General features: G+C 72.0%; 41 protein-coding genes, 6 tRNA genes and 1 riboswitch (1 of these 48 running past the window's edge). Of the genes, 24 read left to right on the top strand and 23 right to left on the bottom strand.

The genetic code is table 11. The annotated features are described in order from the left end of the window. Both purF and purM read left to right on the top strand, forming a co-directional pair. A protein-coding gene (gene purF, locus M5362_RS29220) for an amidophosphoribosyltransferase (RefSeq protein WP_260230818.1) crosses the window boundary here: on the top strand, positions 1-1463 show its 3' portion. It extends 64 nt beyond the left edge of the window; only the last 1463 of its 1527 coding nucleotides appear in the window; the start codon falls outside the window, past its left edge; it ends in the stop codon at positions 1461-1463. A 43-nt stretch (positions 1464-1506) separates the two neighbouring features. Beyond that, entirely contained in the window at positions 1507-2574 is a 1068-nt protein-coding gene (gene purM / locus M5362_RS29215; protein WP_260230817.1) for a phosphoribosylformylglycinamidine cyclo-ligase, read from the top strand. Between the two features lie 147 nt (positions 2575-2721). On the opposite strand, the gene M5362_RS29210 is transcribed toward purM, so the two are convergent. After that, positions 2722-2979: a DUF3073 domain-containing protein gene (locus M5362_RS29210; RefSeq protein ID WP_260230816.1), complete on the bottom strand. Its 258-nt coding sequence runs from the start codon at positions 2977-2979 to the stop codon at positions 2722-2724. 324 nt (positions 2980-3303) lie between these two features. Further along, the gene (locus M5362_RS29205; RefSeq protein ID WP_260230815.1) at positions 3304-4398 is read right to left on the bottom strand and encodes a Glu/Leu/Phe/Val dehydrogenase dimerization domain-containing protein; all 1095 of its coding nucleotides are present in this window, start codon (positions 4396-4398) and stop codon (positions 3304-3306) included. 158 nt (positions 4399-4556) lie between these two features. Here M5362_RS29205 and M5362_RS29200 point away from each other — a divergent pair, with 158 nt between their 5' ends. Both M5362_RS29200 and bldC read left to right on the top strand, forming a co-directional pair. After that, positions 4557-5429 carry a hypothetical protein gene (locus M5362_RS29200; protein ID WP_260230814.1) on the top strand — a complete coding sequence of 291 codons (873 nt, stop codon included), beginning with the start codon at positions 4557-4559 and terminating at the stop codon, positions 5427-5429. 534 nt (positions 5430-5963) lie between these two features. Next, complete coding sequence (gene bldC / locus M5362_RS29195; RefSeq protein ID WP_003949541.1) at positions 5964-6170, top strand: developmental transcriptional regulator BldC; 207 nt, start codon at positions 5964-5966, stop codon at positions 6168-6170. A gap of 322 nt (positions 6171-6492) precedes the next feature. Here the strand turns inward: bldC and M5362_RS29190 are convergent, their stop codons facing one another. From M5362_RS29190 to hrpA, 3 genes are all read right to left on the bottom strand, one after another. Then, the gene (locus tag M5362_RS29190; protein WP_260230811.1) at positions 6493-6690 is read right to left on the bottom strand and encodes a DUF6274 family protein; all 198 of its coding nucleotides are present in this window, start codon (positions 6688-6690) and stop codon (positions 6493-6495) included. A gap of 138 nt (positions 6691-6828) precedes the next feature. Next, positions 6829-6902: transfer RNA gene (locus M5362_RS29185), tRNA-Asp, on the bottom strand. Positions 6903-7002: 100 nt separating this feature from the next. Next, positions 7003-10953 (bottom strand): ATP-dependent RNA helicase HrpA, encoded by a 3951-nt coding sequence (hrpA, locus tag M5362_RS29180; RefSeq protein ID WP_260230810.1) that lies wholly within the window; start codon positions 10951-10953, stop codon positions 7003-7005. Between the two features lie 100 nt (positions 10954-11053). On the opposite strand from hrpA, the gene M5362_RS29175 reads away from it, so the two are divergent. The 3 genes from M5362_RS29175 to M5362_RS29165 are packed head-to-tail and all read left to right on the top strand — an operon-like array spanning position 11054 to position 13056. Further along, entirely contained in the window at positions 11054-11434 is a 381-nt protein-coding gene (locus M5362_RS29175) for a hypothetical protein (RefSeq protein ID WP_260230809.1), read from the top strand. A 60-nt stretch (positions 11435-11494) separates the two neighbouring features. Then, positions 11495-12229 (top strand): thioredoxin domain-containing protein, encoded by a 735-nt coding sequence (locus M5362_RS29170; RefSeq protein ID WP_260230808.1) that lies wholly within the window; start codon positions 11495-11497, stop codon positions 12227-12229. Beyond that, positions 12226-13056 (top strand): cytochrome c biogenesis CcdA family protein, encoded by an 831-nt coding sequence (locus M5362_RS29165; protein ID WP_260230807.1) that lies wholly within the window; start codon positions 12226-12228, stop codon positions 13054-13056. Before M5362_RS29170 ends, M5362_RS29165 begins: the two co-directional genes overlap by 4 nt. 140 nt (positions 13057-13196) lie before the next feature. On the opposite strand, the gene M5362_RS29160 is transcribed toward M5362_RS29165, so the two are convergent. The 3 genes from M5362_RS29160 to M5362_RS29150 all read right to left on the bottom strand — a co-directional run bounded on the left by M5362_RS29160 (position 13197) and on the right by M5362_RS29150 (position 13478). After that, positions 13197-13270 (bottom strand) — tRNA-Phe (locus M5362_RS29160). 22 nt (positions 13271-13292) lie between these two features. Further along, a tRNA-Asp gene (locus M5362_RS29155) sits at positions 13293-13366 on the bottom strand. A 39-nt stretch (positions 13367-13405) separates the two neighbouring features. Next, positions 13406-13478: transfer RNA gene (locus M5362_RS29150), tRNA-Glu, on the bottom strand. 104 nt (positions 13479-13582) lie between these two features. On the opposite strand from M5362_RS29150, the gene M5362_RS29145 reads away from it, so the two are divergent. The 6 genes from M5362_RS29145 (at position 13583) to M5362_RS29120 (ending at position 24274) form a co-directional block, all read left to right on the top strand. Beyond that, positions 13583-13933, top strand: a complete 351-nt coding sequence (locus tag M5362_RS29145) for a metallopeptidase family protein (RefSeq protein WP_260230806.1) — start codon at positions 13583-13585, stop codon at positions 13931-13933. 264 nt (positions 13934-14197) lie between these two features. After that, on the top strand, positions 14198-14725 hold the full coding sequence (locus tag M5362_RS29140; RefSeq protein ID WP_260230805.1) for a hypothetical protein: 528 nt from the start codon (positions 14198-14200) through the stop codon (positions 14723-14725). 200 nt (positions 14726-14925) lie between these two features. After that, positions 14926-17163 carry a DEAD/DEAH box helicase gene (locus tag M5362_RS29135; protein WP_260230804.1) on the top strand — a complete coding sequence of 746 codons (2238 nt, stop codon included), beginning with the start codon at positions 14926-14928 and terminating at the stop codon, positions 17161-17163. 238 nt (positions 17164-17401) lie between these two features. Continuing rightward, positions 17402-20671 (top strand): FG-GAP-like repeat-containing protein, encoded by a 3270-nt coding sequence (locus M5362_RS29130; protein ID WP_260230802.1) that lies wholly within the window; start codon positions 17402-17404, stop codon positions 20669-20671. Between the two features lie 208 nt (positions 20672-20879). Further along, positions 20880-24083: an FG-GAP-like repeat-containing protein gene (locus M5362_RS29125; RefSeq protein WP_260230801.1), complete on the top strand. Its 3204-nt coding sequence runs from the start codon at positions 20880-20882 to the stop codon at positions 24081-24083. Between the two features lie 115 nt (positions 24084-24198). After that, positions 24199-24274: transfer RNA gene (locus M5362_RS29120), tRNA-Lys, on the top strand. Between the two features lie 211 nt (positions 24275-24485). Here M5362_RS29120 and M5362_RS29115 read toward each other — a convergent pair. The 4 genes from M5362_RS29115 to M5362_RS29100 all read right to left on the bottom strand — a co-directional run bounded on the left by M5362_RS29115 (position 24486) and on the right by M5362_RS29100 (position 27488). Then, positions 24486-25169 (bottom strand): class I SAM-dependent methyltransferase, encoded by a 684-nt coding sequence (locus M5362_RS29115; RefSeq protein ID WP_308354919.1) that lies wholly within the window; start codon positions 25167-25169, stop codon positions 24486-24488. Between the two features lie 53 nt (positions 25170-25222). Beyond that, positions 25223-25690, bottom strand: a complete 468-nt coding sequence (locus M5362_RS29110; protein WP_260230800.1) for a hypothetical protein — start codon at positions 25688-25690, stop codon at positions 25223-25225. A 162-nt stretch (positions 25691-25852) separates the two neighbouring features. Continuing rightward, positions 25853-26035 carry a hypothetical protein gene (locus M5362_RS29105; RefSeq protein ID WP_260230799.1) on the bottom strand — a complete coding sequence of 61 codons (183 nt, stop codon included), beginning with the start codon at positions 26033-26035 and terminating at the stop codon, positions 25853-25855. Between the two features lie 268 nt (positions 26036-26303). Continuing rightward, on the bottom strand, positions 26304-27488 hold the full coding sequence (locus tag M5362_RS29100) for a helix-turn-helix domain-containing protein (protein ID WP_260230798.1): 1185 nt from the start codon (positions 27486-27488) through the stop codon (positions 26304-26306). 118 nt (positions 27489-27606) lie between these two features. Here M5362_RS29100 and M5362_RS29095 point away from each other — a divergent pair, with 118 nt between their 5' ends. Next, complete coding sequence (locus M5362_RS29095; protein WP_260230797.1) at positions 27607-28146, top strand: flavoprotein; 540 nt, start codon at positions 27607-27609, stop codon at positions 28144-28146. 72 nt (positions 28147-28218) lie between these two features. Here M5362_RS29095 and M5362_RS29090 read toward each other — a convergent pair whose 3' ends face one another. The 4 genes from M5362_RS29090 to sigJ form a co-directional block, all read right to left on the bottom strand. Next, positions 28219-28362, bottom strand: a complete 144-nt coding sequence (locus M5362_RS29090; protein ID WP_260230796.1) for a hypothetical protein — start codon at positions 28360-28362, stop codon at positions 28219-28221. 14 nt (positions 28363-28376) lie between these two features. After that, complete coding sequence (locus M5362_RS29085; protein ID WP_260230795.1) at positions 28377-28709, bottom strand: hypothetical protein; 333 nt, start codon at positions 28707-28709, stop codon at positions 28377-28379. A 266-nt stretch (positions 28710-28975) separates the two neighbouring features. Further along, positions 28976-30790: an alkyl/aryl-sulfatase gene (locus tag M5362_RS29080; protein ID WP_260230794.1), complete on the bottom strand. Its 1815-nt coding sequence runs from the start codon at positions 30788-30790 to the stop codon at positions 28976-28978. A 143-nt stretch (positions 30791-30933) separates the two neighbouring features. Further along, positions 30934-31824: an RNA polymerase sigma factor SigJ gene (gene sigJ / locus M5362_RS29075; RefSeq protein ID WP_260230792.1), complete on the bottom strand. Its 891-nt coding sequence runs from the start codon at positions 31822-31824 to the stop codon at positions 30934-30936. A gap of 198 nt (positions 31825-32022) precedes the next feature. Between sigJ and M5362_RS29070 the strand changes: the two genes are divergently transcribed. The 5 genes from M5362_RS29070 to M5362_RS29050 all read left to right on the top strand — a co-directional run bounded on the left by M5362_RS29070 (position 32023) and on the right by M5362_RS29050 (position 36588). Further along, complete coding sequence (locus M5362_RS29070) at positions 32023-32502, top strand: rhodanese-like domain-containing protein (RefSeq protein ID WP_260230791.1); 480 nt, start codon at positions 32023-32025, stop codon at positions 32500-32502. Between the two features lie 61 nt (positions 32503-32563). Beyond that, positions 32564-32637 (top strand) — tRNA-Met (locus M5362_RS29065). Between the two features lie 143 nt (positions 32638-32780). Further along, a complete protein-coding gene (locus M5362_RS29060; protein ID WP_374214545.1) occupies positions 32781-34025 on the top strand; it encodes a PP2C family protein-serine/threonine phosphatase in 1245 nt (414 codons plus the stop codon). Between the two features lie 212 nt (positions 34026-34237). Next, positions 34238-34385, top strand: a riboswitch (cyclic di-AMP (ydaO/yuaA leader). Positions 34386-34396: 11 nt separating this feature from the next. After that, positions 34397-35476, top strand: a complete 1080-nt coding sequence (locus M5362_RS29055; RefSeq protein ID WP_260230790.1) for a M23 family metallopeptidase — start codon at positions 34397-34399, stop codon at positions 35474-35476. 164 nt (positions 35477-35640) lie between these two features. Then, positions 35641-36588: an aldo/keto reductase gene (locus M5362_RS29050; RefSeq protein WP_260230789.1), complete on the top strand. Its 948-nt coding sequence runs from the start codon at positions 35641-35643 to the stop codon at positions 36586-36588. Between the two features lie 102 nt (positions 36589-36690). On the opposite strand, the gene M5362_RS29045 is transcribed toward M5362_RS29050, so the two are convergent. The 4 genes from M5362_RS29045 to M5362_RS29030 all read right to left on the bottom strand — a co-directional run bounded on the left by M5362_RS29045 (position 36691) and on the right by M5362_RS29030 (position 41690). Further along, entirely contained in the window at positions 36691-38007 is a 1317-nt protein-coding gene (locus tag M5362_RS29045) for a PrsW family intramembrane metalloprotease (RefSeq protein WP_260230788.1), read from the bottom strand. A gap of 78 nt (positions 38008-38085) precedes the next feature. Continuing rightward, positions 38086-38928: a tRNA (guanosine(46)-N7)-methyltransferase TrmB gene (gene trmB, locus M5362_RS29040; protein ID WP_374214544.1), complete on the bottom strand. Its 843-nt coding sequence runs from the start codon at positions 38926-38928 to the stop codon at positions 38086-38088. A 50-nt stretch (positions 38929-38978) separates the two neighbouring features. Next, complete coding sequence (lhgO, locus tag M5362_RS29035; protein WP_260230787.1) at positions 38979-40175, bottom strand: L-2-hydroxyglutarate oxidase; 1197 nt, start codon at positions 40173-40175, stop codon at positions 38979-38981. A 69-nt stretch (positions 40176-40244) separates the two neighbouring features. After that, positions 40245-41690, bottom strand: a complete 1446-nt coding sequence (locus M5362_RS29030; RefSeq protein ID WP_260230786.1) for an MFS transporter — start codon at positions 41688-41690, stop codon at positions 40245-40247. A gap of 589 nt (positions 41691-42279) precedes the next feature. Between M5362_RS29030 and M5362_RS29025 the strand changes: the two genes are divergently transcribed. Both M5362_RS29025 and M5362_RS29020 read left to right on the top strand, forming a co-directional pair. Then, positions 42280-44406: an asparagine synthase-related protein gene (locus tag M5362_RS29025; RefSeq protein WP_260230785.1), complete on the top strand. Its 2127-nt coding sequence runs from the start codon at positions 42280-42282 to the stop codon at positions 44404-44406. A gap of 156 nt (positions 44407-44562) precedes the next feature. Continuing rightward, positions 44563-47922 carry a BTAD domain-containing putative transcriptional regulator gene (locus tag M5362_RS29020; protein WP_260230784.1) on the top strand — a complete coding sequence of 1120 codons (3360 nt, stop codon included), beginning with the start codon at positions 44563-44565 and terminating at the stop codon, positions 47920-47922. Between the two features lie 207 nt (positions 47923-48129). Here M5362_RS29020 and M5362_RS29015 read toward each other — a convergent pair whose 3' ends face one another. Both M5362_RS29015 and M5362_RS29010 read right to left on the bottom strand, forming a co-directional pair. Continuing rightward, positions 48130-50352, bottom strand: coding sequence for a sigma-70 family RNA polymerase sigma factor (locus M5362_RS29015; protein WP_260230783.1), 2223 nt, complete (start codon positions 50350-50352; stop codon positions 48130-48132). 218 nt (positions 50353-50570) lie between these two features. Beyond that, complete coding sequence (locus M5362_RS29010) at positions 50571-51362, bottom strand: TetR/AcrR family transcriptional regulator (RefSeq protein WP_260230782.1); 792 nt, start codon at positions 51360-51362, stop codon at positions 50571-50573. 404 nt (positions 51363-51766) lie between these two features. On the opposite strand from M5362_RS29010, the gene M5362_RS29005 reads away from it, so the two are divergent. Both M5362_RS29005 and M5362_RS29000 read left to right on the top strand, forming a co-directional pair. Beyond that, positions 51767-53083 (top strand): NAD(P)/FAD-dependent oxidoreductase, encoded by a 1317-nt coding sequence (locus tag M5362_RS29005; RefSeq protein WP_374214548.1) that lies wholly within the window; start codon positions 51767-51769, stop codon positions 53081-53083. Positions 53084-53189: 106 nt separating this feature from the next. Then, complete coding sequence (locus M5362_RS29000; RefSeq protein WP_260230780.1) at positions 53190-54821, top strand: SpoIIE family protein phosphatase; 1632 nt, start codon at positions 53190-53192, stop codon at positions 54819-54821. Between the two features lie 203 nt (positions 54822-55024). On the opposite strand, the gene M5362_RS28995 is transcribed toward M5362_RS29000, so the two are convergent. After that, complete coding sequence (locus M5362_RS28995) at positions 55025-56299, bottom strand: MFS transporter (protein ID WP_260230896.1); 1275 nt, start codon at positions 56297-56299, stop codon at positions 55025-55027. A 143-nt stretch (positions 56300-56442) separates the two neighbouring features. On the opposite strand from M5362_RS28995, the gene M5362_RS28990 reads away from it, so the two are divergent. Beyond that, positions 56443-57009 (top strand): MarR family winged helix-turn-helix transcriptional regulator, encoded by a 567-nt coding sequence (locus M5362_RS28990; protein WP_260230779.1) that lies wholly within the window; start codon positions 56443-56445, stop codon positions 57007-57009. Positions 57010-57671 lie beyond the last annotated feature (662 nt).

Raw genomic sequence — 57671 nt, 5'->3', positions numbered from 1 at the left:
CTTGCGGCGTCTTCGGTGTCTGGGCTCCGGGTGAAGAGGTCGCAAAGCTCACGTACTTCGGGCTCTACGCCCTCCAGCATCGGGGCCAGGAATCCGCGGGTATCGCGGTCAGCAACGGCTCCCAGATCCTCGTCTTCAAGGACATGGGCCTCGTGTCCCAGGTCTTCGACGAGACCTCTCTCGGTTCCCTCCAGGGTCATATCGCGGTCGGTCACGCCCGCTACTCGACCACCGGTGCCTCCGTGTGGGAGAACGCGCAGCCGACGTTCCGGGCAACCGCCCACGGCTCCATCGCGCTCGGCCACAACGGCAACCTGGTGAACACGGCGCAGCTCGCCGAGATGGTCGCCGACCTTCCGAAGCAGGAAGGCCGCACCACGCGTGTGGCGGCGACCAACGACACCGATCTGCTCACGGCGCTCCTCGCCGCCCAGACCGACGAGAACGGCAAGCCGCTCACCATCGAGGAAGGCGCCGCCAAGGTCCTTCCCGATGTCCGGGGCGCCTTCTCCCTGGTCTTCATGGACGAGCACACGCTCTACGCGGCCCGCGACCCGCAGGGCATCCGCCCGCTGGTCCTCGGCCGTCTGGAGCGCGGCTGGGTCGTCGCCTCGGAGTCCGCCGCCCTCGACATCTGCGGCGCCAGCTACGTCCGCGAGGTCGAGCCGGGCGAGCTGATCGCGATCGACGAGAACGGCATCCGCACCTCGCGATTCGCGGAAGCGAAGCCCAAGGGCTGCGTCTTCGAGTACGTGTACCTGGCCCGCCCGGACACGGACATCGCCGGCCGGAACGTCTACCTCTCCCGTGTGGAGATGGGCCGTCGCCTCGCCAAGGAGGCCCCGGTCGAGGCGGATCTGGTCATAGCGACGCCGGAATCCGGCACCCCCGCCGCCATCGGCTACGCCGAGGCCAGCGGCATCCCCTTCGGCGCGGGTCTGGTGAAGAACGCCTACGTGGGCCGCACCTTCATCCAGCCCTCCCAGACCATCCGCCAGCTGGGCATCCGGCTCAAGCTGAACCCCCTCAAGGACGTCATCAAGGGCAAGCGCCTGGTGGTCGTCGACGACTCGATCGTCCGCGGCAACACCCAGCGAGCCCTGGTCAAGATGCTCCGTGAGGCCGGCGCGGCCGAGATCCACATCCGGATCTCCTCCCCGCCGGTGAAGTGGCCCTGCTTCTTCGGCATCGACTTCGCCACCCGCGCGGAGCTGATCGCCAACGGCATGTCGATCGAGGAGATCGGCAAGTCGCTCGGCGCGGACTCGCTCTCGTACATCTCCATCGACGGGATGATCGAGGCGACCACCATCGACAAGCCGAACCTGTGCCGCGCCTGCTTCGACGGCGAGTACCCGATGGAGCTTCCGGACCCCGAGCTGCTCGGCAAGCAGCTGCTCGAGACGGAACTGGCCGCCGGCCCCGCCGCCACCGCGGCCGCCGACGCGCTGCGCCGTCCGTAAGACCCCGCTGCACCCCGCAGTACGACACGAAAGCTCTGAACCCATGTCTCAGACCACCGGTGCCAGCTACGCGTCCGCGGGCGTCGACATCGAAGCGGGCGACCGCGCCGTCGAGCTCATGAAGGAGTGGGTGAAGAAGACGCAGCGCCCCGAGGTCCTCGGCGGCCTCGGCGGCTTCGCCGGCCTCTTCGACGCCTCCGCCCTCAAGCGCTACGAGCGTCCGCTGCTCGCCTCCGCCACCGACGGTGTCGGCACGAAGGTCGACATCGCCCGGCAGATGGGCGTCTACGACACGATCGGCCACGACCTGGTCGCGATGGTCATGGACGACATCGTCGTCTGCGGCGCCGAGCCGCTCTTCATGACCGACTACATCTGCGTCGGCAAGGTCCACCCCGAGCGGGTCGCCGCGATCGTCAAGGGCATCGCCGAGGGCTGTGTCCTGGCCGGCACCGCCCTGGTCGGCGGCGAGACCGCCGAGCACCCCGGCCTCCTCGGCCCGGACGACTTCGACGTCGCCGGCGCCGGTACGGGCGTGGTGGAGGCGGACCGACTGCTCGGCCCCGATCGCATCCGTACGGGTGACGCCGTCATCGCGATGGAGTCCTCCGGCCTTCACTCCAACGGGTACTCGCTCGTCCGGCACGTGGTCTTCGACCGCGCCGGCATGAGCCTCGACCAGCACGTCGAGGAGCTCGGCCGGACCCTGGGCGAGGAGCTCCTGGAGCCCACGAAGATCTACTCGCTGGACTGCCTGGCGCTCACCCGGACCGCCGAGGTGCACGCCTTCAGCCACATCACGGGTGGTGGCCTGGCCGCCAACCTGGCGCGGGTGATCCCGGACGGGCTGCACGCCACGGTCGACCGTTCGACCTGGACCCCGGGCGCGGTCTTCGACTTGGTCGGCAAGGCCGGGAAGGTCGAGCGCCTGGAGCTGGAGAAGACCCTGAACATGGGCGTCGGCATGATGGCCGTCGTCCCGGCCGAGTCCGTGGAGGTGGCCCTGGCCACCCTGGCGGACCGTGGCGTCGAGGCCTGGGTCGCGGGCGAGATCACCGAGCGCGGCGAGCACACGACCGGCGCGGAGCTGGTCGGCGACTACGCGGTCTGACGGCCGCTCTCCGGCGGTGGGCGGGCCTCGGCCCTCTCCACCGCCGGCCACCGTCCCACCGCTCTCCGTGACCTCCTGCGGACGCACAGAAACCCGGTCCGGGTATCCGGACCGGGTTCGGTGTTGAGCAGCGCTCTTGTTAAGAGGTCAAGCGCGACGCCGGGACGACGCGTCGGGACCGGACTCGTCGTCCTCGTCCTCGTCGTCCGTGTTGTAGAGATCCGCGTACTGCGCGTACGGGTCGTCTTCCTCGTCGTCGTCCTCGAACGGCTCGCCATTCGGCGGCTGGCTCGAAGTCGAAGCGCCCAGCTCGTTGGCCAGACGCGACAGGTCAGTCCCGCCGCTGCTGTACTTCAGCTGGCGGGCGACCTTGGTCTGCTTGGCCTTTGCCCGGCCGCGCCCCATGGCTCGACCCCCTCGGTGACGGGGCTCGGCGGCCCCAGAGTCTTGACACGCGTTCATGATTCGGAACGGGCTCTCGATGGAGAGACCGGTCCGTAGGGCTTCAACGGTACCTGCTTCCGTGGCCATACGGTACGCCGCACGCATCACATGACCCGGTACAGAACCATCGAGGTGCCCTGTCCTCGCTGGTCAATCGCGATTTTAACCTCTTCTTGAGGGCCGACCCGCCGACCGGGGTGAGTCATCTCTCGATTGGGGTGAACCTACAAAGTTCACTCCGGGGAGCGCCCCGCGGGCCGGCCCTGCCAGGAATCGCCCCGCGGCTCAGCCGCGGCGGGCGTCCGCCATCCGCTGCTCGGCGATCCGGTCGGCGGCGGCGGCCGGCGGAATGCCGTCCGCCTTCGCACGCGCGAAGATTTCGAGGGTGGTGTCGAAGATCCTCGTGGCCTTCGCCTTGCAGCGGTCGAAGTCGAAGCCGTGCAGCTCGTCGGCGACCTGGATCACGCCACCGGCGTTGACCACGTAGTCGGGCGCGTAGAGGATCCCGCGGTCCGCGAGGTCCTTCTCGACGCCGGGGTGCGCGAGCTGGTTGTTGGCCGCGCCGCAGACGATCTTCGCGGTGAGGACCGGGACGGTCTCGTCGTTCAGGGCGCCGCCGAGGGCGCACGGGGCGTACACGTCCAGGCCCTCCACCCGGATCAGGGCGTCGGTGTCCGCGACGACCTGGACCTGCGGGAACCTGTCCGTGATCCGGCGCACCGACTCCTCGCGCACATCGGTGATGTACACCTCGGCGCCGTCCTTCAGGAGGTGCTCGACGAGGTAGTGGCCGACCTTGCCGACGCCCGCGACGCCGACCTTGCGGTCGCGCAGCGTGGGGTCGCCCCAGAGGGTCTGGGCGGAGGCGCGCATGCCCTGGAAGACACCGAAGGCGGTGAGGACCGAGGAGTCGCCGGCGCCGCCGTTCTCGGGGGAGCGGCCGGTGGTCCACTGGTTGGTGCGGGCCACGACGTCCATGTCGGCGACGTAGGTGCCGACGTCGCAGGCCGTCACGTAGCGGCCGCCGAGGGAGGCGACCATGCGCCCGTAGGCGAGCAGCAGCTCTTCCGTCTTGATCCTGTCGGGGTCGCCGATGATCACGGCCTTGCCGCCGCCGTGGTCGAGGCCGGCCATGGCGTTCTTGTACGACATGCCCCGGGAGAGGTTCAGCGCGTCGGCGACTGCCTCGGCCTCGGAGGCGTACGGGTAGAACCGGGTGCCGCCGAGGGCGGGGCCCAGGGCGGTGGAGTGGAGGGCGATGACGGCCTTGAGGCCGGAGGCGCGGTCCTGGCAGAGCACGACTTGCTCGTGGCCACCCTGCTCCGAGTGGAACAGGGTGTGCAGTACGTCAGCAGCAGGAACGCCGGTCACATCGGTCACGGTGGTGACTCCCAAGTACGAAGCGGCGGGTTGGCCGGCCCCTCCTGTGGGTGGTGGTGGGACCGGTTCGGCAAGAGAGTAAGTCCTACGCGTGCGTAGATCAGCCGCAGTGCTCAGGATCACCCCCTCCTGGAGTACTGCCGTGGAAGGATCGCGACATGTCGGTCGCCTCCTCGGTCCTCGTCCCGTACGCCTCCTATCTGCGGGTCTACGAACCGCTGGGGGCCTTTCCGGAGCCGGAGCGGGGGCACTGGGCGCAGTACGCGCGCCGGGCGGAGACACCGACCGCGCAGGACGAACTGCGGCGGTCGCTGGCGGACCTGCTGCCGACCCCGCCGGTCCCGGTGCCGGTCCAGGAGAGCGGGGACGCCTTCGTCGCGTACGTCGACGGGGTGGTGGTGGTCTGCCCATGGCGGACCAGGATGCGGGCGTGGCTGGCCCTGGACGAGCTGGGGCGGGCCGGGGAGGCCGAGCCGGGGCGTTCGCTGCCGGGTCCGGTGCTCGACGCGATGCTGCCGCCGGTCGTGCGCGCCCAGGCGGCGGCGGACCACGAGCGCTGGCGGGAGCGGAACCCGGACGCCCGCCCGTGGATCCGTACGGCGGTCTGGCAGGTCCCGGTGCGCTGGTTCACGCTCTTCTCGGACGAGGAGCGGGAGTACGTGCCCGGGGACCCGGAGCGGGGCGCCGCGCCGGTGTTCCGGTACCGGACCCCGATGGTGCAGGCGCGGCGGCGGTTGGCGCGGGCGCTGCGGGCGCTGCGGGAGTCGATCGACGAGGGGCCGATGACGGAGGGTCTGGTCGAGGTCGGCCGGTGGCTGGAGGAGTTCCATCCGCGGGCGCTGGTGGAGCTGGACTACGGCGGTCTGGTGCACGTGCTGTCGGCGGAGCTGCTCGCGGCGGACCGGTCGGCGGCCGATGTGGCCGAGGGGATCGCGGCGCTGAAGGACGGCGACGGGGAGGCGGCGAGCGAGGCGTACGGCCGGCTCGCGGAGCGGTGGCGGAGCGTCCGCAACCTCCAGTTCGCCAATTGATCATCGACAGGACGGGCCCGGCTGATGTAAATGATCATTGAGCGTCGGGAGTTCGGTGTGCCGTCGCGAGGATGTCGGCGGGTGCGCCGTGGGACGTAGGTCCCGATCCGGGCCTTTGGCTCAAGCGTGACGGATCGCACTTACCGCGCCCTTGCGCCCATCGCCCACCCTCGTGCCAAAATAGGACAAGGAGTCCGGGGAGGGTTCCTTCCGTCCAAGTATGGGCGGAACGCTCAGCATTGCACTCTATGGGGGGTCTGACGACTCCTGATCGCTCTGTGACTGATCGTCACAGTGGCGTGACTGTCCGTTATGGCATGGTCCATCGACTTCCGCCGCTGATGAACACCTGCGAGGGCAATTCCATCGGTTTGGCCGACGTGGCTGGACGGATGGTGTAGTTGTAGTGCCGAGGACAAGCCGTTCGTCCTATAACCGACTCGGCCCGCTTCTGCCATTTCGGGCAACGCGGGTCAAGGTGCAGAATTTAGAGGAAAGAACCGAGAAGGTTCGGTTCTCCCGAGGAGGCCGCTCATGACCGCTCGCACCCCTGATGCCGAGCCGCTGCTGACCCCCGCCGAGGTTGCCACGATGTTCCGCGTGGACCCGAAGACGGTGACCCGTTGGGCGAAGGCAGGCAAGCTCACGTCCATCCGCACGCTGGGTGGACACCGTCGCTACCGCGAGGCTGAGGTCCGCGCCCTGCTCGCGGGCATTCCGCAGCAGCGCAGCGAGGCCTGAGGTACGCGCAACACCCAGTAACACCGGGCATCTCCGGGTCCCCCAACCTGGATCGCCCACCCCAAGCTCTGCCGACGGGCGCCTGCCCCAACAGGCTCTTCGTCATCGATCGCACTGGACTCCGCCGGGTCCGGTGCGATCTTTTTTGTGCCCGCTCAACCACCTCGACCGGTGGTGCAATTGCACATATTAAATGGGGCCGGTGTAGGGAAGGTGTAAGAGAGCCCACTTCTGAAACTCATTCGGTGACTCCCGTCACACTGGCGAAGGCTTGCCAAAGAACAGCCTGCCACCCCCTGGGAGGGTCTCAACCCGCCGTTGGTCACGGGTCGGTGGGACTTTCGTCCTCGGCGCGCTCCAGCTCGATGGCAAGCCTCAGGAGGCGATGGCAGGCGGAACAGTGCCGTGTGAGGTGCCCGTAGCGGGACGCGGCCGCCAGATGGGCGCGGAGCAGCGCGCGTATCTCGTGTCTCGACTGTCGTGCCGGCTGTTCCGGTCGTGCTTCGGACGCCGCGGCCATGCGCGACCACCTCCGGTGTGGGCCCCCGATTCCCTGATGCCTGGTTACCCGGGCCCGGTGGACGCCGTCAATACACCGGACCGCAACGACGGGGACACGAAGAAGGCCCGCACCGATCGGTGCGGGCCTTCTGTGAAGCGATCCTGACGGGACTTGAACCCGCGACCTCCACCTTGACAGGGTGGCGAGCTAACCAACTGCTCCACAGGACCTCGTTCGCAGCCCTCACCGGGGCTGCGAAGAAGACTGTACAGCAGGTCAGAGGGTCTGGTCGAACCGGCGCAAGGCGACACCCCCGACCGGCCCGTCCTCCTACGGCGCGGCCTGGTCGATCGCCTTCACGATCCGCTTGTCCGAGACCGCGTACGCCGTGCCCAGCGCGTGCGCGAAGTAGCTGACCCGGAGCTCCTCGATCATCCAGCGGATGTCGGTGACCTCCTGGGGCACGGGCCGTCCCTTGGGGAGCTGTTCGAGCAGCCAGGCGTACTCGTCCAGCATCTCGTGGACCTTCTCCATGCGGGTGGTGTCCCGCTGGACGCCCGTCGGCATCTGCTGGAGCCGGCGGTCCACGGCCACCAGGTAGCGCATCAGGTCCGGCAGCCGCCGCAGGCCCGTCCTCGTCACGAAGCCCGCCGGCACCAGCCACGCCAGCTGCTCGCGCACGTCCGCCAGGTTGTTGATCAGGGCCAGGCTGTTCGTGGCCTTCAGACGGCGCTCACAGGCCTGCCAGGCGGCCAGGATCTGCTGGACCTGGCCCACCGTGCGGACGGTCGTGTCGACGAGGTCGGCGCGGACCTTGTCGTAGAGCTTCCGGAAGGACTCCTCGTCCCAGACCGGCCCGCCGTGGTCGGCGATGAGCTTGTCCGCGGCGGCGGTCGCGCAGTCGTCGAAGAGCGCCTGGATCGATCCGTGCGGGTTGCGGGAGAGGGCGAGCTTCTGCTGGTTCGTCAGCTTGTCCGAGGCGAACTTCGCCGGGTTCACCGGGATGTTCAGCAGGATCAGCTTCCGCGTCCCCTGCCACATCGCCCGCTCCTGCTCGGCCTCCGTGTCGAAGAGGCGTACGGAGACGGTGTCGCCCTCGTCCACCAGCGCCGGGTACGCCTTGACCGGCTGGCCGGCGCGCCGGGTCTCGAAGACCTTCGTGAGGGTGCCGATCGTCCACTGGGTGAGCCCTGTGCGCTCCAGGGACTGCCCGGAGCCGTCAGGGCCGCTCGTGGCGGCCGCCGCGGCCTGGGAGAGCGCCTGGCGGGCCTTGGGGCGCAGCTTCAGCTTCAGCGCCTCCAGGTCCTTGTCCTCGGCCAGCTTGCGGCGCCGCTCGTCGACGATCCGGAAGGTGATCTTCAGGTGGTCGGCGATCCTGGACTGGTCGAAGTCGTCCGGTGAGACGGGGACGCCGACCATCCGGTGCAGCTCGCGGGCGAGCGTCACCGTCAGGGGCTCCTGCAGGGGGACGGCGCTGTCCAGGAAGCGGGCCGCGAAGTTCGGCGCCGGCACGTAGTTGCGGCGGATCGGCTTGGGGAGCGAGCGGATGAGCTCGGTGACGATCTCCTCGCGCAGGCCCGGGATCTGCCAGTCGAAACCCTCGTCCGTGACCTGGTTGAGTACCTGGAGCGGGATGTGGACGGTCACGCCGTCCGCGTCCGCGCCCGGCTCGAACTGGTACGTCACCCGGAACTTCAGCGCGCCCTGCCGCCACGAGTCCGGGTAGTCGGCCTTGGTGACCGCCCCCGCCTTCTCGTTGATGAGCATCTCGCGCTCGAAGTCGAGGAACTCCGGCTCCTCGTGCCGCTTGTGCTTCCACCACGAGTCGAAGTGGGCGCCCGACACGACGTGTTCGGGGACGCGCTTGTCGTAGAAGTCGAAGAGCGTCTCGTCGTCGACGAGGATGTCCCGGCGACGGGCGCGGTGCTCCAGCTCCTCGACCTCGGTGAGGAGCTTGCGGTTGTCGGCGAAGAACTTGTGGTGCGTGCGCCAGTCGCCCTCGACGAGCGCGTTGCGGATGAAGAGGTCGCGGCTCGCCTCGGGGTCGATCCGGCCGTAGTTCACCTTGCGGTCGGTGACGATCGGCACGCCGTAGAGCGTGACCTTCTCGATCGCCATCACGGCCGCCTGGTCCTTCTCCCAGTGCGGCTCGCTGTACGTCTTCTTGATCAGGTGCTGAGCGAGCGGCTCGATCCACTCGGGCTCGATCTTCGCGTTGACCCGGGCCCACAGGCGTGAGGTCTCCACCAGCTCGGCGGACATGATGAAGCGCGGGGGCTTCTTGAAGAGCGCCGAGCCCGGGAAGACGGCGAACTTGGCGCTGCGGGCGCCCAGGTACTCGTTCTTCGCGCCCTCCTTCACGTCCTTCATGCCGATGTGGCTCAGGAGGCCGGCGAGCAGGGAGGTGTGCACGGCCTGCTCCGGCGCGGCAGCGTCCGCCGAGGGCTCCTCGAGATGCATGCCCATCTGCTTGGCGACCGTGCGCAGCTGCGCGTAGATGTCCTGCCACTCGCGGATGCGCAGGAAGTTCAGGTACTCCTGCTTGCACATCCGGCGGAAGGAGCTGGAGCCGCGCTCCTTCTGCTGCTCGCGGATGTACCGCCAGAGGTTGAGGAAGGCGAGGAAGTCGCTGGTCTCGTCCTTGAAGCGGGCGTGCTGCTGGTCGGCCTGGGCCTGCTTCTCGGCGGGGCGCTCGCGGGGGTCCTGGATGGAGAGCGCGGCCGCGATCACCATGACCTCCCGTACGCAGCCGTTCTTGTCGGCCTCCAGGACCATCCGGGCCAGGCGGGGGTCGACGGGGAGCTGGGAGAGCTTGCGGCCCGACTGCGTGAGCCGCTTCTTCGGGTCCTTCTCCGTGGGGTCGATCGCCCCCAGCTCCTGGAGGAGCTGCACGCCGTCACGGATGTTGCGGTGGTCCGGCGGGTCGATGAAGGGGAACTTCTCGATCTCGCCGAGGCCGGCCGCGGTCATCTGGAGGATGACGGAGGCCAGGTTGGTCCGGAGGATCTCGGCGTCCGTGAACTCCGGGCGGGTGAGGAAGTCGTCCTCGGAGTAGAGCCGGATGCAGATGCCGTCGGACGTACGGCCGCAGCGGCCCTTGCGCTGGTTGGCGCTGGCCTGGCTGACCGGCTCGATCGGCAGCCGCTGGACCTTGGTCCGGTGGGAGTAGCGGGAGATACGGGCGGTGCCCGGATCGATCACGTACTTGATGCCGGGGACGGTCAGCGAGGTCTCGGCCACGTTGGTGGCGAGGACGATCCGGCGGCCGGTGTGGGCCTGGAAGACGCGGTGCTGCTCGGCGTGCGAGAGGCGGGCGTAGAGGGGAAGGATCTCGGTGTTGCGGAGCTGCTTCTTCAGCAGCGCGTCCGCGGTGTCGCGGATCTCGCGCTCGCCGGAGAGGAAGACGAGGATGTCGCCGGGGCCCTCGGACTGGAGCTCGTCGACGGCGTCGCAGATCGCGGTGATCTGGTCGCGGTCCGACTCCTCGGAGTCCTCCTCCAGGAGGGGCCGGTAGCGGACCTCGACGGGGTACGTACGGCCGGAGACCTCGACGATCGGCGCGTCGCCGAAGTGGCGGGAGAAGCGCTCGGGGTCGATGGTCGCGGAGGTGATGACGACCTTGAGGTCGGGGCGCTTCGGCAGCAGCTGGGCCAGATAGCCCAGCAGGAAGTCGATGTTGAGGGACCGCTCGTGGGCCTCGTCGATGATGATCGTGTCGTAGGCGCGCAGCTCGCGGTCGGTCTGGATCTCGGCGAGCAGGATGCCGTCGGTCATCAGCTTCACGAAGGTCGCGTCGGGGTTCACCTGGTCGGTGAAGCGGACCTTCCAGCCGACGGCCTCGCCCAGCGGGGTCCTCAGCTCCTCCGCGACCCGCTCGGCGACCGTGCGGGCGGCGATCCGGCGGGGCTGGGTGTGGCCGATCATGCCCCGGACGCCCCGGCCGAGCTCCAGACAGATCTTGGGGATCTGCGTCGTCTTTCCGGAGCCCGTCTCACCGGCGACGATCACGACCTGGTGGTCACGTATCGCCTCCAGGATCGCGTCCTTCTTCTGCGAGACCGGGAGCTGCTCGGGGTACGTGACCGCGGGCACGCGGGACGCCCGCCCGTCGACGCGCTCCTTGGCCTTGCCGGCCTCGGCGGCGATCTCGTCCAGGACGGCCTCACGGGCCTCGGGCTTGCGGATGCGGCGGGCGCCCTCGAGGCGGCGGCCGAGCCGGTGGGCGTCCCGCAGCGAGACCTCGGCCAGGACGGACTGGAGGGCGGCGAAGGAAGTAGACATACGGAATCCAGGATCGCACCCCGGGCCGAGAACGGGCGAACCGATTTCCGCGAGGTGCGGCCCGTAATATTTCGGGCACGTCGAACTGAGAGGTACCCCCATGTCCCGCACCGTCCGCGCGCTCGCGGCGCTCGCCGCGCTGGCGGGCGTGGTGTTCGGGATCCTGGCCTGCGGTACGACCACGGCGGTGGCGGGTACCGCGGTGGCGGGTACCGCGGTGGCCGGTACGGCGGTGGTCGCGGAGGCCGGGACCACGCGGGCGCCCGGCTGCGGCGAGGGTCACACCGCCGACGGCGCCGCCCGGCCGGCCACTCCGCCGCGCCCGAACGGCTTCGGTGAGCTGCTCCCCACCTTGACCGGGGAGCGGACGGCCGGCGGTGTCTGCGGCGGTGACCAGGCCGTACGCGCCCTGCTGCCGGGGCCGGAGCCGCCCGTGCTCGTACCGCCGTCACCCGTGGAACTGTCGATCCTGCGCGTGTAGAGGGCCGGCCCCCGCCGTCGTCCGTCCCCTTCTCGCATCACGTTCAGGAGCGTTCTCCGCATGTCCAAGTCCAAGCCGATCATGATCGTCTCCGGGGTGGCCCTCGCCGCCGTGCTGCTCGGAGTCGTCTCGTACACCGCGACCGCGCCGGCGTCCGGTGGAGCGTCCGGCTCCTCCGCCGCCGAGGTGTCCGCCGACCCGAGCGCGGGTGTCTACCCCGAGCTGGAGGCCTACGCCCGCCGCGACGCCTCCGACAAGCTGGCCGTGGGGCGGGCCGACGCGCCCGTCGTGCTCATCGAGTACGCCGACTTCAAGTGCGGCTACTGCGGGAAGTTCGCCCGCGACACCGAGCCCGCCCTGATGAAGAAGTACGTCGAGGACGGCACCCTGCGCATCGAGTGGCGGAACTTCCCGATCTTCGGCGAGGAGTCCGAGGCGGCGGCCCGGGCGTCGTGGGCGGCGGGGCGGCAGGGCCGGTTCTGGGAGTTCCACAGGGCGGCGTACGCCGAGGGCGCCAAGGAGAAGGGCTTCGGCACCGAACGCCTGAACGCGCTCGCGAAGGAGGCCGGCGTTCCGGACCTCGCCCGCTTTGCGAAGGACACGGACGGCGCGGCGGCCCGCGCGGCCGTGAGCAAGGACCAGGAACAGGCGTACGCCCTGGGTGCGACCTCCACGCCGTCGTTCCTGGTCAACGGGCGGCCGATCGCGGGTGCGCAGCCGATGGAGGCCTTCACGGAGGCGATCGACGCGGCCGCGAAGGCGGCGAAGGCCAAGCGCGGGGCGGCGGGGGAGTGACCGCCGACATCGGCTACCTGGCCGCGTTCCTCGGTGGCCTCCTCGCCCTGCTGAGCCCGTGCAGCGCCCTGCTGCTCCCGGCCTTCTTCGCGTACTCGATCGACTCGACGAGCCGGCTGCTCGCCCGTACCGGAATCTTCTACGCCGGTCTGGCCACCACGCTCGTCCCGCTCGGCGCGGCCGGCTCGTTCGCCGGGCGGCTCTTCTACGGGCACCGGGACCTGCTGGTGGCGCTCGGCGGCTGGACGATCATCGTGCTCGGTGTGCTCCAGATCCTCGGGATGGGCTTCGCCTCGCGAAGGATCGCCGAGGCCGGCGGCCGGATCCGCCCCACCACGGCGGCTTCCGTCTACGCCCTCGGTCTGGTCTACGGCCTCGCCGGCTTCTGCGCGGGCCCGATCCTCGGCAGCGTCCTGACGGTGGCGGCGCTGAGCGGCAGCCCGGCGTACGGCGGTCTGCTGCTGGCGGTGTACGCGCTGGGGATGGCGGTGCCGCTGTTCCTGCTGGCGCTGCTCTGGGAGCGGTACGAGCTGGGGCGGCGCCGCTGGCTGCGCGGCCGCACGGTCCGGGTGGGCCGCTTCGAGCTGCACACGACGTCGTTGCTGTCGGGGCTGTTCTTCGTGGTGCTCGGCACGCTCTTCCTGGTCTTCGACGGCACGACGGCGCTGCCGGGGCTGCTCTCGGTGGACGACTCGTTCGCTGTGGAGGAGCGGGTGGCGTCGCTGGGCCGTTCGGTGCCCGACTGGGCGCTGCTCGTGGCGGTCGTCGCGGTGGTGGCGGTGGTGCTCGCGGTCCGGGGCTGGCGGGGGCGGCACCGCGAGGCCTGAGGGTCGGGGTGGCCGGTCGTGCGGCCTAAGGCTTCGGGGGGCCGGTCGTGCGGACCGGCCACCCGGCACCGCACCCGCCGTCCCCTACCTCTTCGCAACACGACGAAGGCCCCGTTCTTTCGAACGGGGCCTTCTCTCTGTGGCTGGGGCCGGGGTCGAACCGGCGACCTATCGCTTTTCAGGCGATCGCTCGTACCAACTGAGCTACCCAGCCACGAGACTGTTTCCAGCCTCAGCGATCCTGACGGGACTTGAACCCGCGACCTCCACCTTGACAGGGTGGCGAGCTAACCAACTGCTCCACAGGACCTTGCGATGTGCGAGAACCAGTCTTGCACATGATGTTGCGTGCCCCCAACGGGATTCGAACCCGTGCTACCGCCTTGAAAGGGCGGCGTCCTGGGCCACTAGACGATGAGGGCTAGGGGCTCACCTGCGCGCTTCGCAGCGCGTCGGGGACGTGAGAAGCATATGGGATGGCGGCCGCTATCGCCAAAACGGTTTCCCCTGGGGGGACAATGGCCGGGTGCTGGAGATGACGCGTGAGGAGTTCGAGGAGCTTGTCGCCGAGGCCCTGGACCGGATCCCGCCGGAGCTGACGCGGCTGATGGACAACGTCGCGGTGTTCGTCGAGGACGAGCCCGCGCCGGACGATCCGGAGCTGCTCGGGCTGTACGAGGGGACTCCGCTGACGGACCGGGGCGAGTGGTACGCGGGGGTGCTGCCGGACCGGATCACGATCTACCGGGGGCCGACGCTGCGGATGTGCGAGTCGCGCGAGGACGTGGTCGCGGAGACCGAGATCACCGTCGTCCACGAGATCGCCCACCACTTCGGCATCGACGACGAGAGGCTGCACGCGCTCGGCTACGGGTGAGACCGACCGGTCGGGGCGCCCCGCCGCCGGGCCGTTCGGGCGGCCTCGCGCCGCCGCCCGGGGGGCTCCGGCGGCCGCAGGTGGTTGCCGTGGGGGCGTGTCCCTTGCGGTGCGAAGGGAGTTGGGCAGTCGAGACACGTTCTCCCGCCTGTCCTTCCCGCCCTTTGTGACCTGGAGGTGCCCTCCGTGCGCCATTTGCCCACCCGCGTGAGATGGGCCGCGACCGCGTTGGCGGTCGCCGCCTGTGCCGGTCTGAGCGGCTGCATGAGTGTGAGTGACGAGGGCGCGAAGCCGGCGCCCAGCAAGTCCGCGGGAAAGCAGGGCGTGGCGGCCGAGTCCGGCGACGGCGTCGGGGTCTCGGGCGCGCGCGGCGGAACCGGCCGGGGCGGGGCCGGGAGGAGCGGCCCGGACGCGGACGGCGCGGGCGAGGAGGCGCCGGTGCCGAGCGGGTCCGCGTCGGCCTCCGGTCAGCCGCAGGCGGTCCCGCCGGCGGGCGGGGGCGGCGGGAGCGTTCCGGACCCGGGCCAGGTGCCCGGTGGGGAGGCCGGTGGTGCGGGCGGGCCGAGCGCCCCGGCCGGGGAGCCCACCCCGCCTCCGGTCGATCCGCCGGAGGAGTCGCCCACCCCGACCCCGGAGCCGTCTCCGACCCCGAGTCCCGAGCCCACGCCCGAGCCGACCGACCCGCCGACCGCGTCCCCTGGCGCGGACACCCACATGGGTGCGATGAGGGCGGCGGACGGGCCGGGGATGCCGGCGGAGCCCGAGGCATCACCGCAGGTCGGACCGGTGTGACGGAGTCCGGTTTGCCATAGGTGGGGGAGGGTGCGTATGGTGGTAGATCGTTTGATCCCATTGCCCGGCGCCGACACAGAAGAGCGCCGCGTGGCGCGTACTCTCCCTAGCCGTGGCTGGACCGCATTGAGGCGGTCGATTTGCGATTTTCACGGAGTTGACGGGCGCGTGCCGAGACTCCGGAAGGTTTCGCATTTCGCATGTCCATTTTCAGTTCTGACCACGCCGTCATGCCCGAGAGCGACGAGATCGTCGAGGCCGTAGAGGCCACCGAGACCGTCGAGACCGAGGCCACGGACGTCACCGAGGCCGCCGAGGCCGAGTCCTCCGAGCCCACCATCACCTTCGCCGACCTGGGCCTGCCCGAGGGCGTCGTCCGCAAGCTCGCGCAGAACGGCGTGACCACCCCCTTCCCGATCCAGGCCGCGACCATCCCGGACGCCCTGGCCGGCAAGGACATCCTCGGCCGCGGCCGTACCGGCTCCGGCAAGACCCTCTCCTTCGGTCTGCCGACCCTGGCCCAGCTGGCCGGCGGCTCCACCGAGAAGAAGAAGCCCCGCGCGATCATCCTCACCCCGACTCGTGAGCTCGCGATGCAGGTCGCGGACGCGCTGCAGCCGTACGGCGACGTGCTCGGCCTGAAGATGAAGGTCGTCTGCGGCGGTACGTCCATGGGCAACCAGATCTACGCCCTGGAGCGCGGCGTCGACGTCCTCGTCGCCACCCCGGGCCGTCTCCGCGACATCATCAACCGCGGCGCCTGCTCGCTCGAGAACGTCCAGATCGCCGTCCTCGACGAGGCCGACCAGATGTCGGACCTGGGCTTCCTGCCCGAGGTCACCGAGCTGCTCGACCAGATCCCCGGCGGCGGCCAGCGCATGCTCTTCTCCGCCACCATGGAGAACGAGATCTCCACCCTGGTCAAGCGCTACCTGACGAACCCCGTCACGCACGAGGTCGACAGCGCGCAGGGCAACGTCTCGACCATGTCGCACCACGTCCTCGTCGTGAAGCCGAAGGACAAGGCGCCGGTCACGGCCGCCATCGCCGCCCGCAAGGGCCGCACGATCATCTTCGTCCGCACCCAGCTGGGCGCCGACCGCATCGCCGAGCAGCTCGTCGAGTCCGGCGTGAAGGCCGACGCGCTGCACGGCGGCATGACGCAGGGCGCCCGTACCCGCGTGCTCGCCGACTTCAAGGACGGCTACGTCAACGCGCTGGTCGCCACCGACGTCGCCGCCCGCGGTATCCACGTCGACGGCATCGACCTGGTCCTCAACGTGGACCCGGCCGGTGACCACAAGGACTACCTGCACCGCTCGGGCCGTACGGCTCGTGCTGGCAAGTCCGGTGTCGTCGTCTCCCTGTCGCTGCCGCACCAGCGCCGCCAGATCTTCCGGCTGATGGAGGACGCGGGCGTCGACGCCTCGCGCCACATCATCCAGAGCGCCGGCGCGTTCGACCCGGAGGTCGCCGAGATCACCGGTGCGCGTTCGCTGACCGAGGTCCAGGCCGACTCCGCGAACAACGCCGCCAAGCAGGCCGAGCGTGAGGTCGCCGACCTCACCAAGCAGCTGGAGCGTCTGACCCGCCGCGCCGCCGAGCTCCGCGAGGAGGCCGACCGCCTGGTCGCCCGTTCCGCGCGCGAGCGGGGCGAGGACCCCGAGGCCGCGATCGCCGAGGTGACGGAGGCCGCCGAGGCCGAGGTCGCCGCCGCCGTGGTCGCGTCCGAGCCGGTCCAGGAGCGCCGCGAGGAGCAGCGCCCGGCGTTCCGCGACGAGCGGGGCAACTACGAGCGCCGTGACCGTGGTGGCGACCGTGGTGGCTTCCGCCGCGACGACCGCCGTGACGACCGCGGTGGCCGTTCCTTCGAGCGCCGTGACAACGACCGTCCGTCCGGTGGCTTCCGCCGCGACAACGACCGTCCGTCGGGCGGCTTCCGCCGTGACAACGACCGTCCGTCCGGTGGCTTCCGCCGCGACAACGACCGTCGTGACGACCGTGGCGGCTTCCGTCGCGACGACCGTCCCTCGGGCGGCTTCAACCGTGACGACCGTGGCGGCCGTTCCTTCGAGCGCCGTGACAACGACCGTCCGTCGGGCGGCTTCCGCCGTGACAACGACCGTGGTGGCGACCGTGGCGGCTTCCGTCGCGACGACCGTCCCTCGGGCGGCTTCAACCGTGACGACCGTGGTGGCGACCGTGGCGGCTTCCGCCGTGACGACCGCCCCACCGGCGGCCACCGTGGCAGCGACCGTCCGTTCAACCGCGACCGCCGCGACGACCGCCCCTCGGGCGGCTTCCGCTCGGGCGGCAGCGACCGCCCGTACGGCCGTCGTGACGACCACCGCGGCGGCGACCACCGCGGCACCGGCTCGACCGGCGGCTCCTCCTTCGGCCGCCGCGACGACAAGCCGCGCTGGAAGCGCAACGGCTGACCTCGCGTAACACGCTGAGACAACGCTGAGCAGGGCCCGTACGACACTTCGGTGACGTACGGGCCCTGCTTCTTTGAACAGGTTCGAAACTCGCTTCCGAGGTGCGGAGGCTGCTGTTAGCATCGGCGCATTCGCAGGGGCGGCGGTGGCCGGGGGGCCATATCTCGCTCGTACTCACGTGTCAGGTCGAGCCGACCCCGTGGGGTCCCTGCCTCATTCCCTGGGGAGGGACCTCACTTTGGCTCGTACGAGCAATGCCCGGCTGCGCGGCACCCGCCGTCCCCGCGCCGCTCTCGTTCTGGCGCTGGCGACGCTGTCCACCGTGACCGCGACAGGACTCACCGCCCCTCCGGCGCTCGCCGACCCGGCCTCGGACGTGACCGTCCTGCCGGCCGCCCCGCGCTTCTCGCCACGCGCGACCTCGATCCTCAACGCGGGGGAGACCGGCTACCTGTTGGCCCAGGAGGGCGACGTCCGCCTCCAGTGGATCGACTACGCCACCGGCAAGGCCACCCCGCTCGCCGTCACGCTGCCCGAGGCGCCGCGCTACGACTACGAGAGCGGCTACTGGGACTGGTACCAGAACCTGCCCATCGGCGGCGGGGGCCACTGGGGCGACGGCTCCGACACGGTCGCCATTCACTCCGCCACGCCCGCCCCGCACGTGACGCTCCAGAAGGGCGCCGGTGCGGTCTTCGCCGACATCGCGCTCCCCGAGGGGCAGACGTATGTCGGCACCCACGGCGACACGGTGCTGACCCGTACCGGCGAGGCGGACGCACCCACCGGCTACCACCTGCTGCGCTCCGAGGGCGGCACGGTGACGGACACGCCGGTCACCGGCATCCCTGAGGGCGCCGTCCTCGGCGGCGTGGAGGACGCCGACGCCACGTCGCTCGTCCTCCGGTACAAGGACTCCACCGAGGGGTGGGGACGCTGGGCCCTCGTGGACCTGTCGGACGGGGTGGCCGAGCCGCTCCCGGACCTCCCGGAGGACTCCTGGGAGGTGAACGGCTTCCGACTGGGCGCCGGAACGATCCTGCGGCTGCGCACCGGGCGGCACAAGGTCGACGTCCTCGACCGGAAGGCGCCGGGCACCGTGCTCCGCACCGTCGAGGTCGGCTCCGTCTCGTCCGACGCGACCTTCTTCGCCGTAGGCACCGACCTGTTCGCTGCCCAGGGGCTGGGAGCCCAGAACAACGAGTACCGGGGCTCCGCCCTGTGGCGCGTGGAGGACGACGAGGGATCGATCCAGCCCGTCCTCCAGCACGCGGACGAGCAGGTCGTCCTCGCGCCCGACGGAACCGCCCTGGTCGCCGGCGCGAAGAGCGCCGAGCCGCAGGGGGACATCGACTGGGCCGTGCACCGGATCGCCCCGGCTGCCGACGGCGGCGTGGAGGTGAGCCGCCTCGCCACCGTGGCGCCCATGCCCGCCCGGATCTACGGCCTCTCCCTCGGCAGCGGCATCCTCACCACGGCCGAGAACAGCACCTACTTCCAGCCGGGCGACTACTACGGCGTCTACCGCAGCACCTGGCTGAGCTCCGCAGGGCAGCCGCAGCCGCTCCGCACCACCGTGGACGACCTGATGAGCGGCGACGACGGGGACTGCCACACGGCCACCGAGCGCTGCGCCGTCCTGTGGGCGAGCGGCGACGGCTTCCACGGGCGGCGGGACGCCACGTACCGGGACGCCACCATGCTGTACGAGAACGGCGCGAGCACCTGGGGCCCGCGGGTCACCACGGGCATGAGCAGCCCCGAACTGACGGGTCTGTCCGGCCGGTTCGGCCTGGTCGCGAGCGCCACCACGGTGGAGCGCTCCGACCCGTACGTCGTCGAGTTCCGCAAGCCCGACGGCGGCGCCGTCCTCGAACGGCGGACCGACGCCGTGGCCGCGCTGTGGGGCTCCACCCTGTGGAGCGTCGCCAAGGACAGCAAGACCGTCACCTCGAAGACCCTGCCCTCCGGCGCCGCCGGCGAGTCCTTCACCACCCGCAACCAGTGCGTGCCCACCCAGCTCCAGGCCGCCGGCCGCTGGGTGTACTGGTCCTGCGACGAGACCGACTACGGCTACGGCTCCGGAGCGGGCTCGGGCGTCTACGACCGTCAGACCAGGCGGACCATGGACCTGCCGGGCCGCAACCTCCGCAACGTGCTGCTCGGCGACGGGTACCTCGTCCAGCAGGACCCGGAGGCGGGCCTGCGCCTCTACGACCTGCACGCCGGGCTCCCCGACTCCGGTGCCGCCGCCGACGTGCCGCAGCGGACCCTGGTGAGCGCCGCCGACCTCGGTTCCGACCCGAAGGCCCGCTGGGACTGGACGGTGGACCGCTTCGGCGGGCACGTCGCCTACGCGGGCGACGACCAGCGGGTCCGAATCGTCCGCACCGGCGTCCCCGCGCCCGCCGTCTCCGTCATCGACTCCACGGTCACGGGCACCGCGCTCGACCTGGCTGGTTCCTCCCCGCGCTGGGCCGGCACCTGGTGGACCTCCAAGCCCACCGGCGCCTGGCAGCTCACGGTGACGGAGAAGACCACCGGCACCGTCGTCCGCACCGTCTCGGGCGCGGAGGCCCGGGGCCGGATCGAGGCCGCCTGGGACGGGAGGAACGTCTCCGGCCAGGCCGCCCGGAACGGCTCGTACACCTGGGCCCTCACCGCGAAGCCCGCCGACGGCGTCGGCGCCGACCTGTCGGTGAAGGGCTCCCTCACCGTCTCCGGCGGCGCGCCCGCGGCGGCGACCCCGCCCGCCCGTGACTTCAGCGGTGACGGCAAGGGCGATCTCCTCGCGCTGACCCCGGCCGGTGCGCTGACCGTGCGCACGGGGTCGGGGGCCGGTGGGCTCGGGAGCGGGGCGTCGGCGACCGGGTGGGCGGCGACATCGACGGTCGTGCCGTTCGGGGACCTGTCGGGCGACGGGTGCAACGACCTGCTCGTGCGGAGCTCGGCCGGTGTGCTGACGCGTCACGACGGGGGCTGCGGGACCGCCTTCGCGCCGAACGGGCGGAAGACCACCATCGGTTCGGGCTGGCAGATCTACAACGCCCTGGCCGCTCCCGGTGATCTGACGGGCGACGGCCGGACGGACCTCCTCGCACGGACCCCTGCCGGTGAGCTGTGGGTGTACGCCGACGACGGTGCGGGGAAGTTCAAGGGCCGGGTGAAGGCCGGCACCGGCTGGCAGATCTACAACTCGCTCGTCGGCGTCGGGGATCTGAACGGCGACAAGGCCGGCGATCTGCTGGCCCGCGACACGGCCGGTGTGCTGTGGCGGTACTACGGGACCGCCAAGGGCACGCTGGGCGGCCGGGTGAAGGTCGGCGGCGGCTGGCAGGGCTACGACGCGCTCGCGGCCGTCGGTGACATCACCGGCGACGGCAGGGCGGACCTGGTGGCCCGGGACACGGCCGGCGTCCTGTGGCGTTACAACGGCACCGGCGCGGGCGCGTTCGCCGCACGGGTGAAGATCGGCGGCGGCTGGCAGATGTACAAGACGCTGTCCTGACGTGTGACGCGTGGTCCGGGGCCCGTACGGCAGTTGCAGCCGTACGGGCCCCGGCTTGTTGAACGGGTTCGAATCGGGCTGCCCGGTGCGGTCGCTGCTGTTACTGTCGGCCTGTTGACACGGGTGGGGAGCGTCGGCCAGGGGGCCCGGCGCAGTGGACTTCCGCCCTGTTTCCTCATCTTTCAGGTTTCCCGGGGAGGGACCCTTCTTGGCACGCTCTTCACGCGCGCGTGACCGCCGCGCGCGTACGGCCGTCCTGGCCGCCGCACTCGTCGCCTCGGTGATCGGCGCGACGCCGGCCACCGCCGCACCGACCGCCGTTCCGGGGGCCGCGTCCGCCGCCGCACCGACCGCCGTTCCGGGGGCCGAGCCCGCCGCCGTCGCGCCCGGCGACCAGCTCGACATCACGCCCAACTGGCGGACCGTGCCCCGGCACGCGACGGTGAGCGCCGTCAGCGCCGACGGTTACGCCCACGAGACCGAGGACTCCGACGAGCACTTCGGCGGCGAGCGCCACTGGACCGACTTCGCGACCGGCGCGACCGTCTCCCTCGGGTACGGATCCGGCAACCCGTCCTTCGCCGAGGCCGGTGTCGGCGGGCGGTACGCGTACGTCGAGCGCGGCGCCGGCAACTCCTCCCTCCGCGACCTCGCGACCGGCACCGAGCAGCCGCTGACGCTGCCGCGCGACGCGAGCTACCGGGGTCTGCTCGGCGACACCCTGCTCTTCCAGCAGTACGAGTCCGAGGAGTCGTCGCAGACGACCACCGGCTACTACCTGCGGCGCGCCGGGGACGCGACGGGGACCAAGATCCCCGTGACCGGTTTCCCCGAGGGCGCCGACCTGCACATGGCGCGGCTCGTGGCGGGCGACGACACCGCGGCCGTGATCCGCTTCGGCCGGTCCGCCGACGCGTACGACCTCACCGACCTCGGCGTCGTCGACCTGCGGACCGGGCGGATGACGGTGATCGAGGCGCCGACCTCCGCCGGGGCGAGCATCCTCGTCGCGCCGGTGGCCCTGAGCGCCGACCGGATCGCCTGGGTCGACCGGAACCGCCAGGTGCACCTCCGGGAGCGGTCCGCCCTGAACGGCGCCGAGCGGACCTTCGCGCTGCCCGAGGGGCTGGGCACCGCCCGTATCGGCCTGGTCGGCGACTGGGTCCTCGCCGTCGGCGACGCCACCGGCACCGACGCCTCGCTCAAGCGGCCGCTGGTCGCGCTGGCCCCCGACGGGCGCTCGCAGACGCTCCTGCGGAGTGCCGAGCCGGAGATCAACCAGATCGTGGGCGGGGCCGGTGCGGCCGTCGTCGGCGGCACCTCGGCCACCGACTGGTCGCTCCTGAAGGTCATCCCGGGCAAGGGCGACGGGGCGCCCGCCCTGGAGAAGCTGCACCGTGTCGAGCCGCTGGCGACGGCCGTGCAGTCGCTCGCCCTCGGCGCGGGCCGGCTCTCCACCCTGGAGCAGGACGGCCGGACGGGCCGCGGCTTCTACACGCGGACGCTGCCGGTCGGCCCGCTGCACACCGGCCAGTCCGAGCCGGTCGCGGCCGGGTCCGAGGAGCGGCTGGAGAACACGACGCCGCTCTTCGACTCCGGTGACGGCCGCACGGTCCACCTGGCCCGCGGTACGTCCGGTACGGAGGTGGTGGGGCGGCGCTCCGCGAAGGAGACGACGCGGGCCGCCACGGGCAAGAACTCCGGCCGGCTGGCCGACGTCTCCGGCCGCTGGGCGGTCTTCCAGGGCGGGCGGCCGAGCATCCCCGGCGACCTCGTCGCGGGCGAGGAGACCCTCGTCGTGGATCTGGACGCGGCCCCGGGCAAGCCGTCCGTCGTCCGGACGCAGCCGCAGACGGCGGCCGCCCTGCGGGGCGACACGCTGTTCACCGGTACGGACACCGTCGGCCAGGTGGCCCGGACGGACCTGTCCACGGGCAAGGACCTCGGCACGGTCGCGACCGGTGCCTCCTGCCGGGCCACGGAGCTTCAGGTGGCGGGGCGTTGGCTGTACTGGTCCTGCGCCCAGTTCTCCGCCCAGGGCGTCGTCGACCTGCAGGAGGGCACGAAGATCCCGCTGCCCAGGGGCTCGTACAACGGTGGCCTGCTGGGCGACGGCTTCGTCGTGGACCAGGGCTCCGGCTCGTACCTCCGCCTGATCGACTTCCACACCGGCACCGCCGCCGCGCCCCGCACGCTGGTGGACTCCGCCCCCGTCCAGGGCGCGCGCCGGGAGGCGTGGACCGTGGACCGCTTCGGCGGCGCCGTGGCGTACAAGGACAGCCAGAACCTCGTCCACGCGGTGTGGACCGGAGTCCGTACCTCCGACCTGACGGCCCTCTCGACCGACGCCCCGGCGAGTGCGCGGGCGACGGACGGCTGGACGGCGGCCTGGTCGCTGTCGAAGCCGGCGTCGTACTGGCAGGTGACGCTGCGCCGGAAGGTGAACGGCGCGGTGGTCCGCACGTGGGACGGCGACGAGACGCGCGGCCGGATCGCGGTCCGCTGGGACGGCAAGGACGCCGCGGGCCGGCTCGTCACCGACGGCACGTTCACCTGGACGCTGACCGCCAACACGGCCGACGGCGAGGGCAGCGACCTGCTGGCCTCGGACACGGTCTCCGTGACCGGCGGCAGGGTCCTGGGGTGGCGGGACATGGCCGGGGACGACGGTTTCGGTGATCTGCTGGTGATGGATTCCGCAGGTCTGGTGTCGCTGTACAAGGGCAACGGCGCGGGTGGTCTGGCCGCGCGGACCAACGGCACGGGCGGCAGGTTCCCGACGACGGCGCTCCTGGTGCCGGCCGGCGACATGACCGGTGACGGCTGCAACGACGTGTACGCGCGGGTCGGCGACGAGCTGCGTGGATACGAGCCCGGCTGCGGCCGGATCGTCTCGGACCACTCGCCGTACACGCTCGTGGGCAGGGGCTGGGGACAGTACGACGCGCTGACGTCGCCCGGTGACGTGAACGGCGACGGCCGGGTCGACCTGATCGCCCGCCAGAAGTCGACCGGAGACATGTACTTCTACCCGGGCACGGAGGAGAGCCGCCTGGGCGCGCGGGTGAAGATCGGCACGAACTGGAAGCTGTACGCGAAGATCGCGGGCGCCGGCGACCTCAACGGCGACGGGCGCGGCGACCTGCTCGGGGTGGACGCGTCGGGCGTGCTGTGGCGGTACTACGGCACCGCGGCGGGTGGCGTGACGGCCCGGGTGAAGGTCGGGGCAGGCTGGGGCGGGTACACCTCCCTGGTCGGTGTCGGTGACCTCACGGGCGACGGACGCGCGGAACTGATCGCCCGCGACACGGCCGGCAAGCTCTGGCGCTACACCAACCTGGGCAACGGCCAGTACGCGGGCCGCGCCGTGATCGGCACCGGCGGCTGGTCCGCCTTCAAGGCCCTCTACTGACCCCCTCCGTGGGGCCCACCCGACAACCGGGCCGGGCCCCACGGAGACAGGGCCGTGTCGGATACCCGATCGGCTCGGGGGATCGATACGGCTATGCTCGGGTGTGTTGTGCCGAGGGCCGTTAGCTCAATTGGCAGAGCAGCGGACTTTTAATCCGTTGGTTGTGGGTTCGAGTCCCACACGGCCTACCACTCGGCCCCAGGTCAGAGCCTCTCTGGTCTGGGGCCAAAGTCGTTTCAGTCCGGTTGAAGATTGTTAGCTCAGCCGATGCTCAGCCGAAGTGGCAACGATCATGCTGGCAACGGTGTCGGTGGTCACCGCTCGTCCGGCGTTGGCAGGACGCGGAGCCCCTGGACGAGTAAGCCCCGGCCGGGGACGGACCGGCCGGGGCTGTTCAGGGCGTTAGGCGCGGGCGTGGACCAGGAGCGTGTCGATCTTGCGGGGGCCGGGGGGTGCGGGCAGAACCTCCGCTGAAGCGTCGGTGAACCCGTACTTGCCGAGGATCTCGACCCATCGGTCGGCCTCGTAGTCCCAGCGCTTCACCACGAGGGGGTCTTCCTCCTCGGACCGGTTGATGTACGAGGCCTGGCAGCCGTAGCAACCCTCGATGGCCGGCCGGTGGGAGAACGCGAACACGCCTCCTGGGCGGAGCCGTCCGCGGACGGTCGGCAGCAGCTTCTCCGGGTCCGTGAACCAGGCTGCGCCGAACACGGAGAAGACTGCGTCGAGCTTCTCGTCGGTCTCGCCGAGGAAGGCGACGGCCTCGACCTGGCGGAGCTCGACACCGGGCAGTGCGCCCCAGCGTTCCTGCGCGCCGGCCAGCTGTGCCGGAGAGACGTCCAGGCCGATGGCGCGGTGGCCGAGCGTGGCGAGGTGGGCGAGGTTGCCGCCCTTGCCGCAGCCGAGTTCGAGGACGACCGAGGCAGGGGCCAGGTCGAGGACCTCGGCGCCCGGACCGTGGTCGGGGTACTGGGTCCAGTTGAACCAGGTGGTCTCGCCTGCCGCGTTGGTGGGGCGGCGGTCGGGCTTCTGCTGTGCGTAGGTGTTCCAGGCTGCCGTGTCGACCATGGGTTCGCTCTCGCTCATAGGGCCAGCCGTCCGGCGCGCGCCGGACGGCTGGAGTGTTGCATGTGGCGCGGCTACTGCTTCTTGGGGCTGTCGTGGCACCCCTGATGGCACTGGCCGCATTCGTTTCCGGCGTGCAGCCAGAGGTCCTGGTCGACCACGTACCCGGCCGCGGTGATGGCGGCGAGAGTCCGCTCATGCGCGGCGGCGGGGCCGCCGGGAACCGTCTCGCCCTCGTCGGTCGGGATGTGGTGGATGAACCGGCCGGCGACGCGCTGGCAGAACTCGGCGTAGTCGACGGTGTGGAGGATCCATGTGTGCCAGCCGATGTCCACGAGCTCGCTGGGGACCAGGCTCTGTCCCGGCTTGCGGGCGCCGGCGGCGAGGAAGGCGGCGGTCTGGCCTACGATCCGACGCGCGGTCGGTGTGTCGATCTCGGGGTGGTCCTTGGTGATGCGGGTGGCGAGCCGCTCACGCAGCTCGGGCTCGACGAGCGTGGCCGGGTCGGTGGTGCCCACGGGACGCTCTAACGCGATGGTCATCTGCTCTCCTGGTGGGATGTGCCTTCCGCTGCGGCAGGACGGCCGGAGCGGTCGTGCCCTGCCCGTGGTCACGGGCAGGAGTTCAGGGGGTGACGTCGACGGCGATGGCGGCGAGGATGCCGAGGACGATCAGGCAGTAGATCGTCTGCCGCTGCCACTCGGTCACCGGGCGAGCCGCGGGACGCGGAGCCGGTCCGGACCCGGCAGGAGCTGCTGACGGCGGCCGCACTCATCCGGGTTCCCGTGCCAGTACGCCGCGGCGTGCACGCCGCTGGCCGCGTCGTCGTTGCCGATCGGCCGGGCCTCGCCGACGATCGGCTGGCCGCACCACGCGCAGGTCTTCACGACTCGCTCCGCTCGGGCGCGGGAGCATTGTGGCGGGCGCAGGCACACGGCGGGTACACGAGGATGTTGTCCCTCGGCCGCTCCGGGTCGCCGGTCGGGACCGTGACGGGCCCGCTCACAGGCCACGTCTCCGCGGTACCGGGCCGCGCCCGATACACCCTCATCGTCATCACGGGACACCCCCGGCTCGGCGGCTGATCAGGAACTATGTCCATCGTGGCGAGCCGAAGGGGCGGGAACTCTCTCAGTTCAGAGAGAGTTCCGGGCGCTACATGCCGATCCAGTTGGCCATGCTGCCGAGCGTCTCCGGGGTCCGCCGGGAAAGATGGACCAGGCCGCGGATCGTCTCGCGCGCGCCGGGGTGGTAGCGCGTCTGCTCGGGCGCCGCGCGGCGGGCCGCGACGAGCGACTTCAGCGCGGCATCCGCCTTGCCGAGCTCCATCTCCGAGCGGGCCCGGTCGATGAGGAAGTGCGCTCGGCGACTCGTTGCCGTCGATGCTGCGGGCTTAATCCTTTTCGCCTGCTTCAGGGCCGCGTCGTACTGCCGCATCTCCACCGCAGCGCTCATCTTGTGCATGGCCACGTTCGTCGGCCCGAACGACAGCCAGTGCACATCAGTCGCCTCGCCCACACGGCCGGCGAGCGCGGTCGCCTCCTCGATGTGCGTGTCAACCACCGTGTCGACGCCCGCCCGTGCTGCGATCACAGACGCCCCGAGGTGCAGCTGACCAGCCACCGCCAGGGTCTCGCGCGTCGTCTCGGCCTGACCGAGGATGCCGTGCCCGGAGCCGATGAGCCTGCGGCCGATGGAGTACTCGCCCTCGCGGAAGTAGACCAGGGCGCGCATGTACTGGCGGACGGCAGCGAGGCAGGGGTCGGAGGCGCGTTGGGCAGCCCAGTCCATGCGGTCGAGGGCGACGGCGGAGAGGTCGTAGTAGCCGAGCTTGACGGAGATGTCGTGCGCGGTGCGGTACGTGGACGCAAGGGCCTGCCACAGAGCGGTGGTGGGCGTCTGCCACGCCAGGGTGGTGAGTTCGGTTACCACGTCGGGGAGGCTCGTCGCCGCGGCGTGGAGGCGGGTAGCGCGGACCTGCGCACACAGTTCGTCGGCGGCGGTGACGAGCTGGTCGGTGGTGCGGACGGTGAGCGCGGGGTCCGGGCCGAGGTCGTACAGGTCGAGGGACTCGCGGATGGGCCGGACGAGGTCGGCCAAGCGGTCTTGGTGAAGCTGGGTCATGTAGGGCTGTCCCGTCAGGGCGGTGACGTCGACCCGGAGCACGCGCGCGACAGCGGCAGTGAAGTCGGCGGACGCCGGGCGGGCGCCGCACTCCACCTGCGTCAGCCAGCTGTAGGAGTACGGGAGCCGTTCGGCTAACTCGCGCTGGCTCAGCCGGGCAAGGCGCCGCTGCTCCTTGATGCGCGTTCCGGTGTGGTCGTCGTCGGAGGAGGGCATACTGGTCTCCGTTCCTGACTCGTCATCCGGAACGGTACCCGCGCACAACCACGGGTGTGCCTCTTCCGCCCTCGACTCCACCCGGAGCGGGGGCGGTTGCATGTGATCGGATAGGCCCATGAGCACTCTGTACCTGTTCAGCTCGGCGGCCCCGCCCGTGTTCGACATCGCCCGCGTCGTTGAGGACGCGCAGGCCGACGGCTGGGACGTCTGCCTCGGCCTCACCCCGACCGCCGCCCGATGGCTGGCCGATTCCCTCGACGGCCTCGCGGCACTCACCGGACATCCCGTGCGCTGGGACTACAAGCTGCCAGGTGAACCCGACGTGTGGCCGAAGGCGGACGCGATCCTCGTGGCGCCGGCCACCTTCAACACTGTGAACGCGTGGGCGCTCGGGCTGACGGACAAGTTCATCGTCGGGGTGGTCGCGGAGGGCATCGGGAAGGCGATTCCGACGGTGGCGATGCCGTGCGTGAACGCGGCTTACGTGCAGCACCCGCAGTTCGAACAGTCCGTGGAGACGCTGCGCGCCGCCGGGGTGACGGTGCTGTACGGCGAGGGCGGGTTCGTGCCGAACCAGCCCGGCCAGGGAAACCCGGCGACGTACCCGTGGCGGGCTGCGCTCGACTCGTTGAACGGGCTCGGATCGGCCGACTGACCCCGGACACGACGAAACCGCCCCCTCCGCCCGAAGAAGACGAAGGGGGCAGGGGGTACCGCACGTGCCTTGTTAGTCCTCGTCGTCGCCGGCTGGCGGAAGGTCGGGTTCGAGGAACAGCCCCTGGTACTGCGGGGCGGGCTGCCAGCCGGAGGCGTCTGCGCCAGTGGCCGCCTCGTTGTAGGCAGGGCGTGCCAGCAGTGTCTTCTCAGGCACTCGTACTCCAGTTCTTACACGTCGATGTGATCGAGGAAGGGACGTGCCCTTACGGGGATCGGTCGCGGGGCCGGCGGCTCCATGCCAGCCTGGCGGATGTGTCCGACGAGGCTGTGGCGGTCGGTGACGAGCCAGCTGATCGCTGCGCCCTGCCCGCTGATCTGATCCTGCTGGCTGGCGGCGTCTGCCTTCAGCCCATCGATCTGTTGCTGGAGGCTATCGCGGATGACGGTGAAGTCATCGCGTTTTTCCTGCCGGGGTGTCCTGCGTGCGGCTCGGGCTGCCCAGACGCCGCAGACGCCGGTAACCGCTGACACGCCGATTGAGGCCCAATTCTCAGGACGCATACGGAGGCTCCGCTCTCTTGGGCCGAGGCGGTTCGCGCCATCCGGCGACGACCGGTCTCGACGTCGCCGGCGTGAGATCCGCGCCAGGTTCGTGCCGCGGGCGACGCCGACCGTGCCGGCGTACCAGTCCGCGCCGTGGCTCCGTTGGTTGTGGGTGCGAGTCCCACACGGCCTACGTGTAGCGGAAGCGCCTCGACCGGTTGTCGCCGGTCGAGGCGCTTCGTCGTTTTCGGGCGAGTGCGTGAGCGTGGGGTCGCGCCGTTCGGTCAGGGGGTCACGATCGGGAAGCCGGGGTCGGGCTTCGTCACGTAGGAGAAGAGGCGGGCGAGGAGGGCCGGGTCTCCGGTCGTCGCGATGCCGTCGAGGCTCCCGCCCGCGAGGACGCCCAGGAGCTGTGGCCTGGTGAGGGTGAGGGTCAGCCCGGCCGGGGTGCGGGGGGTGGAGACGGCGCGGTGGGTGAGGGCCCCGTTGTGGAGGGTGAGGCGGTGGTGGCGCCGTTCGTCGGTGAGGACCAGGTCGATCGTGAGGTCCTCGTCCCAGGCCCGGGGGCCGTCGATCCGGATGGCGACCGAGTCCAGGAGCATGTCGGTGGTCAGTGCCGCCGTCATCTCCGGGTTGGTGGCGTCGAGCAGAGCGGTGTTCTCGCCGTGGCGCAGTTCCATGGCCGAGGTGAGGTAGAAGTTGCGCCAGGGTCCGTTCTCGGCGCCGTGGCCGAGCCGGTCGTAGACGTCGGCGAGGGTCTGCTTGGCGTCCGTGTCGCCGGGGTCGGCGAAGACGAGGTGGTTGAGCAGGGTGGCGGCGAAGCGGAGGTCGCCGGAGTCGGCGTAGCCCCGGGCCTTGGCCAGCGTCTGCTCGGGGCCGCCCATCGCGTCCACGTACCGCTTGGCGATCTCCACCGGAGGGTGCTCCCAGAGGTGGGCCGCGTTGCCGTCGAACCAGCCCAGGTAACGCTGGTAGATCGCCTTGGTGTTGTGGCTGAGCGAGCCGTAGTAGCCGCGCGCGTGCCAGGAGTTCTCCAGGGCCGGCGGCAGCCTCATCTCCTCGGCGATCTCCGGGCCGGTGAGGCCGTCGTTGAGCATGCGCAGGGTCTGGTCGTGCAGGTACGCGTACAGGTCGCGCTGCTCGGAGAGGTACGTCACGACGTCGTCGTGGCCCCAGGTGGGCCAGTGGTGCGAGGCGAAGGCGACGTCGTAGCGCCCGTCGAAGAGGTCGATGGCCTCGTCGAGGTAGCGGGACCAGATGTGCGCGTCGCGCACGACGGCGCCCCGCAGGGTCAGGACGTTGTGCATGTTGTGCGTGGCGTTCTCGGCCAGGCACAGCGCCCGCCGGTCCGGGAAGAGGAAGTTCATCTCGGCCGGCGCCTCCGTGCCGGGCGTCAGCTGGAAGACGATCCGTACCCCGTCGACCGTCTCCTCCTGCCCCGTCTCCGTGATGTCGACGGTCGGCGGGACGAGCGTGATGGTGCCGGTGGAGGTGGTCATGCCCAGGCCGGCGCCGATCTGGCCGTCGGGTGCCTTGGGCAGCCGGTCGCCGTACATGAAGACCGCCCGGCGGGTCATGGCGTTGCCGGCGTAGACGTTCTCGCTGACGGCGTGTTTCAGGAACCCCACGGGGGCCAGGACCGGCACGCCCTCCTCGGTGCCGCGCGGCAGTACGCCGCGGGCGCCGCCGAAGTGGTCGCCGTGCGAGTGGGTGTAGATCAGGCCGGTGACCGGGCGGTCGCCGCGGTGCTCCCGGTAGAGCGCGAGCGCGGCGGCGGCGGTCTCGGCGGAGATGAGCGGGTCGATGACGATCACGCCGTGCTCGCCCTCGACGACCGTCATGTTCGACAGGTCCAGGCCCCGCACCTGGTAGATGCCCTCGGTGACCTCGTACAGCCCCTGCTTCGAGGCGAGCTGCGCCTGCCGCCACAGACTCGGGTTCGCGGTGTCGGGGCACTCGGCCTTGAGGAACTCGTAGGCGTCGTTGTCCCATACGGTGCGGCCCTCGGCGTCCTTGACGACGGCGGGCGCGAGCGAGGCGATGAACCCGCGGTCGGCGTTCTCGAAGTCGCGGGTGTCCTCGAAGGGGAGGGCGGCCATCTCTCGCTCCGTTCCACGGGTTCGACGCCTGCGTCCGGACGCCCGGCGCGGGACATGGCCTCATCTCAGCACCGCACCCACTTGGGCGCATTTCGGGATGCTCTATGACATTCGGGGTCCCTGAGGGGACCCCGAATGTCCCCTCAGCCCTCCAGCCCCGGTACGCCCAGCGTCTCCAGGCGCTCCGGGTCCGCGATGATCTGGATCTCCACGATGCGGTCGTCCACGATCGTGAAGCCCATGAGCCCGCCCAGCCGGCCGCCGTCCACGAACGACACGATGCCCGGGGCGCCGTTGACCAGGACGTTCCGGTACTCGCGGCGGTAGGGGGCGAACGTGAGCGCCTGCCTGACGACCGCCTCGGCGCCGCGGATCAGCTTCGACAGCGCGGGGACCTTGCCGCCGTCGGCCCGCAGGACCACGTCCGGGTCGAGGACCGCGAGCAGCCCCTCGAAGTCGCCCGCCTTGGACGCCGCCATGAAGGCGTCGACGACCTGGCGCTGCCGGGTGAGGTCGGGCGCCGGGGCGGGCGCCGCGCTCTGGACGCGGCGGCGGGCCCGGCTGGCGAGCTGGCGCGTCGCCGCCGGGGTGCGGTCCACGATCGGGGCGATCTCGTCGAAGGAGACCGCGAACATGTCGTGCAGGACGAAGGCGAGCCGCTCGGCCGGCCCCAGCGTCTCCAGGACCACGAGCAGCGCCAGGCCCACCGAGTCGGTGAGCAGCGCCTCCTCCTCCGGGTCGCGCGTGGCGCCCTCCGGGCCCCGGACCAGCGGATCGGGGACGTAGTACTCCAGCGGGTCCTCCCGGCGGGAGGACCGCGAGCGCAGCATGTCGAGGCAGAGCCGGCCGACGACCGTCGTCAGCCAGCCGCTGAGGTTTTGCACCTCGCTGATGTCGGAGCGGCTGAGCTTGAGCCACGCCTCCTGGACGGCGTCCTCGGCCTCGCTCAGCGACCCGAGCATCCGGTAGGCGACCGCCTTGAGGTGGGTGCGGTCGGCCTGGAAGCGCTCGGCCAGGAGGTCCTTCTCGTCCATCGGTGTCTCCCTCGTTGATGCCGTCATCGAGATGACGGACCGCACGGGCGGAACGTGACAGGTCCGCCGCCCGGAACCGTCCGTTGCGTGAGATCTCCTGCCGTCCCCCGCCGAACGCCAGGATTTCCCCGGCTGATCGGTCGCACTGCCGGGGATTGCCACTTCAGCGCCGTGATCTTCGACCGTAGATTTTCACGCATGACGACAACCGCGCAGGTCAACGCCGTACTTCGCACCCCGCCCGCCTCTCCCGAGGCAGCGGCCGCCTACTTCTCCGCCAGCCTCGCCTTCCACGCCGACGTCTCCGACGTCGCGAGCGCCGTCGCCGCCGGAGGCGACCTCGGCTTCGTGGTCGTCGACTCCCGCTCCACCGCGTCCTGGGACCAGGGTCACGTCCCCGGCGCCGTCCACCTGCCGACCGCGCTCATCGCCGAGCAGGCCGAGCAGCTGCTCGACAGGTCCGTGCCGGTGGTCACGTACTGCTGGGGTCCCGGTTGCAACGGTGCGACGCGCGCCGCGCTCGCCCTGGCCCAGCTGGGCTACCAGGTGAAGGAGATGCTCGGCGGCTTCGAGTACTGGGTCCGCGAGGGCTTCCCGTACGAGACGTGGGAGGGCCCCGAGAAGAAGGACGCGGACCCGCTGACGGCGCCGGTCGACGCCGAGGACTGCGGCTGCTGAGCCGGTGCCGGGAATGCGATTAGGGGATCGGCGCCCCATGCCGTAAGGTCATATTCACCGACGCGGGGTGGAGCAGCTCGGTAGCTCGCTGGGCTCATAACCCAGAGGTCGCAGGTTCAAATCCTGTCCCCGCTACTCAGTAGCAAACGAAGGCCCGGATCCGTTCACTGGATCCGGGCCTTCGTCGTGTCGCCCTCCGCCGGGCTCGGTCTTCACGCGACGTCGAACAGGGCCGGTGTAAGGGCCGGTGTCACCCACTCGGCGGAGCGAAGGTCGCCATGCGGCGCGGCTCCCGGCACCCTGGGGAGGGCGCGGTACCGTCCGTCGCCGTGTACGGACCGGGCAGGAGAGCACAGGTGGGGCAGGGGCAGTGGGGGGTGCGGGGTGAGACGAACGGGCGCCCGCGGTCGCGTGCCGAGCGGGCCCGACGGTTCATCAGGGCCCTTCCCCCGCTGGTGATCCTCGGCGGAATCGTCTTCGACCTCGCCACCCCGCCCTCGTACACGGCCGCCCCGTTGTTCTCGGCCGCGCCGCTCATCGCCGCCCCGTTCTTCTCGATGCTGACGACGCTGCTCACCGGTATCGCCGCGGTCCTCGCCAGTGTCGGGCTGCATGTGTACAACGACACCGCCCTCGACGTCCCGTCCCTCACCGAGACGCTGACCGTCGTCACCGTCTCCGCCCTCGCCCTGCTCATCAACCGGGTCGTGCGGCGGAGCGGGGAGCGGCTCGCCTCGGCGCGGGTGATCGCGGCGACCGCGCAGAAGGCCGTCCTGCCGACACCCGCCGAGCGGATCGGCGGGCTCCAGGTGGCGGCCCGTTACGAGGCCGCGCAGGCGGACGCGTTCATCGGCGGTGACATGTTCGCCGTGCAGGACACGCCGTACGGGGTACGGCTCGTGGTCGGGGACGTCCGTGGCAAGGGGCTCGACGCGGTCGAGGCGGTCGCCATCGTGATCGGGGCCTTCCGGGAGGCGGCCGAGCAGGAGGCGACGCTCGAAGGCGTCGCACAGCGGCTGGAGCGGGCGCTGGCCCGCGAGGGCACGCGTCGCTCGAGCCTCGACGCCTTCGAGGGCTTCACCACCGCCGTCCTGGCCGAGATCCCGCGCGGGGACGGGCGCGTACGGGTGGTGAACCGCGGCCATCCCGAGCCGCTGCTGCTGTACGCGGACGGTGGCCTGGCCCACCTCGAACCGACCGAGCCCGCCCTGCCGCTCGGCATGGGTGAGCTGGCCGCCTGGCCGGACCGGGCCGACGAGGCGCCGTACCCGCCGGGCGCCACCCTGCTCCTCTACACCGACGGGCTGTCCGAGGCCCGCGACTCCTCGGGGGCCTTCTACGATCCGGCCGAGCGGCTCGCCGGACGGATCTTCCCGGGCCCCGAGGAGCTGCTCGACGCGCTCGTGGACGACGTCCGCCGCTACACGGGCGGAGGCTCCACGGACGACATGGCGCTGCTCGCCGTGAGCCGCCCGGCCGCCGGGCAGCCGGAGCGGCGCCGGACGATGCCCGTGGTGCCGTGACCATCCGTAGTGGAGAGGTACCGCTGAGATAACAAATGACGAACCATCAGTTCCGGGGTGGCGCCAATGGTCCGTACTGAAGCGGGATCAAATCGGGCTGTACCAGCTCAATCCCGGGAATGATCAAGCGGAACGGCTTGGAATCCGCCCCTCGTGTCTATTAACGTTCGATAACGCAGCGCGGTCGTCCCAGCCGTCGTCAGAGACGGCACCGCGCGCACGCGCCGAATCCTGAAAGGGAACCGGGGAACCACCACTTGGGGTGAATCGGGCCCCGTCGCACCCGTGCGGCACCGCCCGTAGGAGACCTTCCTGCTCCGAACCCGTCAGCTAACCCGGTAGGCGAGAAGGAAGGAAAGGAGTACGCCTCCGTGGCGTCCAACACCCCTGCTCCCGAGGGTCTTTCTGACGGTTTCAACGCGTTCGGCGCTCCGCGCGCCGCCGGGACGGACGACGACGCCACGACATGGGGTGAATGGAACCCCACCGAGGACTCCCTGCGGCAGCAGGCCCGTTCGGGCGGCCGTCACCGTGTCGTGAAGCAGCGCTCCGGTTTCGCCCGCTCCTCCACCGTCCTCGGCGTCGGTGTCATCGCGGCCGTCGGCGCGGGCGGCATGGCGACCGCCCAGGACAAGCCCCCGGTCTCGATATCCCTCCCCGACCTCAACCTTCCGGACGCCTCCGAGCTCCCCGGCGTCGGCGGGTTCATCTCCGACGACGACGGCGCGGACTCCGCGACGACCAACCCGCAGCCGCTCACGGCCACCCTCGCCCTGCCGGCCGACACGGCCGAGAAGACCGAGGGCGCCGCCTCCGCGGCGGACGCCGGCGAGGCGCTGCGCGCCCGCATCCTTCAGCAGGCCGAGCAGCAGCAGGCCTCCGCCGACGCCGAGAAGAAGGCCGCGGCGGAGACGGCGGCCGCCGAGAAGGCCGCCTCCGAGGCCGCGGCAAAGGCGGACGCCGCGGAGAAGGCGGCGGCCGAGGAGAAGCGGAAGGCCGAGGAGGCCGCCGCGGCGAAGGCCGAGGCGGAGCGCCTGGCGAAGCTCGCCGCGAGCTACTCGCTGCCCACGTCCTCGTACACCCTCACCTCCACGTACGGCCAGGCCGGCTCCATGTGGTCCTCCGGGCACCACACCGGCCTCGACTTCGCGGCGCCGACCGGCACCCCGGTCAAGGCGGTGCACGGTGGCACCATCAAGTCGGCGGGCTGGTCCGGCTCGTACGGCTACCGGATCGTCCTGGAGCTGGAGGACGGTACGGAGGTCTGGTACTGCCACCTGTCCTCGATGACGGCCGGTGTCGGCCAGTCCGTGGGCACCGGCGACACGATCGGCCGCGTGGGCGCGACCGGCAACGTGACCGGCCCGCACCTCCACCTGGAGGTCCACACCCCGGGCGGCGACGGCATCGACCCGGCGGCCTGGCTGGCGAGCAAGGGTCTCTCGGTCTGACCTCGGCCTCTCGGTCAGGACGCCGGTCTCTCGGTCAGGACGCCGGCCTCTCGTCAGGACGTCGGCCTCTCGGTCTGACGTCCTGACCCCGGCGGTCCTGGTGGCACCCCCCCGACGCCAGGGCTGCCGGAATACCCGTTCACGCATGCGTGGTTGAGCCTCCTATGACCTCTCTTCGCCCGCTGGGCAGCTCCGACCTGCACGTCTTCCCCCTCGCGCTGGGCGGAAACGTCTTCGGCTGGTCCGCCGACCAGGAACAGTCCTTCGCCGTCCTCGACGCCTACACCGCCGCGGGCGGGAACTTCGTCGACACCGCCGACATGTACTCGCACTGGGCCGAGGGCAACCAGGGTGGAGAGTCCGAGACGCTCATCGGCAAGTGGCTGGCCACCCGGGGCAACCGCTCCGACGTCGTCGTCGCCACCAAGGTCGGCGCCCACCCCCGGTACAAGGGCCTGTCGGAGACCACCATCAAGGCCGCGGTGGAGGAGTCGCTGCGCCGGCTCGGCACCGACTACATCGACCTGTACTACACGCACTTCGACGACCCGTCCGTCCCGGTCGAGGAGATCGTCACCGCGCTCGACCGGCTGGTGCGGGACGGCAAGGTGCGGGCCGTCGCCGCCTCCAACATCTCGCCCGAGCGGCTCCAGGCCTCCCTCGACTTCGCCGAGGCCGAGGGGCTCGCCCGCTACGTCGCCCTGCAGCCGCACTACAACCTGCTCTCGCGCGACACCTACGAGGGCGACCTCATGGCCACCACCGAGCGGGCCGGGCTCGCCGCCGTCCCGTACTTCGCGCTGGCGTCCGGCTTCCTCACGGGCAAGTACCGCGCCGGGAAGACCGTCGACAGCGTCCGCGCCGAGGGCGCCGCCGGACACGCGGAGACCGAGCGGGGCCGGCGGATCCTGGCAGCGCTCGACACGGTGGCCGAGGCGCACGGCGCGGAGGTCGCCACCGTCGCCCTGGCCTGGCTCGCGTCCCGTCCGACCGTGGCCGCGCCGATCGCCTCGGCCCGTACGGTCGAGCAGCTCCCGGCCCTCGTCGCCGTAGCGGACCTACGGCTGACCGAGCCCGAGCTGACCCTCCTGACGGAGGCTTCCGCAGCCTGACCGCGCGGCGACCCGGCTGACCGGGCGTCGGCTCCCGGCTGGTCGGGCCCGTCTCCGGCCCGGCCGGACGACCGGCTGGGGGCGGGTGGTCGTCGGGTGGTCTCAGCTTCTGTACGGGTTGTAGCCGCCGTAGTCGAGGTACTGCGGCGGCGCCCACGCCCGGCCCGTCGCCCGCGCCGCGTAGGTCAGCGCGGGGGAGGCGACCTCCTTGCGCTGCCAGAGGTGGTGGAGCAGCTCCTGCTCGCGCGCCGGGAAGTCCGGCCCCGCCGCACCGCGGTGGGCGCGGTGGCGCAGGAAGGCGAGGGTCGTCGCGAACGCCTCGTACTCCCCGACCACGGCGGCGGCCGGCTTGCCGTACGTACGGCGGGCGAAGTCGCGGGCCACGGAGCGGGCCCGCATCGAGGAGAGCGCGAGCGGCTCGGCGGGCGAGAGCCAGCCGGCCGCCGCGTACGCCGGGAGCTGCCCGGATATCGTCCGCAGCTCCCGCTGTCTGCTCCATATCGCCAGCCAGGTCAGCAGGCCGAAGGCGGGCACCATGAACATGCCGTAGACCAGGATGAAGCCGAGCGGCCCGAGGACGGTCGCGGAGCCGTTCCACGTGGCGTGCATGGCCATGGCGAGGATCAGCCCGGCGAGGGGCAGCAGCGTCCGGCGCAGCCGCAGGAACCGCCGCCGGGAGGTGGCGAGGGCCGCGAAGGCGAAGCCGAGGCCGGTGAAGACCGTGAAGAGCGGATGCGCGAACGGCGACATCACGATCCGTACGAAGAACGTGCCCGCGGTCACCGAGCCGAGGCCGTCCGCACCGAACTCCTGGTCCTCGCCGAACGCGTTGCCGAGGTAGAGGATGTTCTCGGTGAAGGCGAAACCCGTGGCGGTGAAACCGGCGACCACGACCCCGTCGACGAGGCCGGTGAAGTGCCGTCTGCGGAAGAGGAAGATCAGCAGGATCGCCGCGGCCTTGGCGCTCTCCTCGACGACCGGCGCGACGACCGTGGCACCGAGGGTGTCCGCGGAGGCCGGGTCGGCGGTGGCGGTCGCTATCCAGCGGACCGCGAAGGAGTTGGCCAGGATCGCGACGAGCGTGGCCGCGAACGCGCCCCAGACGAAGGCGAAGATCAGATTCCGCCATGGCCCCGGCTCGACCCGGTCCAGCCAGCGGAAGGCCGCCAGCAGCAGCGGGACGGGCAGGACGGCCAGCGCGAGCCCGACGAGGAAGCCCTCCGTGCCGGTCTGCTCCCGCACGATCGCCAGGATCACGAGCGCGCAGATCGCGAGCACGGTGATCACGGCGACGGCCCGGACCACCTTGCTGCGCCAGAAGGCGCGACGAGGCCTGTAGCGCCACTGGGCGCGGTCCGGAACGGCCGGGAAGGCCGGCTCCTCGGTGTCCCGGGTGGGGACGGGGACGCGGTTAGACACGTGATCGACCCTAACCAGCCGGACTGACACCCGCGACGGAGTTCCCGGTCTTCTGTCGCTTCCTGTGGAGAACGGGGGCTACTTCCTGTGGAAGAGCAGGTCGTGGACGAGGTGGCCCTTGTCCAGGCCCTGCCCCTCGAAGCGGGTGAGGGGGCGGAAGGACGGGCGCGGCGCGTAGCCGCCGTCGGGCCGGGTGTTCTCGAAGTCGGGGTGGGCGGAGAGGACCTCGAGCATCTGCTCGGCGTACTCCTCCCAGTCCGTGGCGCAGTGCAGGACGGCGCCGGGCTTCATCCGCGTCGCGAGCAGCGTCAGGAACTCGGGCTGGATCAGGCGCCGCTTGTGGTGGCGCTTCTTGGGCCAGGGATCCGGGAAGTAGACGCGGCAGCCGTCGAGGGCGTCGGCGGTGAGCATCTCGCGGAGCAGGATGATCGCGTCGCCGTTGGCGACCCGGACGTTCTCCATGCCGCCCCGGTCGGCGAGACCGAGGAGATTGCCCTGGCCGGGGGTGTGGACGTCGACGGCGAGGATGCCGGTGCCGGGGTCGGCGGCGGCCATCTGCGCCGTGGCCTCGCCCATGCCGAAGCCGATCTCCAGGACGACGGGCAGACCGCCGAACATCTCGTTCAGGTCCAGGATCCGCTTGCCGTCGATGTCGAGACCCCAGTCGGGCCACCGCTTGAGCATCGCCTCGGCCTGACCCGCGGTGACGCGGCTGCGGCGGGGCTGGAAGCTGCGGATCCGCCGCTCGTGGTGCGACCCGGCGGGATCGGGCAGCGGCCCTTCCCCGGCGGCGAACATCCGGCTGCCCCGCCGGGCGACGACGGGCTCGACGGTGCGCGCGGGAGCGGCCTCGACGGCGGCCTCGGCGGGCCGGGCGCGCTCGGCGACGGGATGCGTGGCGGTTTCACGAGACTCAGACACAATGCGCCCAATTCTACGTGCCCCGTGCGGGCACCCCCAGGGTCCGCGGGCTACAGCAGAGCCAGGGCCCTGGACGCGACCTCGCGCCCGATCGGGAGGCTCGCCGTCGCCGCCGGGCTCGGAGCGTTCAGGACGTGGACCGTCCGGGGCGCCTCGCGGATCAGGAAGTCGTCCACGAGCGTCCCGTCCCGCAGCACCGCCTGCGCCCGCACCCCCGCCGGGGCCCGGCGCAGATCCGTTTCCTCCACGGCGGGGAGCAGCCTGCGCACCGCCTCCGTGAAGGCCCGCTTCGATAGCGACCGGCGCAGCTCACCCGCTCCGTACCGCCAATGCTCCCGGGCGATCTGCCACGAACCGGGCCACGCCAGCGTCCCCGCCAGCTCGCCGGGCCGGACGACCGACCAGTCGTATCCCTCCCGGGCCAGGGCCGGCACCGCGTTCGGTCCCACGTGCACGCCGCCGTCGACGCCCCGCGTGAGATGGACCCCCAGGAAGGGGAAGGCCGGGTCAGGGACCGGGTACACCAGTCCGTGGATCAGCGAGGGGTCCGCCAGCTCGTAGTACTCGCCCCGGAAGGGCACGATCCGCATCCCGGGATCGTCACCGGCGAGCCGGGCCACCCGGTCGCAGTGCAGCCCCGCGCAGTTCACCAGGACCCGTCCGCGCACCACCGTCCCGGCCGCCGTGCGGACGGCGACGCCCCAGGGGCGCCGGTCGACCGCGGTGACCGCGGAGCCGTACAGGATCCGCGCGCCGGAGGCCTCGGCGAGCTGCGCCGCCACCGCTCCGTAGTCGCAGATCCCGGTCGTGCCGACATGGATCGCGGCGAGGCCCCGTACGTTCGGTTCGTACGCGGTGATCTGCGCGGGCCCGAGCTCCCGCACGGGGATGCCGTTCTCCCGGCCTCGCTGCACGAGCGCGTGGAGCCGGGTCAGCTCGTCCCGGCCGGTGGCGACGATCAGCTTGCCGGTGACCTCGTACGGCAGGCCGTACTCCGCGCAGAACTTGACCATCTCGGCCGCTCCGGCGACCGCGAACCGGGCCTTCAGGGAGCCGGGCCGGTAGTAGATCCCGCTGTGGATCACTCCGCTGTTCCGCCCGGTCTGGTGGCGGGCCGGGCCGGGCTCCTTCTCCAGGACCGTCACGCGCGTGCCGGGGGCGGCGCGGGTCAGGGCGTACGCCGTCGACAGACCGACGATTCCGCCGCCGATCACGAGCACGTCGCAGTCGACGTCGTGCGTGGACACCTGCACCACCTCCCACCCCGATAGTGCACTGGCCCACTGACAAAGCCGTTAAACCCCGTGGGACACGCGTCACGCCGGGGCCATCAGGAGGGGCCGCGCCCGCTCCCGCAGCTCCATGACCCTCGGCTCGTCCCCGTACGGTTCGAGGCGGTGCAGAAGATCCCGTACGTACTCGGTGGTGCGGGCGGACGAGATCCGGCCCGCCACCTCCACCGCGCGCGTGCCGGCCGCGCAGGCCGCGTCCAGATTGCCCGATTCCAGCTCCGCGACGGCCGACACGACGAGCCGCAGCCCGTGCGAGCGGACGAACTCCTCCGTGGGCCGGGACAGCGCCTGCTCGGTGAAGCGGCGCACCTGGAGGGGCGCCTTCAGATCGCGGTAGCACTCGGCGGCGTCCGCGCAGAACCGGTCGTACGAGTAGAAGCCCAGCCACGTCGGGTCGGCGTCGCCCTCCCGCGAGCGCTCCAGCCAGCCCTCGGCCGCCTTCAGCGCCGCCGCGGCGGCGCTGCCGTCGCCTGCCTTCGCGTGCGCCCTGGCCTCGACGAGCCGGAAGAAGGACATCGTGCGGGCGGTGGCGAGCCCGCGGTTGCGCTCCAGGGCGGCCTGGGCGAGGTCCACGCCCTCGTCGGCGAAGCCCCGGTAGGTGGCCTGGAGCGACATGGAGGCGAGGACGTAGCCGCCGAGGGGCACGTCGGCGGCGGCGCGGGCCAGGCGCAGCGCCTGGATGTAGTAGCGCTGGGCGGCCTCCTGCTGACCGGTGTCGAAGGCCATCCAGCCGGCCAGCCGGGTCAGCTCGGCGGTCGCGCCGAACAGGGCCCGGCCGACCTCGTCGGAGTACGAGGCGAGCAGCAGGGGCGCGGCGTCGACGCGTAAGCACTCGGGGACCATGGAGGAACGCCAGTCGCCGCCGCCGTACTTGGAGTCCCAACGGCGCGCGTCCTCGGCGGCCTCGCGGAGCTTGGCGACGTCGCTGTGGCCCACGCGCGCGTGGGGACCGGTCTCCGGCCCCTCGGCCGCCGGTCCCTCGACGGGGCCCAGCACACGCTCCACGGAGGAGTCGGCGGGCGTTATCAGCCAGCGGGAGGCGGGGGTCGCGTACGCGCTCACGGCGAAGGATCCGGCCAGGGACTGCCATATCCCGCCGCCTCCGGCCCTGCGGCCCGCGAGATCCAGTCGGTACAGCTCGGTCGCCGAGCGGACCGCCTCGCCGACGTCGCGCGGGAAGGCGAGACCGACTTCGGGCGCGGGGTCGGCGTCCGCGAGCCCGATCTCGTGCAGCGGCACGGGGCGGCCGAGCTTCTGGCCGATCGCGGCGGCGATCAGATGCGGGGCCGCGCCCTGCGGCACCATGCCCTTCGACACCCACCGGGCCACCGACGTCTTGTCGTAGCGAAGCGTCAGACCGCGCTGCGCGCCGAGGTCGTTGACGCGCCGGGCGAGGCCGGCGTTGCTGATTCCCGCGAGGGCGAGAACCGTGCCGAGCTTTTCGTTCGGCCCGCGTTGCTCCCTGGACATGACGCCACCCCTCGACACCCAGACGGCCGCCACGACGCCGGGCATAGGCGTGCGGCATTCGTAAACACAGCGTAGTTCGCCGCATCCCGACCGTTAAGGGGCGGAGTTCCGTATGGCGGGATTGTTGTGGGAACAGACGGATGGCCGACAGATGGCGTAGTGGTGTCGGCGGGTCCGGCGCCGGGACGGCGCTCACGGGGGGCTCGCGGGGCGCTCCGGGGCGCGTGCCCCGGTCGTGTGGCCGTGCGCCCGGCCGTGCGCTCTCGCCCGGTCGGCGGGGGAGCGCTTCCATGAGTCCTGCGTGGGTCGGCCCACTCGGCTAGGGACCGGTGGGCTGGGGGATACCGCCGCCCCATTCCCCGCGGGCGGCGGACGGCTCCGGGAGGCGAAGAGCGCCTCCCGGAGTGCCGACGGTCCGTGGGGCCGTGTCCGCGCCAATGAGATTGGCCGAATGACGACGGTTGTTGAACCGCTGACAACTGGCCCATGCCAGGGGCGCATTCGCGTTTGCGCGCGCGACCCCGTAGCCCCCTCCGCGCGCTGTTGTCGTGGCAGCATGTTCCTCCACTGAACAGACGTGGAGGCGCCGATGCGATGGCTGGTGGGCTGGAGCAGTGTCGCCGCGAGCTTCGCCCCGACGGGAACGGCCGGGGCCGTGGCGGACCCGGCGTCCGAGGGGCGCACGGTGCACCCGGTGGGCGCGCAGCCGCTGTGGGGTGACCCCGACCCGCTGTGGGCGGTCGGCGACTGGCGCCCCGACGAGGTCCGGGTGATCCGTCTCGACGCGCACACCCGCCTTGCCGTACTGGGGTGTTGCGCGGCGAGCGACGAGGAGCTGAGGGTCGGACTGCTCACCGCGCGCGGGGGCGCGCTGCGCCATCTCACGGCCTGGGCCGGCAGCTACACGGCGGTCGTACAGGTCGGCCGCCGGGTCACCGTGACGGGTGATCTGGCCGGTGCGCGGCCGGTTTTCCACACCCCGTGGGCGGGCGGCACGGCGTTCGCGACGGCCGCCCTGCCCCTCGCGGACCTCGTCGAGGCCCAGCTCGACATCGGCCATCTGGCGGCGCTGCTCGCCTGCCCCGAGACCCCCGAGGCGCTGCGCGACTCCACACCGTACGAAGGGGTGAAGCGGGTGCCGCCCGGGCACGCGCTGATCCTGCGGGAGGGTTCGCGCGAGATCACCGGGTACGAACCGGTGGCCTCGCTCGCCGTCGCCGCGGCGGAGGTCGAGCCGCGGCGGGCCGTGGAGGGCGTACGGGACGCGCTGATCGACGCCGTACGGGCCCGGCTCACCGCGCCCCGGCACGCCCCGGAGTCGCCGCTTCCGGACCCGGGGCCCGTGCCCGGCATGGGGCCGGCCGAGCGGCGGGCGGCCCGGGGCGGCGGTCCGGCTCCGGGGATCGGGGCGGACCTGTCCGGAGGCAGCGCGTCCGGCACGCTCGCCCTGCTGGCGGCCGGCCTGCCCGGGGTGCCCGGGACGATCCTGGGCCACGGCACGGGCGCGGGGGAGCGGCTGCTCGCCGTCACCTTCAACGACCTGGCGGCCGGGGGCGCGCCGGCCCGGGAGGACGAGCTGGAGCGGGCCAGGACGATCGCGGCGAACCCGCGGCTGCACCACGTGGTCGTGGCGGCGGGCGAGGAGGCGCTGCCCTACGCCGAGCTGGAGGGGCCGCTGACCGACGAGCCCGGCCCCTCGCTGGTCGTCGCCGACCGGCACCGGCGGCGGCTCGCGGGCGGCAGCGCGGACCACTTCACGGGGCTGGGCGCCCGTCAGGTCCTCGACGCGCACCCGGCGCGCCTGGCCGATCTGCTGATGGACCGGCGGCGCAGATCGCTGGTGCGCCCCGTGACGGCGCTCGCCAAGGCCACGGGCCCGTCCGCCGGTTCGCTGCTCGTCCCGCTGACGGTCTACCGGGCGGCCCGCCGGCTCGCCCGTACTCCGTACCGCTCGGGCATCGAGGAGGCGGCGACGCGGCTCCTCGACGCGAACCGGACGGGACCGGGGTCCTTCGTCGGTCCGGTGGAGGCGTCCCTGTCCGCGCTGACCTGGTCGCGTCCCGGCCCGGCGGCGCGGTGGCTGACGGGAGAGGCGCTGGCTGAAGTATCGGTTCGGCTGACCCGGGCGGCGACGCTGCCGACCTCGGTGCAGCGGCCCGGGGAGGCACGCGCGCGTGCGGCGCTCGCCCGGGCGGCGGGCGACCACCGGGTTCTGGAGCAGGCGGCCGAGATCCGCGGCCAGCGGCTGCACGCCCCGTTCCTCGACAACCAGGTCGTCCGCGCCTGCCGCGACCTCCCCGAGTCGCTCCGGGTCCAGCCGGGCGCCCGGGCGTCCGTCCTGCGCACCGTCCTCGCGGGTGCGGGCGTCCACGACCTCCCGCCGGGCTGGGGCGCACCGAACCCGGCGGTCCCGTCCGCGGCCACCCGGGCGGGGCTGCGCGCCGCCCTCCCGGACCTGATGGCCCTCTTCGACGCCCCGCTCCTCGCCGACGCGGGCCTGATCGAGGCCCGCGTGGTCCGCAAGGCCCTCCACGCGGCGGCCGACGGCGACCCGGTCCCGCTGGACGGCCTCGCCGACCTCGTCTCCACCGAACTCTGGCTCCGCCGCCTCCTCGCCCGCCGCGGCACCTGCTGGACGGGCACGGCGGCCCCGCGCCAGCGCACGGCGGTGGTGGGCCCCCTGATCCCGGCCACCCGGAGATCACTGCCGGCGTGAGGGGGGACGACTACGCGCACAAAGCCGGCCACAAGCTGCCGTACTGCTCCCGGCCCCGCTCGGCTTCGAGCTCGACAGCTCCGCATTCTGACGGCCCGCCGACCCTCCGCGTAAACCCCGAGGCGCCGCGCACCACCCCCGGGGACAATGGCCCGCGTGCGGTACCTCATCCTCGGCACGACCCTCGCCCTCGACGTCCACGGCACCACCCTTCCCCTGGGCGGTGCCCGGCTGCGCGCGCTGCTCGCCGCGCTCGCGTCGCGCGCCGGGCGTGCCGTCACCGTCGCCGAGCTCGTCGAGGACGTGTACGGCGACGACTCCCCGCACGACGCCCCCGCCGCCCTCCAGGCCCTCGTCGGCCGCCTCCGGCGCGTGATCGGACGGGAGGCCGTCGAGTCCACGCCCGGCCCCGGCTACCGCCTCGCCGCGGGCCCCGACGACATCGACCTGTACGTCTTCGAGCGCCACGCCCGGGACGCGGACGCCCGCCTCGACGCCGGCGACCCCGAAGCCGCCGCCGCCCTCCTCCGTACCGCCCTCGCCCTCTTCCGCGGCCCCGCGCTCGCCGATCTGCCCGAGCACGCGCGCGTGCGGCCCGAGGCGCAGCGGCTCGCCGCCGTACGGCAGCGGATCGAGGCCGATCTGCGGCGCGGCGCCGTCGGCGGACTCGTCCCGGAGCTGTCCGAGCTCACCGCCGCCTACCCGTACGACGAAGGCTTCCGCGCCCAACTCGTCCGCGCCCTGCGGGACGAGGGCCGGCAGGCCGACGCCCTCTCCGCGTACGAGGACGCGCGCCGCGCCCTCGCCGAGGGGCTCGGCACCGACCCCGGCGCCGAACTCGTGGCGCTACACCGGGAGCTGCTCGGGCCGCCGTCACCCCCGCGGCAGGCCCGCGAAACTGGAAACATCCGGCCCCGCCTCACCTCCTTCGTCGGCCGCGAGCCCGAACTGGCCGCCCTCCGCGGCGACCTCACCCGCTCCCGCCTCGTCACGCTCACCGGCCCCGGCGGCTCCGGCAAGACCCGCCTCGCCGAGGAGGCCGCCCTCGGCATCCAGGACCGGACGGGGCCGGCGGAGTCGACGGGACCGACGGGACCGACGGAGTCGAAGGAGCAGCCAGCCCCCGGCACCCGGCACGGGGCCTGGCTCGTCGAGCTCGCCCCGCTCGACGATCCCGCCGCCGTGCCGGGTGCCGTCCTCTCCGCGCTCCGACTCCGCGAGACCACCCTGATCACCCGTGAGGGGCACCCCCTCCAGGACGACCCCACCGCCCGTCTCGTCGAACTCCTCGCGCCCCGCTCACTCCTCCTCGTCCTCGACAACTGCGAGCACGTCATCGACGCGGCGGCAGCTCTCGCCGAGACCCTCCTCACCCACTGCCCCGGGCTGCGCGTTCTCGCCACCAGCCGTGAGCCCCTCGGCGTCCCGGGCGAGACGGTCCGCCCCGTCGAACCGCTGCCGCCCGACCCGGCCCACCGCCTCTTCGCCGAACGCGCCCGAGCCGTCCGCCCCGACCTCGACCTCGCCGCGCCCCTCCCCGACGGAGGCTGCGACGCCGACCCCGCCGCACCCCTCCCTGCCGATCCCCTCCCCGACGGAGCCTGCGACGCCGACCCCGGACCCCAGGCCCCCACCCCCGACGTCGTCGACGAGATCTGCCGCCGCCTCGACGGCCTCCCCCTCGCCATCGAACTGGCCGCCGCCCGACTGCGGCTGCTCACCCCGCGCCAGATCGCCGACCGCCTCGACGACCGCTTCCGCCTCCTCACCTCCGGCAGCCGTACCGTCCTGCCCCGCCAGCAGACACTCCGCGCGGTCGTCGACTGGTCCTGGGACCTCCTCGACACCGACGAGCGCGCCCTGCTCCGCCAGGTCTCCGTCTTCACCGGCGGCTGGGACCTCGCCGCCGCCGAGGCCCTCGCCCCGAACGCCGCCGACGTGCTCGGCGCGCTCGTCGACAAGTCCCTGGTCGTCGCCGCCCCCACCGACGAGGGCGAGATGCGCTACCGGCTCCTGGAGACCATCCACGAGTACGCCGCCGAACGCGCCGCCGAGCGCCCGGCCCTGCTCGCCGCCGCCGAGACGGCCCACACGGCGCACTTCACCGCTCTCGCCGAGCGCGCCGAGCCCCTGCTCCGCTCCGGCGAGCAGCTCCCCTGGATCCGACGGATCGAGACCGACCTCGACAACATCCGCGCCGCCCTCCACCGCACGATCGTCAGCGCACCCGACGAGGCCGCCGCGCACCGCCTCGTCTTCGCCATGGGCTGGTTCTGGTGGCTGCGCAACTACCGTCCCGAGGGCATGGCCTGGGTCGAGCAGACGGTCGGACTCGGCGAGGACCCCGACGATCGGGAGGACCCCCGCTACTGGCCGCGCATGGAGCTGCGCATGCTGTCCTTCTTCCTCTCCGCGGAGAGCCGCGCGGTCGCCGATCTGCGCGACGACCCCGAGGCCTCCGCGCTGGTGCGCCGGGTGCGTGAGGCGTTCGGCGAGCGGCCCGGCCCCCGGTCCGCCCGCTTCCCCGGGCTGCTGTGGCCGTTCACCGCGTACCTCACGGAGGACGCCCCCACCATCCGCGCGATGCTCGACCTCAGCGTCGAGACCTGCCGACGGTACGGCGGCGAGTGGGAGATCGGCGTCAGCCTGATGTTCCGTACCCACCTGGTGATCGACATGCCCGGCGGGATGCCCGGAGTCGACGAGAACCTGGCCGAACTGCGCGCCCTGTCCCGACGGGTCGGCGACCGCTGGATGCGGGCACAGGTGGCGAGCGCGGCGGCCGAGGCGAACACGATGCGCGGCCGGTACGAGGAGGCGGGGGAGGCGTACGAGGAGGCGCTGGGCCTCGCGCGCGAGGTCGGCGCGCACGCCGAATCCCCGTTCCTGATCGCCCGGCTCGCCGAACTCTCCTACCGGTCCGGTGACATGGACGCCGCCGAGAAGGGCCTGGACGAGGCCGCTGCGGAGGTCGCCCGCCATCACGTCAACAACGACACGGAGACGTTCGTCGGGCTCATGCGGGCACTGATCGCCCTGCACCGCGGCGAGGTACGGTCCGCCCGCGCCCATCTGGACGAGGTGGGCCGGCTGGTCATGACCGGCACCCCGCCGCCCCACATGGACGCCGCCCTGGTCGGGCTCTCCGCGCGCGTGTCGGCGTACGAGGGCCGGGGCGTCGCCGCGGTGGCGGAGGCGGTCGAGGCCCTGCGCCTCGCGCTCGGGGCCCAGTGCGCCGACTTCGTCACGGTCCATCTCGCGGAGGGCGTGGCGACCACCCTCGCCCTGAGCGGCGCACACACGCTCGCCGTCCGGGCCCTCGGCGCGGTCGACACCTGGCGCGCCGCGATCCCCCGCTCGGTCCCCGAACTCCGCGAGGTGGAGGAGCTGATGGACCGGGCGCGCACGTCCATGGACGAGACCCACCGAGCGAAGGCGTACGCCGAGGGCGCCGGTCTGTCGCCCGCCGACGTGATCGCGCTGGCCGACGCGTACGTGACGGGCGGGGGCGCGTAGGACGCCCACCGAGCGGATCGCGGGGCGCTCACGGCACGGGCAGGCACAGGGCGGGTACGCACAGGGCTTACGCGACGGGTACGCACAGGGCTTACGCGACGGGTACGCACAGGGCTTACGCGACGGGTACGCACAGGCGCCTACGAAACGGGTACGCACAGGGCGCCTATGGAACGGGCGCGCCGCCGCCCTCCACCGGTCCCGGCCTCACCCGCAGCTGATGCGGGACTGCGCCCAGTCCGCGACCGCGGCGCGGCCGAAGGGGGTGTGCTCCTCCACCACCAGCCGGATCGTCGAGCGTCCCGCGATCCCCACATGGACCGGGACGGCGGGGTCTCCCGGCTCGACGACCCCCGACCGCCAGAGCCGTACACCGTCCCCGTAGACGGAGAAGCGCACACCTCCGACGCCGAGCGGCGCGCTCAGGTCGTCGATGCCCACGAGGGCGTCGTAGCTGGTGCACTGCCGGTTGAGGTCGATCACGAGCGCGGACGGCGCGTGCACGCTCACCCCGTGCGCGTACCGCGTACCGCCGATCGACAGGCCGTCGCGCTGCCACATCCAGCTGCTGTCGCCGATCCGTACCTCGGGCGCGGTGCCGTCACCGAAGACGCCGTAGTCCAGCCGGTTGACCTGATAGACGGCCGGCGGGGAGGGCCGCGGGGGCGCGGGGGCCGGTGTCGGCTTCGGCGGGGTGGGCTTCGGCGTGGGGCTCGGCCTCGGCGGCGGAGTGGGCTCGGGGCTCGGCTCGACCGTCGGCTCCGGCGTGGGGGTCGGCGTCGGCTCGGGGGCCTCCACGACCGGCGGGGCGGGCGGCGGCGGGGGCTTGGGCGCCGGCTTCGGCGGGGGAGTCGGCTCCGGCGGTACGACGGTGGCGACGGCCGGCGGCGAGGGTTCGGGCTTCGCGACCGGCTGCGGGTCCCCGGCGAGCGCCCACACCAGACCGGCGGTCGCGGCGACGGCCACGGCGGCCGCGAGGCCCGCCTTCGCGGGGGCGCCGAGCCCCTCGGCCGCCGCGGCTGAGGACGCCCCGGCCGAACCCGACGAGGCGCCGCCCGTCGCGGCGGCGGCCGCACCGGCCCCGGCCGCGCCCGCGGCCCCGCCGGCCACAACGCCCGCGGCCTTGAGGGAGAACCCGGCGGCGAACCAGCCGATGACGGCGACCGGCAGCAGCGCCGGGATCCCGGCGTTCACATGCTCCAGCTCACCGGCGGCGATCCGGCACTTGGCACACTCCTCCAGGTGCTTGCGCAGCCCGCGCTCGGCCCGCATCCGCAGGCCCCCGCGCGCGTAGGCGCCGAGCCGGTCGGCGTAGCGGGCGCAGTCGCCGCCCGCCGTGAGCGACTGGCTGACGTGCGCCTGGAGGTAGGCCTGCTTGAGGCCCTCGCGGGCCCTGCTGGCGAGCACGGCGGTCGCGTTGGCCGTCAGACCGAACAGCGGCGCGACCTCGCTCGGCGACTCCTCCTCGACGGTGGTGTGCCAGAGCACGGCCTGCCACCGCTCGGGCAGCGACCGGAACGCCTGCAGCGCCAGCGACTGTTCGGCCTCGTGCATCGCCAGGACGTCGGCACCGAGATCGAGGGTGTCCTGGTCGGAGACCTCGGAGGTGCGGGCGGCCTGTGCCGCGAAGACCGCGAAGTCCTCGACCAGATGCTCCCGCTTCTGGGTCCGGGTCCAGTTCGCCGCCACCCGGCGGACGGTGGTCAGCAGATAGGCCCGGACGGCCTGTTCGGGCCCCGCCCCGCCCCGTACGGCCTGGAGCGTGCGGGCGAACACCTCGGCCGTCAGGTCGTCGGCGGTGTGCGCGTCGCGGCAGCACGTCCTGGCGTAGCGGCGCACGGCGTCGGAGTGGCGGCGGAACAGCTCTTCGTACGCGCTGTCGTCGCCGTCCCGCATCAGCTGGATGAGATCGGCGTCGGAGGGCGGCAGTTCGACCGGCGGCGGAAGAACGCCGTCGTACGCGTCGGACCCGTCGGGGACCGGCGCCGGGACCCCGTGTTCACGCTGCTGCGGCACGCTCGGCTCGGCGGCCCCGACGGAAGCACCAGGGAGGCCTACGGCTGCCGAACCCGGCGCCGCAGAGGAGCCCGCCGCCACGCCCGAGGAGCCCGCCGCCACGCCCGAGGAGCCCGTCGCCACGCCCGAGGAGCCCGTCGCCACGCCCGAGGAGCCGCTCGGCACGCCCGAGGAGCCCGTCGCCACGCCCGAGGAGCCGCTCGGCACGCCCGAGGAGCCCGTCGCCACGCCCGAGGAGCCGCTCGGCACGCCGGAAGAGCCCGCCGCCACGCCGGAAGAGCCCGCCGCCACGCCCGAGGAACCTCCGGGCCCGCCCTGGTTCGGCACCTGCCGTCCGGACTGCTGGGAGGGAACGCCTCCGGTCTCCGTGGTGCCGCTCTTGCCCAGCGGCTCGTCCCGACCGTCACCGCTCATCGCGGAAGCCCCCGTCCGCACGCCCAGACCCGAACACCGGCCAAGAGTGCCACAGAGCGACGGCGCGCTGAACCTGCGCGTCCACTTACCACTCGTCCGGGGCGACTTCCTGTATCCGGGCGTAACCGCTCACCCGTTCGTGTCACGCTCGACGGTCCGCCCGGACCAGTCACCACACGGAGACGACCACCCCTCCCGCCACCGGGAGCCGACGCGAACTACCGCGAACGCAGACCCTCCAGGAGGATGTCGAGGAGCCGTGCCGAGGCCGCGGCCTGCTGAGCCGCGTCCGGCAGCGCCGGCGCCGCCGTGGCTATGACGAGCAGAACGTCCGCCACCGTCACGTCCGTTCGCAGCTCACCCGCCGCACGGGCGCGGTCCACGAGCCGACCGACGACCTCCAGGAGCTCCGTCGTCCCGGCGCCGTCCTGCTCGCTCACCTGCACGGCGCGCGGCGCGACCACCCGCGGCTCGCCTTGGTCCGCGAAACCGCGCTGGTGCGGCACCCGCGCCCCGTCGCCCGGGGCCTGCGCCGGTAGCAGCAACTCGTCCGCGTCCACGCCCACCCGCAGGATCTGCGGCGGCAGCAGCCGCCCCGCACCCGAGGCCACCGACGTCCGCAGGAACCGGGAGAGCGCCGACCACGGCTCCTCCTCCTGCCCGAGGGCCGTGCGGGCCTGCTCGGTCAGCCGCGAGGTCTCCTCCTCGGCTATCCGGCGCACCAGCACGTCCTTGCTCGGGAAGCGGCGGTAGACCGTGCCCACGCCGACCCGGGCGCGTCGCGCCACGTCCTCCATCGGCGCCCCGTAACCGAGTTCGCCGAAAACCTCACGCGCCGCGCGCAGCACGTGCTCCAGATTGCGCTGCGCGTCCACGCGCAGCGGCGCCGACCGGCCGACCGCCGTGGACGATCCCGTAGCCGTGCCCGTACTCATACCCGTACCGCGTCCGTCGAGCGAGCCGTCCGTCGTCCCGACGACAGCCTGCCACCGCGAATCCTGCATGTGCATAAGCGTTCCCCCGCTCATGATGTCTCCCCCCGGAGACTTCCCCGCTTTGACACGGGGCCCTCGGACCTCCGCAGCGCTCTGGTCCGTGCGCTGCGATCCGATGCCCCGACGAGATACGAACATAGTTGAGTCGAGGTCAATTCAGAAGGGGGAGTTCCGCACGGTGCGCCCCCCGATCGGAGCAAGGGCCTGAACTCTCCCGATTCCGGCCCCCCACACTACCCCCCACGCCCGGCCTGACCTGCGCACTTCCCCCTGTACCCACCCTGTGCGCCACCCCGCGCCCCCGCGCACCTCCGGTCACACAATTTGCCGGGGCTGTGGACAAACCCCGGACGGCGTTGCGTCATGGGACAGTGACCGAACCTGTGCGCATTCTCGTTGTCGGCGGTGGCTACGTCGGGATGTACACCGCGCTGCGCCTCCAGCGGCAGCTCAAGGCCGAGCTCAGAACCGGTTCCGTCGAGATCGTGGTGGTCACGCCCGAGCCGTACATGACGTACCAGCCGTTCCTGCCCGAGGCCGCCGCCGGTTCGATCTCCCCGCGCCACGTCGTCGTCCCGCTCCGCCGTGTCCTGGACAAGTGCCGGATCACCATCGGCGAGGTCCACGCCGTCGACCACGCCAAGCGGACGGCGACGCTCTCCACCCTCGCCACCGAGGAGGAGGGCACCGGCCACGTCCAGATCACCTACGACGAACTGGTCATCGCACCCGGCTCGATCTCCCGCACCCTCCCCGTCCCCGGTCTCGCCGACTACGCCATCGGCTTCAAGACCGTCGAGGAGGCGATCGGACTGCGCAACCACGTCATCGAGCAGATGGACATCGCCTCCTCCACCCGCGACCCGGGCCTGCGCGACGCCGCCCTCACCTTCGTCTTCGTCGGAGGCGGCTACGCGGGCGTGGAGGCGCTCGCCGAGCTGGAGGACATGGCCCGCTACACGGCGCGGTACTACCACAACATCAAGCCGGAGGACCTGAAGTGGGTCCTGGTCGAGGCCGCGGACCGCATCCTGCCTGAGGTCGGCGAGAAGATGGGCAAGTACGCGATCCGCGAGCTGCGCGGCCGTAACATCGACGTCCGGCTGGGCACCCGCCTCGACTCCTGCGAGGACCGCGTCGCCGTCCTCAGCGACGGCAGCCGCTTCCCCACCCGGACCGTCGTCTGGACCGCGGGCGTGAAGCCCGCGCCGGTCCTCGCTCGCACCGACCTGCCGCTCGACGCACGCGGCCGGCTCACGTGCACGGCCCGGCTGACCGTCGACGGCGTCGAACACGCCTGGGCGGCCGGAGACGCCGCGGCCGTCCCCGACCTGTCGGCGGAGGAGCCCGGCAAGGAGTGCGCGCCGAACGCACAGCACGCCGTACGCCAGACCAAGGTGCTGGCCGAGAACGTCGCCGCCTCCCTGCGCGGACAGCCGCTCAAGGAGTACGCCCACAAGTACGCGGGCTCGGTCGCCTCCCTCGGCCTCCACAAGGGTGTGGCCCACGTCTACGGACGCAAACTGAAGGGCTACCCCGCCTGGTTCATGCACCGCGCCTACCACCTCAGCCGCGTCCCGACCTTCAACCGGAAGGCCCGTGTCCTGGCAGAGTGGACCCTTTCCGGCCTGTTCAAGCGGGAGATCGTCTCGCTCGGCTCGCTGGAACACCCGCGCGCCGAATTCGAACTCGCCGCCGCGCCCCCGCCCCCCAAGAACGGCCCGAAGCCCGGCTGACACCGATGTCAGTGCGGTCGGTCACACTGGACGTGTGACCATAGGTGGGCTCACACCTGCACAGAGTGACTCAGCACGGCCAACAGACCACGAGGCATACAGATCCGTGAACTTCACCCGTTGGAGCGCCCGACTCCCCGGCACGCAGCGCCGTACGGCGGCGCGGGGGACCGAAGGCTCCGTGCCCGCGGCCCGCGGGGAGTACGAGCAGCAGCCTGAGCCCCTCCCCGACGAGGTCCCCGCCCTGGAGGACTTCTCCGCGCGGGAGATCATCGGCCGCCTTCCCGGCCTCGTCGCGCTCGCGTACGGCCCCGAGCACCGCATCGCCTACGTCAACGACGCCTACGCCGCCGCCTTCGGCCCCCGGCCCGCCGGGGCCACCGTCGCCGACGCCTGCCCCGAGGCCCACGAGCTGGGCCTGCTGCCGCTCATGGACCAGGTCCTGCGCAGCGGCAAGCCCCGGACGGTCAAGTCCCGCAAGACCCAGGACGGCGGCTCGTACACGGTCACCTGCCTGCCGGTGGAGTCCCCGCGCTTCGAGGGCGGCGGCGTCCTCGTGCACGCGGCCGACGTCACCGACCACGCCGAGGCCGCCGAGCGGCTGCGGGCCAGCGAGCGCCGGCACCGCGAGACCGCCGTCACCCTCCAGCGCTCCCTGCTCCCGCAGGAGCTGGAGCAGCCCGACGACCTGCGGATCGCCGCCACGTACCAGCCCGGCGGCACGGACGCGGCCGTCGGCGGCGACTGGTACGACGTCATCACCCTCGGAGCAGGACGCACCGCCCTGGTCATCGGGGACGTCATGGGCCGCGGGGTGCGCGCCGCCGCCGTCATGGGCCAGCTCCGCACCGCCGTCCGGGCCTACGCCCGGCTCGACCTGCCCCCGCACGAAGTGCTCCAGCTGCTCGACGGTCTCGCCGCCGAGATCGACGCCAGCCAGATCGCCACCTGCGTCTACGCGGTCCACGACCCCAACGAGGGCAAGCTCGTCTACGCCTCCGCGGGCCACCTCCCGATCCTCGTCAGGGACGAGGACGGTTCCGTCCGCCGCGCCGAGGATCCCACCGGCCCGCCGCTGGGCACCGGAGGCTGGCTCCACACCTCCGGCGCGATCGCCCTGCCGCCCGGCTCCACCGCCGTCCTCTATACGGACGGTCTGGTCGAACGCCGGCGCGAGGACATCGACGAGGGAGTCGCCGCCCTGGAACGCGCGCTGTCCGGTGCCCTCGGCACCCCTCAGGTCGTCTGCGACCGGCTGCTGCGCTCGCTCGGCGTCACCGCCGAGCACGACGACGACGTCGCCGTCCTGGTCGTCCAGCACCCGTCCCGCAGGGGAGCGGACGCGGAGCTCTTCCACAACGCGGCCCTGGAGCTGCTCGGCGGAGTGGAGGCGGCCCCACGCGCGCGTGCCTTCGCCTCGGGCGTCCTCTCCAGCTGGCGCTTCCCGGTCGAGCTGCGCGACCTCGGGGTCCTCGCCACCAGCGAGCTGGTGGCGAACTCCCTCAAGCACGGCACCCCGCCGATGCGCCTGCGGCTGCGCCGTACGGACCGGCGCCTGATCATCGAGGTCACGGACGGCGACGACCACCTGCCGCGCCGCCGCAGGGCGGAGACGGAGGACGAGGCGGGCCGCGGGATCTCGATCATCGCGACGATCGCCTCGTCCTGGGGAAGCCGCCGTACGCCGGGAGGCGGCAAGGCGGTCTGGTGCGAGTTCGCCCTGCCCGACAGGGCCTAGGGCGTGTTTCGAAAGTCCCGTCTGGCCGGGGGCGCCTGACACGCACTCCCCCGTGGCCCTTCGGGCACGGGAGGTGCCCCCACGCCGCGTTGTCGGTCGTCGGCGCAGCCCGCTGCGCTCTCCTTCCTCCGCCTTGCGATCGCACGCACCAGACGCCCCCGGCCCCGCCCTTCGGGCGGACGACGCTACTTTCGAAACACGCCCTAGGCGGGGACGCTCTCCTTCTCGGGCACGTGCTGGGCCACGACGCGCGAGGTGCGGGCGGCGAGCGCCGGGTGGTCCTGCACCGGCGTGAGCTGCCTGCCCAGCCGCAGCGCCAGGAACGTGATCCCGAGCGAGAAGAGCACGAAGGTCACGATGTACGGACCGTGCAGCGCGGCCCCCATGGGCCCGCCCACGGCCGGACCGACGGCCAGCGCGAGCTGCTTGACCAGCGCGAACGCCGAGTTGTACTGACCGACCATGGACTCCGGAGCGAGGTCCGCGACCAGCGGTGCCACGGTCGGGGACAGCATCGCCTCGCCGAGCCCGAAGAGGGCGTACGTGGAGACGAAGGCGGCGGTCGCCATCGCCTGGCTGCCGTTGCCGAGCCCCGCGTACCCGGCGATCACCCACGCCACGGCCCAGATCAGACCGACGGCCGCGATCACCCGGGACCGGCGGCGGCGCTCGACGAACCGCAGCACCACGAACTGGGCGACGACGATGACGGCCGTGTTGGCGGCCAGAGCGATGCCGAGCGTGGACGGCTGGATGCCGGCGGCCTCGGTGCCGTACGCCGCGAGACCCGACTCGAACTGCCCGTAGCAGGCGAAGAACAGCACGAAGCCCAGGACGCACAGCTGCACCATGGCCTTGTGCCCGAGCAGCGCCCGGACGCCGCCGCCCTTGGAAGCCGGCCGCGCGCCCTGCAGCGCGGGGGAGCCGGGCATCCGGACGGTCAGCACGATCCCGGCGAGCACGAGGAACATCGCCGACTCGATGGAGAAGAGAAGAAGGAAGCTGCCCGGCCGGCTCTCGTCGACGAGCTGGCCGCCGATCAGGCCACCGACACCGAGTCCGAGGTTCTGCAGGAAGAACTGCATGGCGAAGGACCGGGTCCGGGTGGCGGGGTCGGAGCACCAGACGATCATCGTCGCGAGCGCCGGCTGCATCACGGCCGTACCGGCACCGAGCAGTGCGGCGGAGCCGACGACGGCGCCCACGCTGCCGGAAAGGCCCATGCCCAGGGCGCCGAGGGACGCGAGGACGGCGGCGACGAGGAGTACGGGGACGGGGCCGCGGCGGTCGATGGCGCGTCCGCTGAACGGCAGGACGACGAGTGCGGCCATGGCGAAGACGGCGAGCACGATGCCCGCCGTGGTCGCGCCCAGGTCCCGCACCTGAGCCACGTACACATAAAGGTACGGAACGGTGAAGCCGAGTCCGAACGCGCTCAGCGCGCTGCCTGCCTGGATCCGGCGCATCGCTGCACCCATCGCCTTGGTCACACTCACCCACTTCGATCGAGGGCTTCATCCCTGAAGCCCTGAAGCCTGAAGACTTCAACAGTAAAATTAGATCCTTAACAATACACATGGAAGGACTTCAACGCCAACGGCGACCGTGGGATACTCCCCGCATGTCCGACAACCCCGAGCAGTCCGGCCCGCGGCCCCCGCAGGAGCCGACCCTCGACGAACAGATCGCGGCCTATCAGCGCGAGTACCGCGACCTGGACCCCCAGGTCGAGAAGGTGGTCTCCGCGCTTGGCAGGCTGAACCGCCGGATGAACGTGGCCTACGGCCGCCAGCTCGCCGACCTGGGCATCAGCAACGCCGAGTGGGAGGTCCTCAAGACCCTCGTCCTCGCCGGCGACCCCTATCGCCTGGGCCCGGGCGAGCTTGCCAAGCGTCTCGGCCTCACCCCGGCGGCGATGACCCATCGCATCGACCGCATGGCGGGCGAGGGCCTGGTCACCCGCGACCGCGACGAGACCAACCGCGTCCGGGTGATCGTGGAACTGACCGACGAGGGCCGCTCGAAGTGGCTCGAGGCGATGCGCATGGCGACCGACTTCGAGGAGGAGCTCCTCCAGGACCTGACGGTCGAGGAGCGCACCGGCCTCGGCGACATGCTGATCACCCTGCTCCGCAGGGTCGAGCACACCCAGCCGGACGCGGGCGGCCGGCTCAAGGACCTCGACTGAGAGCTCCTGCGACGGCCTGTCGGCGCGTACGCGGAGGTCACACGACCGGGGGTTGACACGCCCCCGCCGTATCCGTAGTGTTCTCCGAGTTGTCACGGGGCCGGAACGGTTCTGCGACAGCCACTCCCGCCGCTGATGCGGCACCTCTACTCAGCACGATCTCCCAGCCGGGACGAATTTCGGCATGCCGAAATTCATTTCGAATGGCTCGATTATGAGCCGCCCGGGAAATCCGCTAGAGTTTGAGCGTCGGAACGGCCCAACAGCCGCGAAGACAAATCCCGCTGACTGGGAATCAGGCCCGAAAGGATCTGATAGAGTCGGAAACGCAGGAAGGCCGAAACGGGAAACCGAAGAAGCCGGAAAGCGCCGAGGAAATCGGATCGGAAAGATCTGATAGAGTCGGAAACGCAAGACCGAAGGGAAGCCCGGAGGAAAGCCCGAGAGGGTGAGTACAAAGGAAGCGTCCGTTCCTTGAGAACTCAACAGCGTGCCAAAAATCAACGCCAGATTAGTTGATACCCCGTCCATCTTCGGATGGTCGAGGTTCCTTTGAAAAAGTCCACCCTTCGGGGTGGCACACAGCGAGGACGCTGTGAACGACCGGTCCTATTCCGACCGATCGTTCCGCTCTCGTGGTGTTCAGCCGGATTACCGGCAAA

Source organism: Streptomyces sp. Je 1-79 (assembly GCF_025195125.1).
Lineage (GTDB): Bacteria > Actinomycetota > Actinomycetes > Streptomycetales > Streptomycetaceae > Streptomyces.
The sequence above is the reverse complement of the archived record's forward strand: the minus strand, read 5'-3'. Positions and strand labels throughout refer to the sequence as shown.

Bases quoted from the DNA above. Each gene is read 5' to 3' on its own strand.
- purM (WP_260230817.1), top strand. From the start codon at position 1,507: ATGTCTCAGACCACCGGTGCCAGCTACGCGTCCGCGGGCGTCGACATC.
- M5362_RS29210 (WP_260230816.1), bottom strand. From the start codon at position 2,979: ATGGGGCGCGGCCGGGCAAAGGCCAAGCAGACCAAGGTCGCCCGCCAG.
- M5362_RS29200 (WP_260230814.1), top strand. From the start codon at position 4,557: ATGTCGGTCGCCTCCTCGGTCCTCGTCCCGTACGCCTCCTATCTGCGG.
- bldC (WP_003949541.1), top strand. From the start codon at position 5,964: ATGACCGCTCGCACCCCTGATGCCGAGCCGCTGCTGACCCCCGCCGAG.
- M5362_RS29190 (WP_260230811.1), bottom strand. From the start codon at position 6,690: ATGGCCGCGGCGTCCGAAGCACGACCGGAACAGCCGGCACGACAGTCG.
- hrpA (WP_260230810.1), bottom strand. From the start codon at position 10,953: ATGTCTACTTCCTTCGCCGCCCTCCAGTCCGTCCTGGCCGAGGTCTCG.
- M5362_RS29175 (WP_260230809.1), top strand. From the start codon at position 11,054: ATGTCCCGCACCGTCCGCGCGCTCGCGGCGCTCGCCGCGCTGGCGGGC.
- M5362_RS29170 (WP_260230808.1), top strand. From the start codon at position 11,495: ATGTCCAAGTCCAAGCCGATCATGATCGTCTCCGGGGTGGCCCTCGCC.
- M5362_RS29140 (WP_260230805.1), top strand. From the start codon at position 14,198: ATGAGTGTGAGTGACGAGGGCGCGAAGCCGGCGCCCAGCAAGTCCGCG.
- M5362_RS29135 (WP_260230804.1), top strand. From the start codon at position 14,926: ATGTCCATTTTCAGTTCTGACCACGCCGTCATGCCCGAGAGCGACGAG.
- M5362_RS29115 (WP_308354919.1), bottom strand. From the start codon at position 25,169: ATGAGCGAGAGCGAACCCATGGTCGACACGGCAGCCTGGAACACCTAC.
- M5362_RS29110 (WP_260230800.1), bottom strand. From the start codon at position 25,690: ATGACCATCGCGTTAGAGCGTCCCGTGGGCACCACCGACCCGGCCACG.
- M5362_RS29100 (WP_260230798.1), bottom strand. From the start codon at position 27,488: ATGCCCTCCTCCGACGACGACCACACCGGAACGCGCATCAAGGAGCAG.
- M5362_RS29095 (WP_260230797.1), top strand. From the start codon at position 27,607: ATGAGCACTCTGTACCTGTTCAGCTCGGCGGCCCCGCCCGTGTTCGAC.
- M5362_RS29085 (WP_260230795.1), bottom strand. From the start codon at position 28,709: ATGCGTCCTGAGAATTGGGCCTCAATCGGCGTGTCAGCGGTTACCGGC.
- M5362_RS29080 (WP_260230794.1), bottom strand. From the start codon at position 30,790: ATGGCCGCCCTCCCCTTCGAGGACACCCGCGACTTCGAGAACGCCGAC.
- sigJ (WP_260230792.1), bottom strand. From the start codon at position 31,824: ATGGACGAGAAGGACCTCCTGGCCGAGCGCTTCCAGGCCGACCGCACC.
- M5362_RS29070 (WP_260230791.1), top strand. From the start codon at position 32,023: ATGACGACAACCGCGCAGGTCAACGCCGTACTTCGCACCCCGCCCGCC.
- M5362_RS29060 (WP_374214545.1), top strand. From the start codon at position 32,781: ATGCGGCGCGGCTCCCGGCACCCTGGGGAGGGCGCGGTACCGTCCGTC.
- M5362_RS29050 (WP_260230789.1), top strand. From the start codon at position 35,641: ATGACCTCTCTTCGCCCGCTGGGCAGCTCCGACCTGCACGTCTTCCCC.
- M5362_RS29030 (WP_260230786.1), bottom strand. From the start codon at position 41,690: ATGTCCAGGGAGCAACGCGGGCCGAACGAAAAGCTCGGCACGGTTCTC.
- M5362_RS29025 (WP_260230785.1), top strand. From the start codon at position 42,280: ATGCGATGGCTGGTGGGCTGGAGCAGTGTCGCCGCGAGCTTCGCCCCG.
- M5362_RS29015 (WP_260230783.1), bottom strand. From the start codon at position 50,352: ATGAGCGGTGACGGTCGGGACGAGCCGCTGGGCAAGAGCGGCACCACG.
- M5362_RS29010 (WP_260230782.1), bottom strand. From the start codon at position 51,362: ATGCACATGCAGGATTCGCGGTGGCAGGCTGTCGTCGGGACGACGGAC.
- M5362_RS29005 (WP_374214548.1), top strand. From the start codon at position 51,767: ATGTACACCGCGCTGCGCCTCCAGCGGCAGCTCAAGGCCGAGCTCAGA.
- M5362_RS28995 (WP_260230896.1), bottom strand. From the start codon at position 56,299: ATGGGTGCAGCGATGCGCCGGATCCAGGCAGGCAGCGCGCTGAGCGCG.
- M5362_RS28990 (WP_260230779.1), top strand. From the start codon at position 56,443: ATGTCCGACAACCCCGAGCAGTCCGGCCCGCGGCCCCCGCAGGAGCCG.